The organism is Hymenobacter bucti (genome assembly GCF_042681145.1).
GTDB lineage: Bacteria > Bacteroidota > Bacteroidia > Cytophagales > Hymenobacteraceae > Hymenobacter > Hymenobacter bucti.
Genome location: NZ_JBHUFD010000005.1, coordinates 1 through 57,671 on the forward strand (window position 1 = coordinate 1; position 57,671 = coordinate 57,671).

40 protein-coding genes (1 of these 40 running past the window's edge) are annotated in these 57,671 nt (G+C 60.8%); 23 read left to right on the top strand and 17 right to left on the bottom strand.

Annotation, left to right across the window (positions count from 1 at the left end; genetic code table 11):
• The first annotated feature begins 136 nt into the window (after positions 1-136).
• From ACFSDX_RS12245 to ACFSDX_RS12270, 6 genes are all read left to right on the top strand, one after another.
• Complete coding sequence (locus ACFSDX_RS12245; RefSeq protein WP_382313811.1) at positions 137-613, top strand: MarR family winged helix-turn-helix transcriptional regulator; 477 nt, start codon at positions 137-139, stop codon at positions 611-613.
• A gap of 141 nt (positions 614-754) precedes the next feature.
• Positions 755-3,160: a 3-hydroxyacyl-CoA dehydrogenase/enoyl-CoA hydratase family protein gene (locus ACFSDX_RS12250; RefSeq protein ID WP_382313813.1), complete on the top strand. Its 2,406-nt coding sequence runs from the start codon at positions 755-757 to the stop codon at positions 3,158-3,160.
• A 108-nt stretch (positions 3,161-3,268) separates the two neighbouring features.
• The gene (locus tag ACFSDX_RS12255; protein WP_382313815.1) at positions 3,269-4,453 is read left to right on the top strand and encodes an acetyl-CoA C-acyltransferase; all 1,185 of its coding nucleotides are present in this window, start codon (positions 3,269-3,271) and stop codon (positions 4,451-4,453) included.
• A 45-nt stretch (positions 4,454-4,498) separates the two neighbouring features.
• Complete coding sequence (locus ACFSDX_RS12260) at positions 4,499-4,801, top strand: DUF3861 domain-containing protein (RefSeq protein ID WP_382313817.1); 303 nt, start codon at positions 4,499-4,501, stop codon at positions 4,799-4,801.
• A 95-nt stretch (positions 4,802-4,896) separates the two neighbouring features.
• A complete protein-coding gene (locus tag ACFSDX_RS12265) occupies positions 4,897-5,277 on the top strand; it encodes a putative immunity protein (RefSeq protein WP_382315462.1) in 381 nt (126 codons plus the stop codon).
• Between the two features lie 281 nt (positions 5,278-5,558).
• Positions 5,559-7,346, top strand: coding sequence for an acyl-CoA dehydrogenase family protein (locus ACFSDX_RS12270; RefSeq protein ID WP_382313819.1), 1,788 nt, complete (start codon positions 5,559-5,561; stop codon positions 7,344-7,346).
• A 242-nt stretch (positions 7,347-7,588) separates the two neighbouring features.
• Here ACFSDX_RS12270 and ACFSDX_RS12275 read toward each other — a convergent pair whose 3' ends face one another.
• The 5 genes from ACFSDX_RS12275 to mutY form a co-directional block, all read right to left on the bottom strand.
• Positions 7,589-9,055 (bottom strand): hypothetical protein, encoded by a 1,467-nt coding sequence (locus tag ACFSDX_RS12275; protein WP_382313821.1) that lies wholly within the window; start codon positions 9,053-9,055, stop codon positions 7,589-7,591.
• Between the two features lie 624 nt (positions 9,056-9,679).
• Positions 9,680-11,776, bottom strand: a complete 2,097-nt coding sequence (gene recG, locus ACFSDX_RS12280) for an ATP-dependent DNA helicase RecG (RefSeq protein WP_382313823.1) — start codon at positions 11,774-11,776, stop codon at positions 9,680-9,682.
• Positions 11,777-11,922: 146 nt separating this feature from the next.
• The gene (gene gldD / locus ACFSDX_RS12285; RefSeq protein WP_382313826.1) at positions 11,923-12,525 is read right to left on the bottom strand and encodes a gliding motility lipoprotein GldD; all 603 of its coding nucleotides are present in this window, start codon (positions 12,523-12,525) and stop codon (positions 11,923-11,925) included.
• 196 nt (positions 12,526-12,721) lie between these two features.
• On the bottom strand, positions 12,722-13,159 hold the full coding sequence (locus ACFSDX_RS12290; RefSeq protein WP_382313828.1) for a single-stranded DNA-binding protein: 438 nt from the start codon (positions 13,157-13,159) through the stop codon (positions 12,722-12,724).
• 150 nt (positions 13,160-13,309) lie between these two features.
• Positions 13,310-14,386 (bottom strand): A/G-specific adenine glycosylase, encoded by a 1,077-nt coding sequence (gene mutY / locus ACFSDX_RS12295; RefSeq protein ID WP_382313830.1) that lies wholly within the window; start codon positions 14,384-14,386, stop codon positions 13,310-13,312.
• A gap of 221 nt (positions 14,387-14,607) precedes the next feature.
• Between mutY and ACFSDX_RS12300 the strand changes: the two genes are divergently transcribed.
• The 3 genes from ACFSDX_RS12300 (at position 14,608) to ACFSDX_RS12310 (ending at position 18,062) form a co-directional block, all read left to right on the top strand.
• On the top strand, positions 14,608-14,952 hold the full coding sequence (locus tag ACFSDX_RS12300; protein WP_144852678.1) for an HU family DNA-binding protein: 345 nt from the start codon (positions 14,608-14,610) through the stop codon (positions 14,950-14,952).
• A gap of 122 nt (positions 14,953-15,074) precedes the next feature.
• Positions 15,075-16,010: a tetratricopeptide repeat protein gene (locus ACFSDX_RS12305; protein WP_382313832.1), complete on the top strand. Its 936-nt coding sequence runs from the start codon at positions 15,075-15,077 to the stop codon at positions 16,008-16,010.
• A gap of 438 nt (positions 16,011-16,448) precedes the next feature.
• A complete protein-coding gene (locus ACFSDX_RS12310; protein ID WP_382313833.1) occupies positions 16,449-18,062 on the top strand; it encodes an Rne/Rng family ribonuclease in 1,614 nt (537 codons plus the stop codon).
• Positions 18,063-18,244: 182 nt separating this feature from the next.
• On the opposite strand, the gene ACFSDX_RS12315 is transcribed toward ACFSDX_RS12310, so the two are convergent.
• Complete coding sequence (locus ACFSDX_RS12315; protein WP_382313835.1) at positions 18,245-18,934, bottom strand: porin family protein; 690 nt, start codon at positions 18,932-18,934, stop codon at positions 18,245-18,247.
• A gap of 112 nt (positions 18,935-19,046) precedes the next feature.
• On the opposite strand from ACFSDX_RS12315, the gene gldB reads away from it, so the two are divergent.
• Entirely contained in the window at positions 19,047-20,039 is a 993-nt protein-coding gene (gene gldB, locus ACFSDX_RS12320; protein WP_465262256.1) for a gliding motility lipoprotein GldB, read from the top strand.
• Between the two features lie 72 nt (positions 20,040-20,111).
• Positions 20,112-21,332: a glycosyltransferase family 4 protein gene (locus ACFSDX_RS12325; RefSeq protein WP_382313840.1), complete on the top strand. Its 1,221-nt coding sequence runs from the start codon at positions 20,112-20,114 to the stop codon at positions 21,330-21,332.
• Between the two features lie 501 nt (positions 21,333-21,833).
• Here ACFSDX_RS12325 and ACFSDX_RS12330 read toward each other — a convergent pair.
• A complete protein-coding gene (locus ACFSDX_RS12330; protein WP_382313842.1) occupies positions 21,834-22,667 on the bottom strand; it encodes a 2OG-Fe(II) oxygenase in 834 nt (277 codons plus the stop codon).
• A 1,018-nt stretch (positions 22,668-23,685) separates the two neighbouring features.
• Here ACFSDX_RS12330 and ACFSDX_RS12335 point away from each other — a divergent pair.
• The 4 genes from ACFSDX_RS12335 (at position 23,686) to ACFSDX_RS12350 (ending at position 26,964) form a co-directional block, all read left to right on the top strand.
• Positions 23,686-24,228, top strand: a complete 543-nt coding sequence (locus tag ACFSDX_RS12335; protein WP_382313844.1) for a YciE/YciF ferroxidase family protein — start codon at positions 23,686-23,688, stop codon at positions 24,226-24,228.
• A gap of 198 nt (positions 24,229-24,426) precedes the next feature.
• A complete protein-coding gene (locus tag ACFSDX_RS12340) occupies positions 24,427-25,515 on the top strand; it encodes a glycosyltransferase (protein WP_382313846.1) in 1,089 nt (362 codons plus the stop codon).
• Positions 25,516-25,741: 226 nt separating this feature from the next.
• Positions 25,742-26,650, top strand: a complete 909-nt coding sequence (locus ACFSDX_RS12345; RefSeq protein WP_382313849.1) for an LEA type 2 family protein — start codon at positions 25,742-25,744, stop codon at positions 26,648-26,650.
• A 59-nt stretch (positions 26,651-26,709) separates the two neighbouring features.
• Positions 26,710-26,964: a hypothetical protein gene (locus tag ACFSDX_RS12350; protein ID WP_382313851.1), complete on the top strand. Its 255-nt coding sequence runs from the start codon at positions 26,710-26,712 to the stop codon at positions 26,962-26,964.
• 40 nt (positions 26,965-27,004) lie between these two features.
• Here ACFSDX_RS12350 and ACFSDX_RS12355 read toward each other — a convergent pair whose 3' ends face one another.
• From ACFSDX_RS12355 to ACFSDX_RS12385, 7 genes are all read right to left on the bottom strand, one after another.
• Positions 27,005-27,844 (bottom strand): cyanophycinase, encoded by an 840-nt coding sequence (locus tag ACFSDX_RS12355; protein ID WP_382313853.1) that lies wholly within the window; start codon positions 27,842-27,844, stop codon positions 27,005-27,007.
• Between the two features lie 276 nt (positions 27,845-28,120).
• Complete coding sequence (locus tag ACFSDX_RS12360) at positions 28,121-29,032, bottom strand: isoaspartyl peptidase/L-asparaginase family protein (protein WP_382313855.1); 912 nt, start codon at positions 29,030-29,032, stop codon at positions 28,121-28,123.
• A complete protein-coding gene (locus tag ACFSDX_RS12365; protein WP_382313857.1) occupies positions 29,029-29,445 on the bottom strand; it encodes a hypothetical protein in 417 nt (138 codons plus the stop codon). The genes ACFSDX_RS12360 and ACFSDX_RS12365 overlap by 4 nt, the downstream gene beginning before the upstream one ends.
• A 211-nt stretch (positions 29,446-29,656) precedes the next feature.
• A complete protein-coding gene (locus tag ACFSDX_RS12370) occupies positions 29,657-31,237 on the bottom strand; it encodes a PQQ-dependent sugar dehydrogenase (protein WP_382313859.1) in 1,581 nt (526 codons plus the stop codon).
• A 232-nt stretch (positions 31,238-31,469) separates the two neighbouring features.
• The gene (locus ACFSDX_RS12375) at positions 31,470-31,748 is read right to left on the bottom strand and encodes a hypothetical protein (protein WP_382313861.1); all 279 of its coding nucleotides are present in this window, start codon (positions 31,746-31,748) and stop codon (positions 31,470-31,472) included.
• Between the two features lie 572 nt (positions 31,749-32,320).
• Positions 32,321-35,482 carry a T9SS-dependent M36 family metallopeptidase gene (locus ACFSDX_RS12380; protein WP_382313863.1) on the bottom strand — a complete coding sequence of 1,054 codons (3,162 nt, stop codon included), beginning with the start codon at positions 35,480-35,482 and terminating at the stop codon, positions 32,321-32,323.
• Between the two features lie 415 nt (positions 35,483-35,897).
• Entirely contained in the window at positions 35,898-36,872 is a 975-nt protein-coding gene (locus ACFSDX_RS12385; protein ID WP_382313865.1) for an AAA family ATPase, read from the bottom strand.
• 257 nt (positions 36,873-37,129) lie between these two features.
• On the opposite strand from ACFSDX_RS12385, the gene ACFSDX_RS12390 reads away from it, so the two are divergent.
• The 8 genes from ACFSDX_RS12390 to ACFSDX_RS12425 all read left to right on the top strand — a co-directional run bounded on the left by ACFSDX_RS12390 (position 37,130) and on the right by ACFSDX_RS12425 (position 54,632).
• Positions 37,130-42,388, top strand: a complete 5,259-nt coding sequence (locus ACFSDX_RS12390; protein WP_382313868.1) for a translocation/assembly module TamB domain-containing protein — start codon at positions 37,130-37,132, stop codon at positions 42,386-42,388.
• 210 nt (positions 42,389-42,598) lie between these two features.
• On the top strand, positions 42,599-44,944 hold the full coding sequence (tamL, locus tag ACFSDX_RS12395) for a translocation and assembly module lipoprotein TamL (protein WP_382313870.1): 2,346 nt from the start codon (positions 42,599-42,601) through the stop codon (positions 44,942-44,944).
• A 141-nt stretch (positions 44,945-45,085) separates the two neighbouring features.
• Complete coding sequence (locus ACFSDX_RS12400; protein ID WP_382313872.1) at positions 45,086-47,179, top strand: M13 family metallopeptidase; 2,094 nt, start codon at positions 45,086-45,088, stop codon at positions 47,177-47,179.
• Positions 47,180-47,571: 392 nt separating this feature from the next.
• Positions 47,572-51,147, top strand: coding sequence for an endo-1,4-beta-xylanase (locus tag ACFSDX_RS12405; protein WP_382313874.1), 3,576 nt, complete (start codon positions 47,572-47,574; stop codon positions 51,145-51,147).
• Positions 51,148-51,218: 71 nt separating this feature from the next.
• Complete coding sequence (locus ACFSDX_RS12410) at positions 51,219-51,440, top strand: PID-CTERM protein-sorting domain-containing protein (protein ID WP_382313876.1); 222 nt, start codon at positions 51,219-51,221, stop codon at positions 51,438-51,440.
• Positions 51,441-51,615: 175 nt separating this feature from the next.
• The gene (locus ACFSDX_RS12415) at positions 51,616-52,614 is read left to right on the top strand and encodes a DUF1028 domain-containing protein (RefSeq protein ID WP_382313879.1); all 999 of its coding nucleotides are present in this window, start codon (positions 51,616-51,618) and stop codon (positions 52,612-52,614) included.
• 168 nt (positions 52,615-52,782) lie between these two features.
• Complete coding sequence (locus tag ACFSDX_RS12420) at positions 52,783-53,379, top strand: FMN-dependent NADH-azoreductase (RefSeq protein ID WP_382313881.1); 597 nt, start codon at positions 52,783-52,785, stop codon at positions 53,377-53,379.
• 152 nt (positions 53,380-53,531) lie between these two features.
• Positions 53,532-54,632 carry an alpha/beta fold hydrolase gene (locus tag ACFSDX_RS12425; protein ID WP_382313884.1) on the top strand — a complete coding sequence of 367 codons (1,101 nt, stop codon included), beginning with the start codon at positions 53,532-53,534 and terminating at the stop codon, positions 54,630-54,632.
• Between the two features lie 118 nt (positions 54,633-54,750).
• Here the strand turns inward: ACFSDX_RS12425 and ACFSDX_RS12430 are convergent, their stop codons facing one another.
• The 3 genes from ACFSDX_RS12430 to ACFSDX_RS12440 form a co-directional block, all read right to left on the bottom strand.
• Positions 54,751-55,788, bottom strand: a complete 1,038-nt coding sequence (locus tag ACFSDX_RS12430) for an acetamidase/formamidase family protein (RefSeq protein ID WP_382313886.1) — start codon at positions 55,786-55,788, stop codon at positions 54,751-54,753.
• Between the two features lie 204 nt (positions 55,789-55,992).
• Positions 55,993-57,063 carry a chorismate mutase gene (locus tag ACFSDX_RS12435; RefSeq protein WP_382313889.1) on the bottom strand — a complete coding sequence of 357 codons (1,071 nt, stop codon included), beginning with the start codon at positions 57,061-57,063 and terminating at the stop codon, positions 55,993-55,995.
• Positions 57,064-57,157: 94 nt separating this feature from the next.
• On the bottom strand, positions 57,158-57,671 hold the 3' portion of the coding sequence (locus ACFSDX_RS12440) for a prephenate dehydrogenase (RefSeq protein ID WP_382313891.1). Its footprint extends 335 nt past the window's final position; the window shows 514 of its 849 coding nt (coding positions 336-849); its start codon lies off the right edge, out of view; the stop codon is at positions 57,158-57,160.

Genomic DNA, 57,671 nt, shown 5'->3' on the forward strand with positions numbered 1-57,671 from the left:
CAATGCCGTTCAACGGTGCGGTAGAGATGCTTCGACAAGCAGACGCCAGATGGGCATGATGGACGTTTTTCTTTGCATAAGTAGTATGCAAGCCTAACAAATTCCTTCGTAAGTTTACCGCCCTATCCCCGCCCGCATGAAACCCGAAGAAACCGTCGATTACAACATTAAAGTAGCCTGGCACGCCATTTCGCGCATGTACAATACGCAGGCTGCCCGCTACGACATCACGACCAGTATTGGCTTTGTGCTGCTCAATATCGACCAGGAGATAGGCACGCCGGCCACCAAAATAGCGCCGCTGCTGGGCCTGGAAACGCGCTCACTCACACGCATTTTGCGCAGTATGGAGGAGAAGGGCCTGATTTACAAACAAGCTGACACCCAGGACAAGCGTTCGGTTCGCATCTTCCTAACCGACCTAGGGCTGGAGAAAAAGGAGGTTTCGCGCCAAACGGTGCGGCACTTCAATCAGAAAATCCGCGGCAAAATTTCGCAGAGCCAGCTAGATACTTTCTTTAAAGTAGCGAGCCAGATTACGAGTATGATTGAGGGCAAAACGCTGTTTGACGACTTCGAGTTGAAGCCGCTACGCAAGGAGGTACAGCCTTAAAAACGATTGTCATTGCGAGCGCAGCGAAGCAATCGCACCCGAACGGCTCGTTGTGATGCGATTGCTGCGCTACGCTCTCAATGACAGCCAGTAGATACAGTTTCCCACCCAACGCGGACGCAAAATCCGCGCTACTTCTATATGAAACGCACAATCAAGAAAGTTGCCGTGCTGGGCTCCGGCGTCATGGGCTCGCGCATTGCCTGCCACTTTGCCAACGTCGGGGTGCAGGTGCTGCTGCTCGACATCGCGCCGAAGGAACTGACGGCCGACGAGGAGAAAAAAGGCCTCAAGCTGGACGCGCCCACCGTGCGCAACCGCATCGTTAACAGCGCCTTGCAGGCGGCCGTGGCAGCTAATCCGTCGCCGCTGTACCGCAAGAGCGAGGTGAGCCGCATCAAGACCGGCAACTTTGACGACAACCTCAAGGAAATCGCTTCTTGTGATTGGGTGATTGAGGTCGTGGTGGAGCGGCTCGACATCAAAAAGAGCCTCTACGAGCGCGTGGAGCAGTTCCGCAAAAAGGGTACGCTGATTACGAGCAATACTAGCGGCATTCCGATTCACCTGCTGGCCGAGGGCCGCTCCGAGGATTTCAAGGAGAACTTCGCGGGCACGCACTTCTTTAATCCGCCGCGCTACCTGAAGCTGCTGGAGATTATTCCGACACCGGACACCAAGCCGGAGGTGGTTGATTTCTTGCTGCACTACGGCGATTTGTACCTGGGCAAAACGGTAGTTTTGGCCAAGGACACGCCCGGCTTCATCGCCAACCGCGTGGGCGTGTTTGCGCTGCTTGACGCCATGCAGACCATGCAGAAGCTCGGGCTGACGGTGGAGGAAACCGACAAGCTGACGGGGCCGGTTATCGGCCACGCCAAGTCGGCCACGCTGCGGACTTCGGACGTGGTTGGTTTGGACACGACCATCAACGTGGCCAATGGGCTAGCCCAGGGCCTACCAAATGATGAGGCTAAGGACGTGTTCGTGCTGCCCGACTTCGTGAAGCAGATGGGCGAGAACAAGTGGCTGGGCGATAAGACCGGCCAGGGCTTCTACAAGAAGGTGAAGGGCGCGGATGGCAAGTCGGAAATCCACGCGCTGGACCTGAACACGCTGGAATACAAGCCTTCGCAGAAGGTGAAATTCGCTACGCTGGAGCTGACCAAAACCATCGACAAGCTGGCTGACCGCTTTAAAGTGCTGGTGAGCGGCAAGGACAAGGCCGGCGAGTTTTACCGCCTCAGCTTCGGCAGCCTGTTTGCCTACGTGAGCAACCGCATCCCCGAAATTGCGGACCAGCTCTATAAGATTGACGACGCGTTGCGCGCTGGTTTTGGCTGGGAACTAGGTCCGTTTGAAACCTGGGACGCGCTGGGCGTGCAGGCGGGCATCGACCTGGCTACGGCCGCCGGGCGCACCGTGGCGCCGTGGGTAACGGAGATGCTGGCCGCTGGCAACCTGACTTTCTATAAGGTCGAGAACGGCGTGCGGAAATTCTACGACAAGGAAAGCCAGCAGTACCAGCCGGTTTCGGGCGTGGAGAATTTCATCATTCTCGACAACCTGCGGGCCAGCGGCAAGGTGCTGTGGAAGAACGCAGGCGCGTCGGTTATCGACCTCGGCGACGGTATTCTGAACGTGGAGTTCCACTCCAAAATGAACTCGCTGGGTACCGACGTTATCCAGGGCCTTTTGAAGGGCGTGGAGCTGGCCGAAGCCGGCTACCGCGGCCTCGTGGTAGGCAACGACGCGCCGAATTTCTCGGCCGGAGCCAACCTGGGCCTCGTGTACATGCAGGCCGTGGAGCAGGAGTTTGACGAGCTGAATATGATGATTCAGCAGTTCCAGCAGGCCATGATGCGGATGCGCTACAGCAGCATTCCAGTGGTGGGCACGCCGCACGGCCTCACCCTAGGGGGCGGCTGCGAGCTGAACCTGCATTGCGACCGCGTGGTGGCATCGGCCGAGTCGTACATCGGCCTCGTTGAATTCGGCGTGGGCCTGATACCCGGCGGCGGCGGCACCAAGGAAATGACCTTGCGCACGGCCGCCAAGTACGAAGAGGGCGAGCCGGAGTTTAACCTGCTGCGCAACACGTACATGACCATCAGCACGGCCAAGGTTTCGACCTCGGCGGCCGAGGCGTTCGACCTGGGCTACCTACGCCGGGGCGACGAAATCGTGGTAAACCCGAACCGCGTGATTGCGCAGGCCAAGGCCACCGCTATCGAGCTGGCCGACGCCGGCTACTCGCAGCCTTCGCAGAAAACCAATATCAAAGTCCACGGCAAGGGCGCGCTGGGCATGTTTATGAGCGGCGTGTACGCCATGAAAATGGGCAACTACATCTCGGAGCACGACGAGAAAATCGCTAATAAGCTGGCCTACGTGATGTGCGGCGGGGACTTGTCGTCGCCAACGGAAGTGAGCGAGCAGTACCTGCTGGATTTGGAGCGCGAGGCGTTTCTCTCGCTGGCCGGCGAGCGCAAGACGCTGGAGCGGATTCAGTCGATTTTGACTACTGGCAAGCCGCTGCGTAATTAATTATTTAGCACAGAGTTAAAGGAGATAAGAGAAGTTTCACCGAGAAAACTCTGCAAGACTCTTTTTACCTCCTTTAGCTCTGTGCGGAAACAATCCCACCCTAGTATCATGGCTACTACCGCATATATCGTTGCCGGCTACCGCACCGCCGTCGGCAAAGCCCCTAGGGGCGTCTTCCGTTTCACTCGCCCCGACGACCTCGCCGCCGAGGTTATCAAGCACCTCGTGGCCTCGGTGCCGGCCCTCGACCCGAGCCGCGTCGATGACGTAATCGTGGGCAACGCCGTGCCCGAGGCCGAGCAGGGCCTGCAAATGGGCCGCCTCATTTCGCTGCTCGCGCTGCCCATCAACGTGCCTGGTCTCATCGTGAACCGCTACTGCGGCTCGGGCGTGGAAACCATCGCGATGGCGGTGGGCAAAATCACGGCCGGCATGGCCGAGTGCATCATCGCGGGCGGCACCGAGAGCATGAGTATGGTGCCCACCGTGGGCTGGAAAACCGCGCCCAACTACAAGCTCGCCACCCAGCACCCGGACTACTACATCGGCATGGGCCTCACCGCCGAGGCCGTGGCCAACGACTACAAAATCAGCCGCCAGGACCAGGACGAGTTCAGCTACAACTCGCACCAGAAGGCCATCAAAGCCATCGCGGCCGGCAAGTTTAAGCAGAGCATCGTGCCCATCACGGTGGAGGAAACCTACCTCGACCAGGCCACCGGCAAGAAGAAAACCCGCTCCTACGTGGTGGACACCGACGAAGGCCCCCGCGCCGACACGTCGCTCGAAGCGCTGGCCCGTCTGCGCCCCGTGTTCGCCGCCAACGGCTCGGTCACGGCCGGCAACTCGTCGCAGACCTCCGACGGGGCGGCTTTTGTGCTGGTAATGAGCGAGAAAATGGTGAAGGAGCTGAACCTGGAGCCTATCGCCCGCATGGTCACCTACGCCACCGAGGGCATCGACCCGCGCATCATGGGCATGGGGCCGATAAAGGCCGTGCCGAAAGCCCTGCGCCAAGTCGGTCTCAAGCTCGAAGACCTCGACCTGATTGAGCTCAACGAAGCCTTCGCCTGCCAGTCGCTGGCCGTGGCCCGCGAGCTGGGCATCGATATGGACAAGCTCAACGTGAACGGCGGCGCCATTGCCCTGGGTCACCCGCTGGGCTGCTCGGGCGCCAAGCTCTCGATTCAGCTCTTCGACGAGCTGCGCGAGCGCGGCCAGAAATACGGCATGGTCACGGCCTGCGTGGGCGGCGGCCAGGGCGTGGCCGGTATTTATGAATTGCTAAAATAAAGCCAGCGCTCAAGCGTCTGGCAGGGTACACTTTTGTAGCAACTCATGAGCAAACGCGCCTATAAATACCACCTGCGCCTGGAGCAAGTGGCCGGCATCGCGCCCGACAGCCCCCAGCACGCGCCGCTGGAGCTAGATTTTGAAAACCACGACGACATTTTCAGTATCGTGGAGCGGCTGCAAAGTCGCCAGCTATTTGCCGAGCCGGGGCAATCGACCGAGTTCGCCATCGGCCTAAAGCTCTTCAGCGAGGTGATGCTAAAGAACCGCCAGCACCCGCTGTTTGAGGAGTTCGCTCCGGCTTTCAAGGCGTTTATGCAACGGCTGAAAGCGCCGACCCAGGAATAGATTTTTCAGCAAGAAGCTCCGTGGAAACATGGGGCTTCTTTTTGCCTGGGGCAGCTATCCCCTTAGCTCACCACCGTTTGTCAATTGCCTTGCGAATGAGTAGCTCTGCTAAAAAACCGTTTGCCAATCCGGCCTTGCCCATTCACCACGCGCTGGCGCTGGACGCCGCCGCTCGCGCCGAGCAGGTACTGCCCTTTTTTGAACGGGCTTACCCACAAGATGCTCGCCCTCGCTGTGCAATAGCCACCTTGCGCGCATGGGTAGATGGTCAGGCAAGCATGGTGGCGTGTCGGCAAGCTGCCTTTGCCGCCCACGCTGCGGCACGCGCTGCCAACCAACCAGCCGCCGTGGCCGCTGCCCGCGCCGCTGGACAAGCAGCGGCCGTAGCACACATGTACACGCATGCCCCTCACGCGGCGGCCTACGCCACTAAAGCCATTACGCTGGCAGCTACGGCAGCACCTACACCATTGTAGAAGGCGAGTGATACTGATGAATACAGGATTCTCGAAGCCCCAACAATATTTAGAGCGAACATTTTGGCGAGTCTACCTAAGGAAACCGAAATGGAAGCCGTTACCAAGAAAACGGTCTACGCACTGAACACCTCTGTAGAAAGAGGTTTTCTTTCCTTTAAGTAGTCGGCACGCCTAACATTTTTTACTTATCTTGCAACACTAATTCGGGCGGCGCTTTGTTGCCCAAGTACTCGGCTAGCCTAACAGTTTCAACTCCCACTCAACCTCAAACTACCGTCATGGAAGTATCGAACAAGCCCACCGTCAAAGGCGGTGAATTCATCATCAAAGCCACGGAGGCGCACGACGTATTCACGCCCGCCGACTTCTCGGAGGAGCAGAACATGATGTACCAGACCTGCCTCGACTTCGTGCAGACGGAGGTGGCGCCGTTGGTCGAGCGCCTCGACAACCACGAGGAGGGCCTCATGCGCGGCCTGATGGAAAAAGCTGGCCAGCTCGGCTTGTTTGGGGTGAGCGTGCCGGAGCAGTTTGGCGGGCTCGACATGGACTTCCCGACCGCGCTGCGCGTGACGGAAGGCGTGGGCGGCGGCAACTCGTTTCCGGTGGCGTTTGCGGCGCACACGGGCATTGCCCTGCTGCCGATTCTGTACTTCGGCACCGATGCGCAGAAGCAGAAATACATCCCCGGCCTCACCGACGGTACCCTGATGGGCGCCTACTGCCTCACCGAGCCCGGCTCGGGCTCCGACGCCCTAGGTGCCAAAACCAAGGCCGTGCTTAATGCTGAGGGTACCCACTACGTAATGAACGGCCAGAAGATGTGGATTACCAACGCCGGTTTTGCCAACGTATTTATCGTGTTTGCCAAGATTGATGGGGAGCAATTCACGGGCTTTATCGTGGACAAAGACACGCCCGGCCTGAGCCTTGGCAACGAGGAGCACAAGATGGGCATCAAGGGCAGCAGCACCCGCCAGGTGTTCCTGACTGATGCGCTGGTGCCCAAAGAAAACGTGCTGGGTGAGATTGGCAAAGGCCACCTCATCGCGTTTAACGTACTGAATATCGGCCGCATTAAGCTGGCCGCCGCTTGCCTAGGTGGCGCCAAAGCCACCGCCACGCAGAGCGTGAAGTATGCCAACGAGCGCGTGCAGTTCAAGCTGCCCATCTCGAAATTCGGCGCCATTCGCTACAAGCTGGCGCAGCAAGCCATTCGGATGTACGCCGTAGAGTCAGCTATTTACCGGGCCGGCGACGACATCTACCGCAAGGAGCAGGAGCTGCTAGCCAGCGGCCTCGGCACCAACGAGGCGCTGCTGGGCGCAGCTCGCGAGTTTGCCGTGGAGTGCGCCATGCTGAAAGTGGAGGGCTCGGAAGTACTTGACTACGTGACCGACGAGGGCGTGCAGATTTATGGTGGCTACGGCTTCTCGGCCGACTACCCCATGGACCGCAACTACCGCGACTCGCGCATCAACCGCATCTTCGAGGGCACCAACGAAATCAACCGGATGCTGGCCGTGGACATGATTTTGAAGAAAGGCATGAAGGGCGAAATCGACCTCATGGGCCCGGCCCAGGCCGTGCAGCAGGAACTACTAAGCATTCCGAGCATGGGCGAGAGCGACGACTCAGCCTTCGCCGCCGAGAAAAAAGCTATCGCCAACATGAAAAAGGCCATCCTGATGGTGGCCGGCGTGGCCGTGCAGAAGTACATGAACTCGCTCGCCAAAGAGCAGGAAGTGCTGATGAACATCGCCGACATGGCCATCAAAACCTACACCGCCGAAAGCACGCTGCTGCGCGTAGAAAAGGAAATCGCCGCCAAAGGCGAAGAGGCCTTGAGCCGTCAGCTCGACATGGCCCGCGTGTACCTCTCCGACGCCATCGACCTAGTCGAGAAAGCGGGCCGCGAGGCCATCGCCAGCATGACCGAAGGCGACGAGCAGCGCCTGATGAGCATGGGCCTCAAGCGCTTCACCAAGCCCGACCTCTTCAACGTAAAAGACGCCCGCCGCCGTGTGGCCGCTGGCCTGATTGAGGCCAACGAGTACGTTTATTAATCGCAGATTTAGCAGATTTAACGGATTGCGCAGATACGCCCGCCTGCGGCGGGCTGACTACTCTAATTGAGATTTACGTAGCTGCATTACGCTGTATAACAGTAATATCAGTATCAACCTAAAGTAAAAAGGGCCGCCCAGTTGGGCAGCCCTTTTTTGCATGCAAATACCTACCAACGAGTAGTCAGCCCGCCGCAGGCGGGCGTATCTGCGCAATCCGTTAAATCCGCTAAATCTGCGATTTATTTGAGTTTCACTTCGTTTAGCTGGAGGGCGGCCGATTTCTTACTGGGGCGGCTGACGCCGATGATTTCCTTGGGGCCGAGCCAGGTAGTGAAGTCTTTGACGTAGGCCAGCTGCTGGTCGTTGGCCACGTTGAGTTTGAGGCGCTGCTGGGCACCTAGGACGCCGGTGCGCGCTTGCAGATGGCGCAGGTATAGGTCCGATTTACCGCCGATATTCTCTAGGGTGAGCAGCTGCACATCTTCGCCGAATACGGCGGCCCGGAAGCCGATGCCTGTGTAGCTGTCGATGGCTGGCGCCGCTTGTTCTTTGGGCACTACTAGGTGCCAGATGGGCGTAACGAAGGCGCTGTAGCCAAAAACGTGCAGCTCGCGGGCGTGCACCGGCTGGTCGGGGCCGCCTTCCTCAAAGTGCCGCTCGGCAACGATGACCAGGTTCTTGTTTTCCGATAGCAGCATATCGGCCAGGTAAATATCTTCCAATCTCTTCGGCTCGGTACCCGTGGCTTTGCCAACTTCGGCGAGGTAAGCGGGGGCAAAAGGTAGCTCGGGCGCCAGTTTGAGGCTTTTATTCTCGAAGTCGAAGCGCACCACCTTTAGGCTGGTTAATTCGCCCGTGTCGTAGTTGGCACACAGCGCGGCGGCGTACAGCTGCCCATCGGGCAGCAGGCTGAATTTAGCATCACGAATGGTAATGGGCTTACCATCAAAAACGCCGCCCACCGGCACACCTAGGACCGGAATGGCCGTCGGCACCCCAATGCGGTCGGGCGTGGCAGGGTAGCGCCGCACGGTCAGCTTGCGCATCGCATCGCCGAGCAGCGTCACGTACTGCGTGCCATCATTGGCGAGGATGATGTTAGGCGAGAAGAAGTCACCCTGGTCGCGAAAATCATAGGTGCGGTCCATGATTTTCGTCAGTTTCTGGTCGTAGAGCGTGCCCACCAGGCTGCGCACCTGCTCATCGCGGGTGGCGTAGCGGTAGGCCAGCAGACGGGTGCCATCGGGCGAGAGGCGCACGCTGGGCCGGCGCTCGCTGGCGGCGGCCGTCACCAGCACCACGGGCGTACCCTTTTGGCCCCCAGCCAGGCCCACGGGCTGCACGGTCAGGTTTTGGCCATTTTCATCGGCGTGGTGCAACACTACCCAGGCTTGCTCGGCGCTGCGGCCGAAAGCCTCCACGGTTTCGCCGGGCGCAATGGGTAAGGTCGTGCTCCACTGTTTTTTCAGGTCGGGGCTGTAGCGCTCGACGGCGTAGGCGCTGCCGCTTTGGTGGGCCAGAATAATAAAGCCGCTGCCATCGGCCAGGGCCAGGGTTTTGCGGGGCACTCGCTGGTTGTAGCGGTCCTCACCCTGCTCGGGCAAGTAGCTAAAGGGCGCGGATTTTACCTTTTGCGCTTGAGCCGAAAAATTACTACTAATCAACCCACCCACCATCAGCGCGAAGGCAACTACGGAACGACGCATTATATAAATATTAAAAGTTATGGCCTTGTGGTAGGCTCAACGGCCAAAAATACCTCCTGCATGCGTTGTCCGCGTCACGCGCGGCGGTTGGCATCTGCCTACCTAAGAGCAAGGCGGCCGCTCAAGAAATATTTTTCGCTTTGTATCAGTTACTTTTGTAGTGTTCTACGGCCTCGGCAGCAACAATATCGCCCGCCGGCCGTTTAACCGCCGCGTTGCGCAAGCAGCCTAGTAAGCTACCTACCCTTCTTCTCTCCCACCCACTCTCTAACGCTCGATAATTTAAGAAAAATCACTTTACAAAAGCTGCTTCAGTTCGCTATGAAGCGACACTTTACCCATGAAATCCTTCGCTAAAATTAGCTCGCTCTTCGCGCTCATCATCATTGGGCGCTACTTGCAGCCAGCAGTCACCGCCTCCTTGGCGACGACTAGTCCGGCACCCACTACACAGGCCTTGCCCCTAGCGCTGGCTCGATATACGTCCACTTCGCTATTCATCTCTAAGCCCTTCCCAGGGCAGCCCCAATCAACACAGATGCAATCACCACAGGGTTATTTTTTGTAATTCGGCAAGCGGCTTCTTAAAGAGTCGCTTTTTTGTTGCACTTAGCGGCCAAAAATTTAGCTTATCCGGCTCCAGTTCACGGCCGTAGCGGGCAAGCTCTCGATGTGGCGGCGAATGTTGCCGTGCTCGGGGCGGGCCAGGTCGGGGTCGTCGCTCAGGATAGCCTGGGCGGCGGCCCGGCTTTCGGTCAGGATGCGGCCATCCTTGGCTAGGTCGGCAATGAGCAGGTCGAGCACACCGCTCTGCTGGGTGCCCATGAGGTCGCCGGGGCCGCGCAGCTTCAGGTCGATGTCGGCTATCTCGAAGCCGTTGTTGGTCCGCACCATCGTTTCGAGGCGAGTGCGGCTGTCTTTGCTCAGCTTATAGCCCGTCATCAGGATGCAATAGCTTTGGTCGGCGCCGCGGCCCACCCGGCCGCGGAGCTGGTGTAGCTGCGAGAGGCCAAAGCGCTCGGCGCTTTCTATCACCATTACCGAGGCGTTGGGCACGTTCACGCCCACCTCGATAACGGTGGTAGCCACCATTATTTGCGTTTCCTTTTTCACGAAGCGCGCCATCTCAAAGTCCTTTTCCTCGGCCTTCATGCGCCCGTGCACGATGCTGATTTGCATCTCCGGAAAGGCGCGGCTCACGCTTTCGTAGCCGTCGGTGAGGTCTTTGTAGTCGAGTGTTTCGCTCTCTTCAATGAGCGGGTACACGATGTATACCTGCCGACCTAGGGCTACCTGGTCGCGGATGAACTGGAACACTTTTAGCCGGTTCGAGTCGTAGCGGTGCACCGTCACGATGGGCTTGCGGCCGGCGGGCAGCTCGTCAATCACGCTCACGTCGAGGTCGCCGTAGAGCGTCATGGCCAGCGTGCGCGGGATGGGCGTGGCCGTCATCACGAGCACGTGCGGAATCACGTAGGGGTTTTTTTGCCACAGCTTCGAGCGCTGCGCCACCCCAAAGCGGTGCTGCTCGTCCATGATGGTCAGCCCTAGGTTACGAAATTGCACCACGTCTTCGAGCAGCGCGTGGGTGCCCACTAGCATCTGCATGGTGCCCTCGCGCAGCTGCTCGTGCAGCACGCGGCGTACGCGGGTGGGCGTGCTGCCCGTGAGCTTGCCTAGGTTGATGCCGAGCTGGTCGGCGTACACTTTGAGGCCCTGATAGTGCTGGTCGGCCAGAATTTCGGTGGGCGCCATCAAGCAGCTTTGGGCGCCATTGTCGGCCGCCATCAGCATCGAAATGAAAGCCACGATGGTCTTGCCCGAGCCCACGTCGCCCTGCAGTAGCCGGTTCATTTGCTTACCGGCCAGGAAGTCCTTGTAAATCTCGTGGATAACCCGCTTTTGCGCCCCTGTGAGGTCGAAGGGCATGATTTCTTTGTAGAAATGCACTAGCGTGGGCACTTCGTTGAAAATCTGCCCCGAGAGCGTAACCTTGCGCTGGTCTTTCTGGCGCAGCAGTTTGAGCTGGATGTAAAACAGCTCCTCAAACTTGAGCCGGAACCGCGCCCGTTGTAACGTGTCGGCGTTCTGCGGGAAGTGAATTTGCTGCATCGCCTCGGCCTTACCCATCAGCGCGTACTGCTGAATCAGCTCGGGCGAAAGCGTTTCGGTAATCTGGGGCAGCGCAATTTTGAGCAGGTCGCTCACCATCCGCATAATAGCTTTGCTATCAACGCGGTGGTAGTTACGCAGCTTATCCGAGGTGTTATAGACCGGCTGCAAAAAGCTCTGGCCGGCCTTCTGCTCAGTTACTTCTTCCAGTTCGGGGTGCGCCATCTGGGGCCGGCCGTTGAACATGGTCGGCTTACCAAAAACAATGTACTCCTGGTGGTTCTTAACGACCTTTTCCAGGTAGTTCACACCCTTAAACCAGACTAGGTCCAGCTCGCCGCTGGCGTCGCCAACCTTGGCCACCATACGCTTTTTCGGCCCCTCGCCTATCACTTCGCGCCCGCGCAATACGCCCTTCACCTGCACAAACGACATATCATCGTGCAAATCCACCACGTTATAAAACTGCGTGCGGTCGAGGTAGCGAAACGGGTAGCGCTGAATGAGGTCGCCGTAGGTGAACAGCCCCAGCTCCTTGCCCAGCAGCTGCGCCCGCTGCAAGCCCACGCCGCGCAGGTATTCAAGCTTGGTGTTGAAGAAATTACTCATGAATAACGAATACGCCCATCATGCAGAGCATTCTGCGCATTAATGCAGAGACAAAGCATCTCGCGTGGTGCAGTAAACAATCGTCAGCAACGAAGCGAGCGAAATGCTTCGTTGCTGCTTAATGCGCAGAATACTCTGCATGATGGTTACTTATTGTATTTTAGAGAGTTAAGCATCTTAACCATGTCATACTTCACGTACTCAATCACCGGGGCTAGCGAGTCGTTGTCGGTAGCGGTGCGAAAGTATAGGGCAGCCCGGAAGAAGTGCTTGGTGCTGTCGGTGGTATAGAACTGAAACTGGCTCGGCACTTCGCCTTCTAGCTCAAACACGGAGGCGCGCAGGCCGTTCGGCGTGCGTAGGATTTTTTCCTCAATCGAAGTCGCCTTTATTTGGTGCTTGCCGGTGAGCTTACGCGCGTCCTCCATCATTTTATTGTAGAGCTTGCGGTCGCGCACCACGTTAGTGTACGTAATCTGCACGTTAGCATGCAGTTGTGGGTAGTACACATTGAGCCAGTCGGGCTGCGCTAGGTACGATGAGTCGCGCAACACCTTGGCGTACTTCGAGTACTCGAACGAGTAGGGGCGGCCCGGCGCCAACGTGCGGTAAGCGTGCGCCGGCAGGTCGATGCGGTTGTAGCCCTTGGGCTTAGGTGTAAAATCGGGGGCCGCCGAGCAGGCCGCCATCCCAGCACCCAGCGCCAGCGCCATACCTACCTTACCAAACGCTAACATCTTCTTGAGCATAAGTAATAAAAATTCCTCAAAGATAAGCCTCCCCAGCATGGCCCCTAGAGAGGTATTTACCCAACCTAGCCCTTCGCAACAACCATCCAAAAAAAGCCAAAAAAGGCTGCCCGCTAAAAAGCAAGCAGCCCCCAATAGTCAGCCTGCCGCAGGCAGGCGTATCTGCGCAATCCGTTTAATCAGCTAAATCTGCGGTCTAGAATGGCAGTTGGTCTAGCTCGGGCTCCTGGCGCAGGCTTACGTTTTCATCAGCGCCATTAGCAGAGCCAGTGGCGCTGCCGGTGCCATTAGTACCGCCACCGGGCCGGCCACCTAAGAGCGAAATTTCCTCCGCAATAATCTCGGTAACATAGCGCGTCTGCTGGTCCTTGTCCTGGTATTGGCGGGTGCGCAGCTTGCCCTCTACATATACCTGAGAGCCCTTTTTAAGGAATTTCTCGGCCAGCTCGGCCAGGCCGCGCCACGCCGAGATGTTGTGCCACTCGGTGCGCTCCACGCGGGCGCCCTGCTTGTCTTTGTAATATTCATTGGTAGCCAACGTGAAGTGGGCTACGCTGTTGCCGCCTTCCAGGTGGCGCACTTCGGGGTCTTTGCCGAGGTTGCCCACCAAGATTACTTTGTTTATTCCGGCCATGTTGTTTGCTAGTCGTCGCTAGTTTAAAAAGTGAGGTAAACGCTGTCGGCTACCTAGGGCTTCCGACACCTTAAAATTACGCATCGCTATCGGCTTATGCAAATTATATTGGCAATTTTACCAAAATAAATAGCAAGCCCAAATTCTGCTCTAACTCACCTTTGCCAGATAGTTACTAATCAAAACCGGCTTGGGCAATTCTTCAATTTCAGCCGCCGAATAGGCCCGCAGGCCCGTATCCTGCAACGCAGCAGCTGGCAGCTCGGCAGCCAGCTCCACCGCGTGAAAACGGGCTTCCAGCTTTTGGTGGCTCAGCACATGTTTGAGCGTTGGCGCGGGCCGGTCCTCGGCTACGCGGCGGGTGTCGAGTACGCCACCTAGGGCCTCTACGTGGCGCAATACCTCGGCAGCGGGCATATCGGCGGCGTCGGTTTCGGCCAGGGCAAAGTCGTACAGGCCTTGCCAGATGTCGCCGCTCAGCCGCTCTTTTAGGTAGAGTTCTTCGCCGTGGCGCAGCACGAAGTAGTGGAAATAGCGCGTGCGCGCCGCCTTGGCCTTGCTTTTGACGGGCAGCAGCGCTACCTGCCCGTGCTGAAACGCCCAGCACTGGCTTTGCAGCGGGCAGAATAAGCAGTCGGGCTTAGCGGGCGTGCACTGCAAGGCGCCAAACTCCATAATAGCCTGGTTGAACTCAGCAGCGTGGGCGGGCGGCAGGTGCTGGTCGGCCACGGCCTGGAATTCTTTGCGCGAACTGGGGGCCGCAATGTCGGAATGCAGCCCAAAAACCCGCGCTAAAACCCGAAAAACGTTGCCATCGAGCACCGCCACCGCCTCATCAAACGCAAAAGATGCAATGGCCGCCGCCGTGTACGGACCCACTCCTTTCAGCTGCCGCAGCCCGGCGTAAGTAGCCGGAAACTGCCCGCCAAACTCGCGCACTACCTGCTGGGCGGTGTGGTGCATATTGCGGGCGCGGGAGTAATAGCCCAGGCCCTGCCAATGGCGCAGCACTTCCTGCTCGGGCGCGGCAGCCAGGTCCTGCACAGTAGGGTAAGAGCTCAGAAAATCAAGATAATATGGCATACCTTGCGCAACGCGGGTTTGCTGCAAAATAACCTCTGAGAGCCAGATAGCATAGGGGTCGCGAGTGTGGCGCCAAGGCAGGTCGCGGCGGTGGCGCGGGTACCAGCCCAGCAGGGCAGCGGCGAAGAAAGTGGGGGTCGGCAAAGCAGGCGCCAGAGCGGTAGGAACAAGCAAGAGAATGAGACAGAATATTTTGACAAAAGTCGATTTTGAGGCCAACCATTGGTCAAACGAAAAAAAAGGAGTACCTTTGTGGTCCGATTTCCAAATGGCAACCCCTTACCGGGCAAGGCCTTACGCCGGAAGTCGGAGGATTAAGCGTCCGACAAAATCATTTTTTTCACTTCCAGTACCCCCTTACCAACGTGACCAAAGCTGAGGTAATTTCCGAAATTTCGCAGAAAACCGGCATCGAGAAAGCCGATGTGCTGACGACCGTAGAAGCCTTCTTCAAAGTAGTGAAGGACTCTATGACTGAGGGCCATAACATTTATGTACGTGGTTTCGGCTCGTTCGTAAACAAGAAGCGCGCCCGCAAAGTAGCCCGCAACATCTCTAAAAACACGTCGCTCATCATCGACGAACACTACATTCCTAGCTTTAAGCCTAGCAAAACTTTCGTTGCCAAAATCAAAGGCAGCAAAAAAGTAGTGGGCGAAGATGCTGCTCCCAAGGCCAAAGCTCCGAAAGCTAAAAAGGCTAAATCCTAGTTTGAGTTGAAGTGAAAAGTGATGGGGTGAGGAGGTTAGCGTGATGATAGCCAGCCCGTTGGGTTTTAGCTATTATCTCCGACCTCCTCACCCCATCGCTTTCTTACTACTCTTCTTTCCCTATGTCTCTTTCCCGCACCGGTACGCACCAAGCTTTGCTGCTGGTTGGCGCTTTAGCGCTAGCCGGGGGGCTTTATGCCCTGCCCAAGGGCATCGTGAAGCCTAAGGAAAGCAAGGCTGAGCTGACTCAGGACGCGGCCCGCACCGCTACCCGCGACGGGGGCGGCATGGCTACCAACGGCTCCAAGACCGAGGCTTCCTCGGGCCCGCGCCCCGCCGAAACGGCTACCGTAGGCCCAGATGAAGCGGGTGGCTCGGCCGCCGCGCCGCACACGCAGGCTTCGCCTACGCAGCGGCGCGAGCTTAATGAGCTGCTGGCTAAGTACAAAGCTGGTACCGACGCGGCCACCCGCCGCCAGGTATCCTTGGACCTAGGCAGTCATTATGAGGCCGTGCAGCGTTTCGACAGTGCGGGCTACTACTTTGCGGAAGTGGCACAGGCAAAGCCCGCCGAAAAAGCGTGGCAGAAAGCAGCCGATGCTTACTTTCAGGCTTACAGCTTTGCCTCGTCGGAAACCCGGAAGAAAATGCTGGGCGAACGGGCGCGGGAGTTGTACGATAACGTGCTGACTGCCAATCCCGATAACCTAGACGCCAAGACCAACCTAGGGATGGCATACATGAGCAGCGACAACCCCGTAAAAGGGATTTCGCTGCTGCGGGAAGTGCTGGAGCAAGACCCCAAAAACGAAAAGGTGCTGTATAACCTCGGCGTTTTGGCCATTCAAAGCAACCAGTACGATAAAGCCGCCGAGCGTTTTGCGCAGCTCGTGCAAGTCAACCCCAACAACGTAGAAGGCCAGTTTTATCTGGGCGTGACGCTGGCCCGCACCAACCGGGCGGCGGCGGCCCGGGCGGCCTTCCAAAAAGCGAAAAGCCTCAGCACCGACCCGGCCCTCGCCGCGTCGGTGGAAGAAGAACTCGCCAAGCTTAAGTAGGCTTGCTAACCAGCCCGTCAGTTATTATTCGTAACTTTCCGGGCTAATTAAGCTTAGCCTCCTCTCTGACTACTTTATTTTCAACTCTTAATTCACCACAAGATGCCCTGCGGTAAGAAACGTAAACGTCACAAAATCGCCACCCACAAGCGCAAGAAGCGCCTGCGCAAGAACCGTCACAAGAAGAAGTAATCTTCTGACTTCGTGCGGTGTAGGGGGCGGGGCAACTGGCCACAAGCTAAGTGCCCGTCTATCTCTCACGTAGCCTCCGCCACGCGGACGACTAACGTGGTGTGCCGGCTGGTCTTGCATTGCGAGGCCGGGCCGTGGCTCGCGAGGGGAAGCTGGGACACTCTTGGTCCTGGCTTCCCTTTTGCTGGTTTCGGGGCAATCCATGTCGGCAAGGCCGGCCAGGGGCTATTTTAACAACCTAAAACGTTGAGCAATGAATTAATAATCAATTCGACCCCCGAGGGTGAACGGATTGCCTTGCTCCAGGATAAGCGGCTGATTGAGTACCACTTCGACCGCAACGACACCAACTATGCAGTGGGTGACATCTTCCTGGGCACCGTGCGCAAGGTGATGCCGGGCCTCAACGCGGCTTTTGTGGATATTGGCTCCGAAAAGGACGCCTTTCTGCATTACGGCGACTTGGGCGAGCAGTACCCATCCCTCAACAAGTGGGTGAGCGGCGTGATGAAGCACCAGGCGCAAAGCGCTGGCCTGGAGAAATTTACCCTGGAGCCAGTCCTCGAAAAAGTAGGTAAGGCCGATAGCGTGTTCAAAAAAGGACAGGCTATCGTGGTGCAGATTATCAAGGAGCCGATTTCGACTAAGGGCCCGCGGGTGAGCACCGACATTTCGATGGCGGGCCGCTACCTGGTGCTGATGCCCTTTAGCAACACCATCAGCGTCTCCAAGAAAATAGTGAGCAAAGCGGAGCGCGACCGGCTCAAGCGGCTCATTGCCAGCATCAAGCCGGAGGGCTTCGGCGTTATCATCCGCACCGTGGCCGAAGGCCACGAGGTAGCTGAGCTCGACCGCGACATGCAGAGCATGGTCGAGAACTGGGAAACGCTGTACACTAACCTGCGCAAGGGCCAGCCCCGCGATAAGGTCCTAGGTGAGCTCGGCCGTACTTCGTCGATGCTGCGCGACATGCTCAACGAGTCGTTTGACTCGATTGTGGTGGATACGCCGGCACGCTTTGAGGAAATGCGCGACTACGTGCAGAAAATTGCCCCCGACCGCGCGGGGCTGGTGAAGCTGCACAACAACAAAGCCAAGGTATTTGAACACCTAGGGATTGAAAAGCAGCTCAAAACGCTGTTTGGCAAGACCGTGAGTGTGCCCGGCGGCGGCTACCTCGTGATAGAGCACACCGAGGCGCTGCACGTGGTAGACGTAAACTCGGGCTCGAAGAGCAACCAGGAAAACGACCAGGAGGCCACGGCCCTCATGATTAACCTACTGGCGGCCAAAGAAGTAGCTCGCCAGCTGCGCCTGCGCGACATGGGCGGTATCATCGTGGTTGACTTCATCGACATGCGCGCCGCAGAGAGCCGCAAGAAGGTGGAGGACGCGGTGTACAACATCATGAAGCAGGATAAGGCGAAGTTTACCATCCTGCCCATCACCAAGTTTGGGTTGATGCAAATCACCCGCCAGCGGGTGCGCCCGGCCGAAACCATCATCACCGGCGAAGTATGCCCCACTTGCGGCGGCACCGGCAAGATTTCGGCTTCCATTCAGGTAACGGACGAGATTGATAACAGCATCGACGACCTACTGCTCAACCAGAACCAGACGGGTATTACGCTCTTCGTGCACCCGTTCCTGCACGCGTTCTATACCAAAGGCCTGGTGAGCCGCCAAATGAAGTGGTATCTCAAGTACTACAAATGGGTGAAGGTGATGAAAGACACCTCCCTAGGTCTCACCGACTTCCGCATCGAGGACGAGCACGGCGAACAGATAGAACTACACTCGGCCGCCGGCGCCATGGCCCGCGCCCAAGACCGCGAAATCATCGCAGATTTAACTGATTAAACGGATTGCGCAGATACGCCCGCCTGCGGCGGGCTGACTATCCGGCCGAATTGGAAATAGAAAGAGCCGCCTTTTTAGGCGGCTCTTTCTATTATCGCATTGCCTACACTTCTCTGTTCAGCTAGCCAGCCCGCCGCAGGCGGGCGTATCTGCGCAATCCGTTAAATCCGTTTAATCTGCGATTAGAATTTGAGGCCTAGGTCGAGGGCGAAGACGCTGTTTTTGATGTTGACGTCGCTGAATTTACGGTCACGCTCGAAGTAGCGGTCGAAGTCGACTAGGCCGTGGTGGTAGCTGAGGCCGGCGAGCAGCTTGGTGCTCTGGCCCAGCTGGTACTCGACCCCGGCCCCGCCAATGATGTTGGCGTCGATGTCCAGGACGTGCTTGCCCGCCTTGGTTTGAGTGTTATTGTCGTAAGGGTCAGTATAATACTTCTCGCCGTTGATGCGCACCTGCACCGGCACGGCCAGCGAGCCGCCCACCTGGAAATAGAGGCGAGTATCGGGGGCTACCTCATTGGTGAAGAGCTTGACCGTGAGCGGCAGTTCGAGGTACTGCATGGCTATTTTTTGCTCGACGCGCACGCCCGTGGCCCCGCCCGCCGCGGTTGAGCGGTCGTTGTAGCCGATGGTGCCGCCTTTACCGGTCAGAAATAAGCCGGTGTTAAAGGCATAATTTTCGCCGAAGAAGTAGTCCATAAAAATACCGCCGCCGAAGCTAAGCTTCGCCTTTTCGGAGGTGAACGACGTGCTGGCTGGCGAATCGGGGCGCAGGTAGGCAATGGATGGCGATACCTTGAGGCCGATTTCGACTTGGGCAAAGGCCGCAGGCGCTACTGCCAGCGCAGCTATGGTGAGGAATATTTTTTTCATAAAGTGAAATTGGAACGGCTATTAGGTAGTTGGCGGTATAGCACCACGTTGGAAAAGTGTAATTTTACGCGAAAGTAATCTAGCCTTGAAAATATCTCTCTATCCCAAAGCCCTGCTGCTGGCGGGCGGTGCTCTATTAGCCGGCTGCCAGCAAAGCGAAGAAGCCGGCTGCCGGCCCGACCCCGCCGCTACTGCCCCTGCGGCGGTGCTGCCGCTCAAGCACTTGGAGCACGCCTTTTTCCAGATTAAAAATCCGGCCCAAGGGTTGCAATTTTTGCAAGCTAACCCGGCCTTTGCGCGCTATTATTTACAAGTGGGGCAGGCGCCTTCGGCCAGTGAGCTGGCGGGCAACCTGGCCCAGCTCGCCACTAACCCCGACCTGGAGAAGCTGGCGCGCGAGACGGCAACGGCCTTTCCCGACTCGGCGGGCCTGCAACGCGACCTAGGCACGCTGTTCGGGAAAGTGAAGTACTATTTCCCAACTTTCAAGACGCCACCCGTGGCGGCCACCTATGTGAGTGGGCTGCTGGGCAAGGACATCTTCGTGAACGATAGCCTGCTGGTTCTCAGCCTCGACTGGTACATCGGGCCCAAGGCCAGCTACCGGCCCGACCTGCCGGGCTACATGCTGCGGCGCTACCGCCCGGCCAACCTGCTACCTACGTTGGCCACGGCCGTGGCGGGCAAGTACGTGCCGCGCAAGCTCACGGCCCCATCGGTGCTTGATGAAATGATAGGCCAGGGCAAGCGCCTGTACTTCGCGGGCCAAGTGCTGCCTTGCGCACCCGACACGCTGCTCATGGGCTACACCCAAAAGGAACTGACGGGCCTCAAATTCAATGAATCCAAGGTGTGGGGACATTTTCTGGAAAACAATATTCTTTACGCCACCACGCCGTTTCTAATTCAGAAATACGTGGCTGAGCGCCCCAACGTGCCCGAGATTGATGCCACCTGCCCCGGCCGGGTGGGCCAATGGCTAGGCCTGCAAATCATCCGCAAGTACATGGCCGAGCACCCCGGCGTGACCCTGGCGCAGCTCATGGCCCAAACCGACGCGCAGCGCATCCTGAACGAGTCGCACTACCGACCGAAAAAAAGTTAAGAGTTGAGAGTTACGAGTTGGCCCCTGCACAACTCATGACTCTCAACTCTCAACTCTTAACTCCTAACTCCTTTGCACGTCGCCGTTTTCAGCCAGTACCACACCAGCCCCGACTGCCCGGCCACTAGCCGGCACTACACGCTGCTGACTGAGCTGGCGAAGCACCACCGCGTGACGCTGCTGACCACGCCCGCTTGGCGCAGCCAGCAGTTGACGCGGGAGTTTGCCTGGGTGCCGCCGGGCGTGGAGCTGCAAGAAGCCGCCGTGCCCTACGACAATAAAATGGGGCCGGCGCGCCGGGCGCTGGCCTTTGCGCAGTATGCGGCGTGGGCGGTGCGGGCCGGCCAGCGCATTGCCCGGCCCGATGTGGTGTGGGGCATCAGCACGCCGCTGACGGCGGCGTGGGCGGCGGCGCGGGTGGCGCGGTACTGGCGGGTGCCGTGGGTGTTTGAGGTGCAGGATTTGTGGCCATCGTTTCCGGTGGCGATGGGGGCCGTGCCCACGGCGCTGGCGCGGCGGCAGCTGTTTGCGCTGGAAAAACGGCTGTATGAAAGCGCGGCGCACATCGTGCCGCTCTCGCCCGACATGAGCCGCTACGTGGCCGACCTAGGGCTGCCCGCGCATAAAATCACGACGCTGCTCAATGGCACCGACCTCGACCTGGCGGCCCGCGCTACGCCCGACGCCGTGACAGCCCTGCGCCGGGCGCAGGACCTAGGCGGCCAGAAAGTAGTACTCTACGCCGGCACCTTTGGGCGGGCCAACGACATGCCCACGGTGGTGGCCGCCGCCGAAGCCCTGGTGGCCACCGACCCGGACGTGACCTGGCTATTTCTGGGGCACGGTTACTATGCGCCGCTGGTGGCGGCGGCGGCGGCCCGCTGGCCGGGGCGCATTCGGCTGGTGGGCGGGCAGCCGCGGCACGCGGTATTCAGCTGGTTTGCGCTGGCCGATGTGGCCGTGGTGTCCTTTTTGAACTTGCCGGTGCTCGACGCCAACTCGCCGGCCAAGCTCTACGATGCGCTGGCCGTGGGCACGCCGGTGGTGGTCACCAACCAAGGCTGGACCAAGACGCTGGTCGAGGAGCACGGCTGCGGCTGGTATGCCCCGGCCGGCAACGCGGCCGCGCTGGCCGCGCAGCTCCGGGCGGTGCTGGCCCAGCCCGCCGCGCGGGCCGCGGCGGGGGCGCGGGGCCGCCAGTTGGCCCTCGGGGCCTTCGACCGCCAGCGGCTAGCCGCCCAAATGCAGGGTATTTTGACCGCCGCCGCGGGCGGGGCAACCGAAGCGTTCTAGCTAGGCTGGACAGTTTAGGGCGCTAAATCGAAGGAGCTGTTGGTGAGTGCGATAAGGCGTCTGGTAGTCGATGCTAGCGGGCAGACGTCCGTGCATACAGGAATTCAGAATACTCGGCGGCGCTGGCTTGAGCTTCAGTCAAATCGGCAAAAACGGGCCGCTCACGGACTTCGAATACTTCGGTCCTGGAGCCCGACCCTAGATGTCCGGCCTGTGCATTGGTCTGGCAGTAGCCGCGGCAGCTCTGCGAGCGCAGGTGGTCCCGGGCTGAACCTAGGTGGGCACCGCTCAGAACTGGCCCGTGCCCTGGAATCAGAAGTTTCCGACTCGGGTCGATGACCCGCGCCTGGTAGACAGCAGCAACTCTATTGCCGGCTGCCTGGACATGATATTCCTCAACAACCAACCGTTGAAACAGATAGGCCGGGTCATCGACACCCCCTACGGCTCCGCCACCTATTTTCATTCCAGCAACAATACCGCGGCCAGCGCGCGAAGGGCTCAGTGTTGAGTGGTCTTCTTCATCAGGCTCCAGAGAATGGGCGGCATCCACCGCCGCAGCGTCGCCTTGGCCGAGTGAATGCGGCGCGGCGCAATAAAGACCGAAATTGCGCGGTCCAGGTCTTGCTCCAGCAAAGGTGTGCCGGTGTAGAAATATGCGGCCACCGAACGGCGCGGCCGGTCGTCGGCTGCCTTGAGCGGCGTGGGGTGGCCGTGGAAGCTCGCCGGACCGTGCGGCATCAGCAGCGTGCGGCCGAACTCGGGCTGCACGGTGGTCACGCAGCGGCCTTCCTTCGCATCCCACAGCTCCAGGGCCGAACCCCATTCCGGCTGCCAGCCACGGTTCAGGTAGGTGATGAACACCATTTCGTTTTTCAGGCCGGTCTTCGGGTGGCGGTCGAAGTCGCGGTGTATCGCAAAGCTGCCGCCCGTGCGGCTTTCGTGCAGCCCGCCGCCGTGGCGCAGCGGGTCAGGAATGAGGTGCGGGGCGCCGCTCACGTCGGACAGCCAAGTGGTAAACCAGCCGGAGTTGACCAAGTCGAAATACAGCTGCGATGCCGGGCCAATTGCGGCGCCCGGCACCGAGCGCCGGGTGCGCTCGTAGCTGCTTTGCACGTCTTGCCAGCCCGCGGCGCGGTGGGTGTCGAACTCCTCCAGCACCAGATTCAGCAGGTCGGGATTGAAAAGGCCCTCGACTACTAGATGCGGAAACGGCACGGCGGCGCTCAATTGTGCACGCAGTCGCTGCCGGGCCTCGGGCGTAAAGAAGGATAAATCGACCAGTTCGTCTAGGCAGAGGCTGGTGCCGCGAATAGTGACGCAGTCTACCTGCATGGCCTCAGCAAGACCGGAGGGCGGGGGGGCATTTAGAGTCGACGTCGTAGCAGGCACCACAGATTGTAAAACAGTACTCATAAGCGTGGGTGATAAGGGAGAAAAAACGCAACAGAAGCAGTCGGCACGGCTGAAAGGGGGCCTACCTGGTACCCGCCCTCCCCAGCGCCTGGCGGCTAAGCCCCCCTGGCAGGTAACCACTACTCAGCCGCCAGGCCGAGCGGGGGCGGTGCCCCACCACCCGCCCAGGTAGTAGGAGCGGGCGGTAGGCCGCGCAGCGGTGCTGTCGGGAGTCGTTAGTTAAGGTGCGAGCATCTGAGGCCGACGCGAGGAAGTAGGAGCGCTAACAAAAAACAACACGACGCTGCATTGCAGATGAAACAAAGCACTTGATTATCAGCAAGAATTACTTTCTCAAAGGAACGACTCCACCCGCTCGTGTGCACCTGGATTAATACGCGTTTATGAAGCGGGATACCCGCAATTTTATCTCCGTATATATTCGATAACTTCCGTATTTATTGCGGAAAGGCTACGGTGTTCCAGCTAAACTGGACAGCTTAAGGCGCTAGGCTTAATAGCTGTTGGTGAGAGCAATATGTCACCTGACAGTCGATGCTAGCGGGCAGGCGCCCGTGCGTATAGCCGCCAAATACTCGGCGGCCGGCGTCGAGCGGCTCTCGCCAGCTAGGCGCAGGGCCTCGGCGCGGAAAGCGGCAGCATAGCGCCGACGTGCAGCAGATTGGGGCTGTCTTTCCTGACATGCGGCAGGTAAAGTCCTGTGCTGGCCACATTTACCCGGCCACTTCCGACGCCCCGCTAGCCCTAGGGTGCCCCGGGCCCCGCGCCCCAGGGCAAGCACCCTGGCCACTGCGCTTAGTACGTAGCCAAAACGCGTGAAAGGCGGAGCAGCACCTCCGGATAAATCGGTAATTATTGCTAAATAGCTAGTTATGAGTGCCCTATTGGCGAGCCGCGACCAGGGCGCTCCCGTTAACTAGGTGTACTATTATTTCTTATGCAAGTATCAACTGCCTTCACTTCCTTTTCCTTCGATACGGTTATGTTTGACCATGTGAAAACCTTCGCCGACTTATTTGAGCTCAAGCTGCAAGGCCTGTACGACGCCGAGAAACAACTCGTAAAAGCCCTCCCCAAGCTGGCCGAGGCGGCCACCGACCCCCAGCTGCGCATGAGCCTCGAAAAGCACCTGCGCGAAACCAAAGGCCAGGTAGCGCGCCTCGAGCAAGTGGCAGCCAGCCTCCACCTCGACCTCGACGGCCCCAGCTGCAAGGCCATGGAAGGCCTCCTCGAAGAAGCCGACCTGCTGCTATCGCTCAACACCAGCGATGAAGTGATGGATGCCGCCATCATCAGCGCGGCCCAGGGCGTCGAGCACTACGAAATAGCCCAGTACGGCACGGTGGTGCATTTTGCCAAGCGCCTGGGCTACGCGCCCGAAGCCCTGCTGCTCAGCAGCAGCCTGGCCGAAGAGAAGAATGCCGACGAAACGCTCAACCAATTGGCCATCAACTCGGTCGATGAAAAGGCCCTGGGCTAGCCGCCAGCTTCCGCGGGCTGGCAACGCGGGCTGGCCCCGGCCCCGGGGATAAGTACTGAGCGTACTTATCCTAAATAACCGTCAAAAAACCAGTAGTTTACCTACAGCGAGCGCCATACTTGCCGCCGTAAAGCAGTAGCCACCTAGGGGCCTCCTGGGTGGCTATTTGCATCGGCAGAGGACGCTTCTATGGTTTGGTTGACGCTATTTTTTGGGACTTTTTTCGGGCTCTACGCCCTCATACTGCTGCGGGCGGCCTGGCCCCGGCCGGCGCTGCCGGCCCTCACGGATTTTCCGCGGGTGAGCATCCTGGTGGCGGCCCGCAACGAGGCGGCGAACATTGGGCGCTGCCTCGAATCGTTGGCGCGGCTCAATTACCCGGCCGATAAGCTCGAAATTCTCATCGGTGACGATGCCTCGACCGATGGCACCGCCGCCGTGGTGCAGCGCTTCATTGCGGGCCGGCCGCAGTTTCGGCTGCTGCTGGTGCGGCAGCAGCTGGGCACGGCGCGCGGCAAAGGCAACGTGCTGGCCCACTTGTGCCGCGCCGCCACGGCCGACTACTTTTTGCTAACCGATGCCGATATGGTGCTCAGCCCCGACTGGGCGCAGGCCATGGTGGCCGCCGCGCCGGCCGGGGTGGGCATCGTCACGGGCATCACCACCGCCGAGGGGCCACTGTTTGGGCGCATGCAGGGGCTGGACTGGCTGTTTGGCCTCAACCTTATTAGGCTGCTTACCGACTGCGGGCTGCCCATCACGGCGGTGGGCAATAACATGCTCGTGACCCGGGCGGCCTACGAGTCCATCGGCGGCTTCGAGGCCCTGGCTTTCAGCATCACCGAAGACCTCCAGCTTTTTCAGCAAATAGTGGCCCAGGGCTGGCATTATCGCAACCTCATCGAGCCGCGGGTGCTGGGCATTTCGGCGCCGCAGCCCACCCTAGGGCACCTGCTGGGCCAGCGCAAGCGCTGGATGAAGGGCGCCGGCCGCCTGCCCTGGCAGCTCGGGGCGCTGTTCAGCTCCTACGGGCTGTTTTACACGGTGCTGGGCTGGGCTGGCTTGCTCCCGCTGAGCACCATTTTGCTACTGTACGCGGGCAAGGTGCTGTGCCAAAGCCTGTTTCTGGCCATTACGCTGCGGCAAGCGGGGCACCGCGAGCGCCTGGGCGTGCTGCTCCTTTATGACGGCTACCTGCTGCTGATGTCGCTGGCGGTACTGGCTTACACAGTGTGGCCCGGCGCCATCGAGTGGAAGGCACGCCGCTATACCTGGGCCGAAGGCTAGGACCTAGGGCAACATTTTTTGGGTTTTTTAAAGCTAAGCCGCCCGCGCAGCGCCCGGCCGGCCCGCCTGCTAGTTACGCCCAGCGCAAGCTGGGCACTGGCCTTCTTCTTGGCTAGCTCGGCTATAACAACTGGTTGGAGAGCCTACGTAGCTACTAGTATAATTTACTAAAGCTCAGCTATATACTAAGCAGACTTTGGTGATATACTTCTTAGCACCAGCTCTCATGAATGATTCCTCGACCGCGCCCCACCCGGTGCGCACCACGCTGCTCGTATTGCTAGGGCTGCTGGTGGTCGGTGGCGGCATTACCTACTTCGCCACCGACCGCGGCAAGGCCCTGCTACCTACCCTAGAGCAGCCCACGCTCAACATCAGCCAGATTACCCGCGAGCGCCTCAAGGGCCAGTTTAGGGTGAAGCTGCGCAACCACACGCCCATCGACCTCAAGGTTGACAGCCTGCGCTACGAGGCCCGCGTGGAAGGTAAACGCCTGGCGCAGGGCCACAAAGCCAGTCCGCTCGTGGTGAAGGGCAACGCGCTCAGCAGCCTCGAGCTGCCCCTCACCCTGAACCTACCCGAAGTAAAGCACGCGGCCAAAACGGCGCAGCGCGACTGCGTGACCGTGCAGCTGCACACCGTGCTCTACGCCAACCTGCCCGGCGCCGGGCCCACCGAAATACCGGTGGATGTGCGCAAGCGCGTATACATCCCGAAGCTACCCAAAATAGAAGTGGCCGATGTGGACATTACCAAGCTCGGCCTGAATAAGGGTGAGGCGACTGTGAACCTGCGCGTGACCAACTACGAGTCCATTCCTTTTACCGTGAAGCAGGTGAGCTACCGGTTTCGGGTGGAGGATGACCTCGACGTGAAAGGCCAGGAAACCAAGGACGTTACCTTCAAGAAGAAGGGCACCGAGCTGATGCCCATCCACGTGAAGTTTCAGCCGAAGAAGATGCCTAAGGTGCTGTTCAAAACGATTTTTAAGCCCAAGAAAACAGACTACACACTCACCGGCACGGCCACCGTAGCCGCCGGCCAGGCCAGCACCCGCGATGCCACGATGCACTTTAATAGCAGCGGCACCATGAAGGACCTAAAGGAGCTCGCCAAGGGCGCGAAGGACAAGTAACCAGCTCTATGGGCCACCTCCTCCGCCCAAAACTCTAATTCAACATCCCCTTTTTTCTGATGCCCCTCCACCCCGAGCTAGACAAAAAGCTACGCAAAATTTACGAGCCCCGCACCACCATCAACGATGCGTTTAAGGGCTACGACATCACCTTCGTGACCAACGAGCACGGCGAGCCCATCCTGCTGTTTTTTGGCAAGCGCCGGCCCGATGGCCTCATTGCCGGCGAGCGCTTCACGCGCACCATCAAGCGGCAGCCTGGCAGCCTGGAAGTGAAATCCAGCCACTGGGACAACCAAGGCAAGATTAGGTAGGAACAACGTAGTAGATAAGAATACTACTCAGGACTCTTCCCTAGAATCCCCATTGCGGCAGCGTAAAGCGCTGGCCTTTGGCCAGCAGGTGCAGGCGCAGGTCGCGAATGGAGAAGACCTCGCCAGGGGCGATGTCGTAGATGGTGTTGCCGGTGCAGTCGTGGCCGTCGAGCAGTACCACAATGCCGTTGCCGAGCACCTCCAGCTCGCGGCCTTTGGTGATGAGCACGGCCGTGTCTTCTTCGAGCCCTAGGCCGATGCAGCCGGGGTTGGTGGCAATAATCTGGGCCATGCGCACCATGCGCCCGCGCTTGATGAAGTGCGTGTCGATGGCCACATCGCGCAGCAGCTGCAAGCCGGTGGTGATGTGAATCTCATCCTTGAGAAAGCCGGCATCGTTGCGGCCCTGGTAAATCATGGGCGTGCTCATGGCCGCGGCCCCGGCGCTGGTACCCGCAATAATGATGGGCTCGTGTAGGTAGCGCTCGCCGAGGCGGGCCAGCAGGGCAGTGCCGCCGAGCAACGCCGTGAGGCGCAGCTGGTCGCCGCCCGTGATGAGCACCCCATCGGCCCGGTTGATTATGTCGAGCGCCTCGGCACTGTTGGCTTGCTCGCGGCTCTGGATATGAAGCACCTCAATGCGCTCGACACCCAGCGAGGTGAACACTTCGATGTAGTCCTGGGCCGCTTCTTCGGGCTCTTCCGACGCGGCCGGCAGTATCACCACGGTGCGCTGGCCGGCGAGCTCTTCCACAAAGCGTTGCAGAATAAACTCGGGCGACTTGTCCTCCGCTTCGTCGGTGGCGCTGGTGGCGTGGCGCTTTTCGTGGCCGCCGATGGCGAGCAGGCTGCCCTTGGGAATAATGGGTTTGGTAGGCATAAGGACTAAAAAAAATGGAGGACCGGTCCGCATCAGCCCGCCGAGGTTGATTGCCGCACCTAGGTGCCGCAGGGCCACGGCCGCAGCTTACCGCGGCCGGCTCTCCAGTCCATCGCTACCGCCAGGGGCGGCCGCAGCAAGGACTCGCTTTTTCTTAACGGCCAGCCCCCGGGCCGGGCGGCGCTAGAAATACGGATTTTGACCTTCGGTTAACCCGTATTCGCAGCGAAGCGGGCGCGGTAGCCCGGGGCGGGGACGGCTACCGCACCTGCTCTTTTACTCCTCGCGGAAAATGGCCACGTAGGGCGCGGCCTCGCCCACCCGGTAGGCGCGGCGCATCACGTTGGTGTTGAATTCCAGTGCGATGCGGCCCTGGGGGTCGATGGCAATCATGCCCTTGTCGCCGCGTAGTAAGTCGTCGTGCAGCCCTAGGGCCGCCTGGCAGGCTTCGGCCAGCGGCAGGCTCTTGTACTTGACCAGGGCGCACACTTCGTGAGCCAGCGCCCCGCGCATGAGCACTTCGCCATCGCCGGTGCACGACACGGCGCAGGCGTCGTTGGTGGCGTAGGTGCCGCCGCCCAGCATGGGGCTGTCGCCCACGCGGCCCTTGGCCTGGCCCTCGATGCCGCCGGTGCTGGTGGCCACGGCCAGGTTGCCGGCCAGGTCGAGAGCCACGGCGCCCACCGTGTCGTGGCCCGCCGGGGCCGCCTCCTGCTGCGCCAGCTCGAGCCACTGCGCGCGGGTTTTGGCGGTTTGGAAGTACTCGGGGCCGGCCACCGGCAGGCCACGCTGGAGGGCAAACTCTAGGGCGCCCTCGCCGGCCAGAAATACGTGGGGGCTGTGCTCGAGCACCGCCCGCGCCAGGCTGATGGGGTGCTTCACGTACTTGACGCCGCCCACGACGCCCGCCTTCAGGGTGCGGCCGTCCATGATGGCGGCATCCAGCTCGGCTTCGCCCTGGCGGGTGAGGCTGGCCCCGCGCCCGGCATTGAAGTGCGGGTTGTCTTCGAGGCTGCGCACAGCGGCTTCTACGGCATCGAGGGCCGGGCCGCCCCGGCTGAGAATGAGCCAGCCCGCGTGCAGGGCTTCGCCGAGGCCCACGCGCTGAAACGCGGCTTCTTCTTCCGATAGCTCGCCGGGCTTCATGGTTACGGCGCCGCCGTGCAGCACAATTGCGTAGGTATTCATATACTACCGATGGGGATAGGCTGCCATAATTGCCCGCCGCCCTGGGGCAGGCACTGCAAACGGAAATAGCCGCGCAGCAAGTGGCCTTCAAAGCAGAGGCGCAGCACGCCCTCTACCAGGTCGGCGGGCAGGCTGGGCTGGAGGCCCGGGTGCGCCGGGGCCAGCTGCAAAGCGCCCGTGTCGAGGCGGGTAAGCGGGCCGCCCACCGAGGTGGCCGGCAGCTGCCACAGCAGCGCGGGCTGCTTGAGCAGATGCTTGAGGGACAGCGGAATAATCCAGTGCGCCAGGCAGCCCTGCGCATCGGCCAGCGACAGCTGGTGGTAGTGCGGGCTGGTGTGCGAGCGCGACACCTCAAAAGAAACTCCGGGCGAAAGCGGCGCAATGGCCGCCCTAGGTAAGGAAACGGGGCTCATGTATCAGGTGGGGAGGAAGTGACCAGGGCTTCTAAACGGCTCATTCCCAACTCAGCGTTGCTCGGTAAACCCTGATTTTTGGTCTGCGTAGGTCGCCCGGCGGCCTCCGTATTTTTACGGGGCGGCCAGCTTAGTTTCCTAGGTAGGCTACTGAGTGTCTGTTGGCTAAAAAACCCGTTGCTTAGCACCAAGCAGCCTGTTTTTAGCAGTTTTAATGGGCCACGACGCGGGCCGGGCGGCGAGGGCCTGCGCCCCCGGCACCCACCGGCCGGGGTGCGGCAGGCGCAGGCCGGGCCGGCGCTGGAGCCGGCGAGCCGCCGCGCTGGTAGGTAAACTCCAGAATGCAGCCCTTGCAGCTGGTGCCCTTCGGGTCTTCCTTAGATGGCCCCGACGTGACGGACGCGCTGTCGGTGGCTAGGTACAGGCGGCGGCTATCGGGCGAGAGGGCCACGTCGCGGTAGCGCACGGGCGCTTTAAAGTACATGAGCGTGTCGCCCACCACGCGGGTGCCGGTTGCATTCAGGCGCAGGCGCACGAGCTTGCCGTGCTTGAGGGTGGGCAGCAGCAGCGAGTTTTGCCAGCCCGGAATGGCCGCGCCCGTGTACACGGCCAGGCTGCTAGGTGCCTCGGAGGGCCATTCGGGCGCCTCGGCGTGGCGCTTGGTCTTGATAAAAAAATCTTTCAAAAACGCGTTCGTGTTGGGGTATAGCGTCTTGATGGGGTCGCGATACGTGGCGCCCATGGCTTGGGCATTGGCCTTTTCGCTGCCGATGAGCGGGTAGGTGGTGTACCAGGGGCCGGGCAGCGTAGCGCGGTCTGACACGCTGGCGGCCAGGCCGTCGTAGTTGCCATCGTTGTAGCCCAGCACGAGCGGGTGGCCGTAGTTTTTGCCCGGCTCGATGAGGTTGATTTCGTCGTCGGAATAAGGGCCGTGCTCGCTTTCGTACATATGCCCGGCGCCGCCCACCACGGCGTAGGCCAGGCCCTGCGGGTTGCGGTGGCCGATGCTCCAGACGGCGCTTTGGTGGCGGGCCGCGCCGTAGGGGTTGTCGTTGGGCAGCCACTGGTCGGCGGGGCCGGCGTCGGCATCGGGTGTGAGGTTGAAGCGCAGAATCTTGCCTTCGTAATGGCTGGGCTGCTGCGCGTGGTTGGGCCGGCCGCCGTTGTCGAACTGCCCGGCCCCTAGGTCGCCGATACTATAAAAGAGGTAGTCCTTCCCTCCCACCGGCGCAATGAGCAGCCGGCCACCGTTGTGGTCGCTGCTGCCGGGCAGCGTGTCGCAGAGCACCACGGGGTGCGTCAGGGTTTGGGCGGCCGCCTGGTACTCGTAGCGCACCACCCGCGTGGTAAAAAAGTAGCCGCCGTAGTTGGGCGCACCGCCCTTGCCGCGCTGGCCGGCCCCGGCAAAGCGGTAGAGATAAGCCAGGTACACGTAGGGCTGGCCTTGCAGCAATTGCGGGTGCAGGGCCAGGCCCATGAGGCCACCCTGGGGCCAGGGCTTGCCGCCGTCCAGCGAGTCGGCGGTGCGGTCGTAGCGCGGAAACTGGCGCTCGGGGCTGAGGTCGAGCAGCACGGTTTTGGTGCCGGTGGCCGGGTCGAGCCGGCTCACGCGGTAGCCCTTGGCTTCGGTTAGCCAGAGGTGGTTGTCGGGGCCGTAGGTGAGTTCCCAAGGGTCGCTGAGCTGCCGCGCCAGCACGCGCCGCCCAAATACTTCACCCTGCGGGCCAGTCACGGTTTGGGCCACCGCACTACTGGTTACTACTAAACCAATCAGAATAATCGCTGCACGCATAATCTAGGGGAGGAGAAACGCTGAGCCAGCTTAACCAAGGCTGCCCAAACTAAACTAGTCCTTCTATACGGAGCCCAGGAGTGCGTAAAATACGGATTTAGCGCCTTATAACTACTGAATGTAGCTAGTGGCGGCTGCTGGCTTACGGTAGTAAAGCAGAAGTATTGAAAAGCAAGACCCCAGTCGCAACGAGTGCAACTGGGGTCCTAATTCAATTAAAAGCTAGCGAACGCTATTTGATTTTGATGCGCTTGCCGTTGCTTTTTACTTTGGTGCCGGGGGCGGGCTGGATGAGCGTGGTGCCCTTATCCTTGGTTTTGGTCGACATCACGTTGGGGTCGTTGGTTGTCGTGGTCGATTCCGTCGTCGTAGTCGAGGGCGTAACCGTTTGGTCTGGGGTGGTAGCAGCCGGCGTCGTCGTGGTTTGGCGCGTCGTAGTCGTGCTGGTTTGGGCGTTGGCCGAGTAAGCCCCGGCGGTGAGCATGGCAGCTAGAATGAATATCGTTTTCATAAACAGGAACGGTCTTCAAGTTAAAAGTATGCAGCGCCAGCAATTAACTGGCGCCGGCGAAGTGTCGCGGGGTACTATACGGTAGCTCAACAGCAAAAGTTAAACCCAACCCTCGCCATCTCTTTCTCCTGCCAATGTTGTTTACCCATTGGACTTGTTCCTAAATTAAAGGTCTTGTAAACGAGCGTCGTGCTCAACGCAGGGAAGCAGCTCTACCGCACCGCTTAACGCTGCGGTAGAGCTGCTTCCCTGCGTTGAGCATGACCCGTTCTTGGGTGTTTCTTAATTTGGAAACAAGTCTGGCAAATAATTACGTCGCGCAGCATTTCTTCTGCCATGTTCTACGCCTTAACCTCCTACGGCTTAAGGTCCTATGTTGCCGGAATGTGGCACTTGAGCACGTCCTTAGCAGCTGTCGGGCAGCACGTGGTGGCCGCCGCCTGGGTAGGCTGCGGCGCACTACTCATTACCTAGCGATTCAACAAAAAGCAGGTGGCCGCAGCAAACACCTCCCTAAAAAAAGAGGCCGTGCTACAGCACGACCTCTTTTTAGTAACTCAAGAACTAGCTGCCTAGTCTTGCAGAATAAGCTTGGTGGCTTTGCTCTGCTTGCCGGCTACGAGGCGCACCATGTACAGGCCCGGGGCCAGCGGGCCGCGGCTGAACTCGTGGGAGAAGCTTTCGCCAGCTTCGCCGCTGCCTTCGGCCACTACGGCCACCCGGGCGCCCTGCATGTTTATCACTTCTAGGCGATAGCTGCTGCTTTCGACGAGGGTAAAGTCGAGCGTGGTGCGGGCGTTGGTGGGGTTAGGCGAAGCGGTCAGCTGCAAAGCCTGCGCCACTTCGTCGCCACCAGCCTGCAAGGAAGGGGTTGCCTGCTTGTCGCAAGCGCCCACCATGTCGCCGTGGCCTAGGTGGTCGGCCACGCCATCGGCGCCGATGCACAGTGCCTTGCCTTTGTGGCACACCGTTACTTTATCGAGCTTGTTGCCGCAGCGCACGTCAATCACGTTGATGGTAACCGAAGCCGTGCGGGTGCAAAGGGAGGCATTAACCGCCGTGACGGTGAAGGTGTAGCTGCCCGCGGCGGTGGGCGTAAACACTGGGTTGGCGATAGTCGGGTTGCTGAGGCCCTTGGCGGGCGACCACGAGTAGGTGAACGTGGGGTCGCCGCTGGCCGTGAGGGTCACGCTCTGGGCACCGTAGCCTAGGTAGATGGTTTTGGCCGCGGCGCCGGTGAAGCCAGCGTTGGCGGGCGATACCGTGATGGTGGGCGACGAGCAAGCGTACACGGGCGGCAGGTCGAAGCTCTCGACCTGGTCGGTGCGGCTGGTGCTCAGGCCCTGCTTGGCACTGAAGCCCAGGCCACGGCGGGCAAATACTTTCCAAATCAGCTCCTGGTTGGCGCCTTTGTTGATGGCCACGTCAGCGGCCAGAATGGCGTCGCGGGCATCTACGAAGCCGGGGCTGCACGGCTGCAATTTCAAGCCCTCAATCACCAGGGCCATGGCTTTGTTGTTGCCGCCCGTGCCTTTGTACAGGTCGGCGTCGTAGCCGTACTTGTCAACCAAGGCCCAGTTCATATCCCAAATCATGGTGGCCCACACGAAGCCAATGCCGTGGGGTGCCGCGATGGCGGCGGTGTTGTTGGTAGCGCCGTAGGTGAAGTTGTTCACCGCAAAATCGGTGCTGTAGGGAGCAGGACGAATGCCCCGGGCGGTGGTGGGCTGGCCCGACGCGTAGGTGCCGATGCCCCGCGACTTAGCGCCCGTGTCACCGGGCTTGGTGGTCAGCATCAGGCCGAACCAGTCGCTCCAGCCTTCGCCGGCTTGCTCTGCGTTGCGCAGGCAAGCCACGTTCAGGCCCCCGCCGGTGAGGCGAGTCGAAATGCCGTGGCCATACTCGTGGGCAATGATGCCGTTGTCGAAGTCGCCGTCGATTTCCGGACCCGAGCCGCTGTTTTTCAGGGCCACGGTCACTACCGTCTGAGCATTCAGCAAATTCCGAATGGTTTGCCCATCGGCCTGGCTAATCATCACGGCCGGAATCACGATGGCCGGCAGCGCGGTCGTGGGCGTGCCGCCCATCGAAATGGGAGCGCCCGGCGCGTTGTTGATAACGACTACGGCAATGGCGCCGGCTTTCTGGGCGTTCTGCACCTTGTCGGCAAAGCCGCAGGTGCCGCGGTACACCACCGCGATGTTGCCGCTGATGGCCGCGCCATTCAGGTACGGGCCGCAGCCTTCCTCGCTGAGGGCCGTGGTGGCTGGGGGTGTGGTTTGGGCCAGCACGAGTTGGCCAGTTACCGGCACTGCGGTCAGTGGCCGGCTAAAAGTGCCTTCTAGAGCCGGGTAGCTGCCCGCAATGCCCGCGGGGGTCGTTACCTGAAACAGGTTGCGGTCCGGAATGCCGCTCCACAGGTACATCTGCATGCGCGGCGCCACGCCGTCGCGGGGCGTCGAGAAGTTGGCGTTGTTGCGGGTAGTCACGCCGGGCGGCGGCACCGGAATGTTGCGGCTGTCTTGGGCTTCGGCCAATACGGGGTCGCTCCCGAGCCGGCCATTGGCGAAGTTGTCGAGCTGAAAGTTGGCGCTGCCTTCATCAAAGCCATACTGGTACCACACATCATGCATGATGTTGCTCCAGTAAAAGAGGTTTGTGGTGGCCGCGTCGCGGTAGGTTACCGGCTGCTGCGTCAGGTCTAGCGGGAAGTCAAAAACCAACCCCGCGCCCCCGTCCGGGCTGTAGTTTGTGGCGAAGCTGTTGTTGTTGTTCGGGTCCTCATAGGCATACACGTTGTTGCCCCGCGTGGTGGTGAAGTTGCCACCCGGCGCGTAGTGCCACCCTTCGGGCGAGGCTAGTGGGTCGGCGGCGTCGGCGCCCACCAGCACGCGCGGCCCGTGGCTGGGGCTTTCCGTCACTAATGGGAACACGCGGTAGGTGCCCGTGGCAGCCGCGGTGGCCACCGCGGCCGCGAAGTTGAATGCGGCGGGCTTCGTAGCCGCTGACGCGGAATACTGACCTAGGGGCACGCCAGCGGGCCCATCGTTGTCAAACTCGCAGTGTACTACCAGGTTGTCCTTTTCCAGGAGTTCGCCCGTGGCGGCATCCACCCGAATCTCCCACCAGTTTTGGGCGCTCAGCTCGTAGATAGATACCTCCCAGGCCAGCCGCAGGCTGCCGTCGGCGAGGGGCTGGTACACGAGCTTGGCCGTAATGGGCTCCAGCGCAATGCCGGCGGTCGAGAAGACTGTTTCGCCGTTTTTGGCGCCAGTCTGCTTTTGCACGGCCAGGTCCTGCTTCAGCGCGAGGCCTACGTGCCGGGCCGCGGCCGCTACGGCCGCCGGGGCCGCGAGCGGGGCGCTTTGGCGCGCCGCCACGCGGTGGCTGGCGTCTTTCTGAAAGCGGTCGCCCACGTTCAGCACCTCGTCATCCTTGGTCAGGTTCACGTTGCTCACCGCATTGTGAATCTCGATGCCCTGGTAGCGCTGCTGCAGGTAGATGTGCTTGACGCCGCTGTTTTTAGAAACCGACTGTCCGCTCAGCACGACGTCGGCCAGGTCGGTGTCCGTCAGGCGGAGGGCTTGCTTGTTTTTGCGCAGGTGCTCAAGAGCCGCCTGGGGCACTACCTCGGTGGGCGCGGGGGTTTTGCTTTGGCTATAAGCCGAATAGCTGCCGCCCAGCAGGACAGCCGATAAACCAAGTCGTGTGGCAATGGGTATGAGTTTTTTCATGGACTTTTAATAGCGTGAGTAGTAACATCGCTCTAAAAGTATAGAAGCTTAATAACATTCAACTCATTTTTTTAATGATTTCTTCATAATTCAAAAATATAATTATTTGAATGTACTAACAAACTTACATTAATAACCTAATCCTTAAAAAAATACTAAAGCGCACGTTAGCAGCGGCCAGCAACTTAGGAAATTTGCTCACGCGCCATTTTACTTTAGCAGCCAAATTATTTACCCAAAAGCCTACCTCAAACGCCCGCCGCAGGCCAGCCCCACCGCGTTTTGACACCGCCACGGCCGCCTATCCAGCTAAGTAAAAAGCCCAGCTTGAAGGCCGGGCTAGTTGGGGGCTTGCCTGCCGAAGCACGACAAACTAATAAGCGCATTAATACTCTCTAGACCAAAAGATAGCACCCTAGGAAATTGGTACCTTCCGGAGAATGCCCTCAATTAAATCCTGGGTGCGTACGCCGTCGGCCTCGGCCTCATAGGTCATCAGGATGCGGTGGTTGAGCACGTCTAGCGCCACGTCCTTGATGTCTTCAGGCAGCACGTAGTCGCGGCCGTCGAGGTAGGCCACGGCGCGCGAGGCGCGGTGCAGCGCGATGCTGGCGCGCGGGCTGGCCCCAAACTGCACGGCCTGCGCAAACTCGGGCAGGTCGTAGTCGGCCGGGCGGCGGGTGGCGAACACCAGCTCGATGAGGTACTTCTCGAGGGTATCCGAAATCTGCACCTGGTTTATCTGGTCGCGGATGCCAAAAATGTCCTCCTTGGTTAGCACCGCCTGCACGTCGCCCTTGAAGCCTAGGTTAGCCATGCGGCGCATCACCTCCAGTTCGTCGGCTTTTTTGAGGTAGTCCACGTGCACCTTCAGCATAAAGCGGTCGACCTGGGCCTCGGGCAGCGGGTAGGTGCCTTCCTGCTCCACGGGGTTTTGAGTGGCTAGCACCAAGAAGGGTCGGTCGAGGATATAAGTCGTCTCGCCAATCGTGACCTGGCCTTCCTGCATGGCTTCGAGCAGGGCGCTTTGCACCTTGGCCGGCGAGCGGTTGATTTCATCGGCCAGCACGAGGTTGGCGAAGATGGGCCCTTTCTTAACCTCAAAAACCGACTGGTTTTGGTTGTAAATCATGGTGCCCACCAGGTCGGAGGGCAGCAGGTCGGGCGTGAACTGCACGCGCTGAAAGTGCAGGTGCAGCACCTGCGCCAGCGTGCTTACCGTGAGCGTTTTGGCCAGGCCCGGCACGCCTTCCAGCAAGATGTGGCCGCCCGTGAACACGCCGATGAGCAGGCGGCTTACCAGGGTGCGCTGGCCCACCACCACTTTTTCCATCTCGGCAAAGGCCTGGCGAATGAGGGGGCGGTAGTCGGGGGCGGAAGTGGGCTGCATGGGGCAAAATAACGGCCTGTAGCTTGGACTTTGCAGTCTAGGCGCGCGCGCAGCCCGCATTCCGCGTCAGTAAACGTTCACCCGCCGACGCGAGCTGCGTGCGTGCTCGGGCTACAAATTCCGAGCTACTTCTGTTGCGCTACTGTTCAGGCTATCACAAAATATTCTAACCCCAGCCCTAAATATTCCGTTTGGGAAGAACATAATTCTGTTCAAACCGGCGTTAGCCTCACTAACGCCTAGCCTTCTTTCTGCCTGTGTCCATCTATCTACGCCGCTTTTTATACGTTGTATTCGGGCTGATTGCCCTGGTGCTACTGCTAGTAGTGGGGGTAGTCGTGTTCCTGCAATTTCCTAGCGGACAGGACTTTGTAGCGCGCCGCGCCGAAGGTTACTTGCGCGATAAGCTGAAGACGGAGGTGCGGCTGGGAAAGTTTCGGACGGACTTTCGGCACGCCATTAATTTCGACGATGTGTACCTGGCCGACCAGCAGCGCGATACCCTGCTGAGCGTGGGCCACCTAGGAGTAAGCATCGATATTTTAGCGCTGCTCAAAAAACAGATTAACGTCAAGGACGTGGAGCTGAACGACGGCCGCGTGCGCCTGACGCGCACCGAGCCCGACAGCGTGAACAACTACGATTTTATTGTGAAGGCCTTCAGCGACCCCACCGCGCCAGTCGATACGACTAGCTCGGGGCTGAAGTACAACATCGGGCGGGTGCACCTGAGCAATATTCTGTTCACTCAGAACGACCAGGTGGCCGGCTCCGACCTGCGCGCCAAGCTCGGCGAGCTGCTGGTGACGATGGACGAGGTAGATGTGGATAACTCGGTGTATAAAGTGGATAACGCGGCCTTGCGCCACGCCGCCATCCGAATGGAGCAAACCAAAACGGCGCCCGAGCTCGATGACAAGAAGCCAGAAGAGCCGCTCAGCCTGACGTTTGGACTGAACAAAGCGACGCTGGAGGACGTGGGCTTCGTGTACAAAAACGACCCGTCGGCGCAGTACATCAATGCTAAGGTGGGGCTGGCCGATGTCACGACTAAGAATATTGACCTAGTAAAAGAGCGCATCGACCTGGATAAGCTGACGCTCAAAAACACCACCTTCGCCTACTCGCAAAACGAGAACGTGCCCACCGAGCAGCGGGCCATCAACCCGGCCGAGGCGGTGCGCAAGGTGGACGAAGCCGCTGACAAAGCCAACGCTAGCCCCATGAAATGGCGCGTGACGCTGAACCAGTCGGACATCAGCGGCGTGGCGGTGAATTTCGATAACTTCAACGACCCCAAGCTGAAAAGCCGCTATCCGGCGCTCGACTACAGCCACCTGCACTTCACCGACCTGGTGCTTAATACGCGGGATTTGGTTTTTACCGAAGCGCGCACCACGGTGAAGATTGACAATTTGGCGGGTAAGGACCACAGCGGCTTTGCTATCAACTCGGCGCGGGCCAACGTGGTGTACGACTCGGTGCAGATTGGCCTCGACAGCCTCGACCTCGTGACGCCGCACTCGCGCATCAAGCGCAGCCTGGGCATACGCTACAAGTCGCTGAGCAGCATTGCCGACGACCTACCCAACCTAGGGCTGAGCGGCGACCTGCGCAACACGCGCCTAGGCTTCCGCGACGTGCTGTACCTGGTGCCAAGTCTAGCCGATACGCCGCCCTTTACCACCGGCCCCAACCAAAGCGTGCTGCTGAGCGGCCTGGTGAGCGGGCGCCTAGGTGACCTCACCGTGCGCAACCTCGACTTTATGGGCTTCCGCAATACGGTGGTGCAGGCGCGGCGGGCGCACATCGTGGGCCTGCCTAACGTGGATGGGCGGCTGTACACGGACATTGATTTGCAGCGCTTTAGCACCACGCGGGCCGACTTGCTGAGTTTGGTACCCAAAGGCACGATACCCAGCAACATCAGCATCCCCCCTACCCTCTCGCTGAGCGGCACCTTTAAAGGCCGACCGGCCACGCTGGCGTTTGATACCAACCTCAAGCTGCGCTCGACCTACGGCAATGTGGCGTTTTCGGGCAAGCTCGGCGCGGCGCAGGCCAACGGCCGGCAGCCACTGGTGGGCACGTTTGCGGTGCAAAACTTCGACGCGGGCAAACTGCTGAAAGACCCGACCATCGGCACCATCACGGGCAACGGGCGCATTAATGCAACCGGCAATTTGCAGGACCCTAGCACGCTGGTGGGCAAGGTGACGGCCAACGTGCAGAGCGCCCGCTACAACGGCTACACCTATCGCGGCGTGAACGCGGCCGTGGACATCGACCGCAACAAATACACCATCGCGGCCAGCAGCAAAAAGGACCCCAACCTCGACCTGGATTTGAACGCGGTGGTGAACCTGCGCGACGCCAACAACCCCATTTACGAGGTGACCTCGCTGAATCTGCGCGGGGCCAACCTCACCAAGCTGGGCTTTTACACGGGCGGCGACTTGCGCATCCAGGGCAACCTAGTGGCCAACTTGCGCGGGGCGAGTGCCAACACCATCAATGGTACGTTTAGCGGCAATAATATTGTCATTGTCAATAACAACCAGCCCATTGCGCTCGACTCGGTGAGTGGGCGCATCGTGCAAACGGCCAACCGCACGGCGCTTAATTTCAACTCGAACATTGCCGATGTCAACCTCGATGGCAATGTGCACCTAGGTGACCTAGCCACCGAGTTGCAACGGCATATCAACCGCTACTTCCGGTTGGCGGGTGTGAAGCCGTTTACCAATAACGCGGGCAACCAGCAGTTTACGTATTCGCTCAAGGTGAAGAACACGCGGCTGCTGCGCCGCCTGGTACCGGGTTTGCGGCGGCTGTCGCCCTTCACGCTGGCTGGCGACTATAACCGCGCGGCAGCCCGCCTCACGGCCAAGACGAGCATTCCGTTTATCCGCTACCAGAGTTACACCCTCGACTCGCTGACGCTGAACGTGAACTCGGACCGGCAGAAGCTCGACTACGCGCTGCGGCTAGGCCAGGCGGCGCAGCGCACCAGGCAGGATACTACTTTCCTGCTGCGGCGGCCCAGCCTGGTGGGCAACGTGGCGGATAACAAAGTGAATACCCGCATTGCCATCCTCGGCGACTCGACCAATAAGGAGCGGCTGGCGCTGACCGGCGCGCTGTCGGTGCTGGAGCAGCGCGCGGGCAGCGCCTACCAGTTTGCCTTCGCCAACGACCAGATTATCAATTACGACACCTGGACGGCGGGCAACGATAACTACGTGCGCTACAACGCCGATGGCACGGTGGTGGCCAACAACCTGCGCCTGAGCAATGGCTCGTCGGCGCTGGTGGTGCAGAGCCAGAACCCCGCCGTGAACACCTCGCCGCTGGCGGTGCGCTTCGAGCAGTTCCAGCTCGGCATTCTGAGCAAAGCCATTGGGCAGCCCGACTCGACCCTAGGCGGCACGCTCAATGGTGAGGCCGTGGCGCGCAACCTAGGTACCAAAAAGCAAGCCTTCACGGCGGACCTCACCGTTAAGGACCTGCTGTATAGCAAGACTATTATCGGCGACCTAGCGCTGCAAGCCAGCAACCCGGTGCCCGACCGCTACGACGTGAACGCCCGCCTCAGCGGCGGGGGCGGCAACGACGTGACGGTGCGCGGCGCCTACCGCACTGTGGGCAACACGCCGCTCGACTTCGTGGTGGACGTGGCCCGCCTGAACGTGAAAACGGCCGAGCCCTTCTCGGCAGGGCAGATAAGCCAGAGCACCGGCTTCCTGAATGGACAGTTGAAGCTAGTGGGCACCACCAGCGCGCCGCAGGTGCGCGGCCAGCTCACGACCTCGCCCGATGCCAGCTTCGTGGTGCCGCAGCTTGGGTCGCCGTTCCGGCTGGTGAGCCAGCCCATCGTGTTTGACGACCGCGGCATTGCCTTCAACAACTTCACGGTACTGGACTCAGCGGGCAACAAGGCGGTGGCCAACGGCCACCTGCTGACGCCCAACCTAATAGATTATAGCTTTGATTTGCGCGTGACGACCGATAAGTTCCTGGCCGTGAAGAGCCAGCGCACCAAGGACAACACGCTCTACTACGGCCGCTTGGTGGTGGACTCGGACACGCGCCTGACCGGGCCGCTCTCGCTCATCAAGATTGACACCCGCGCCACGGTGGCCAAGGGCTCGGACCTGACGGTGGAAAACCCGGCCGTGGACCCCAGCGTGGTGGCCCGCGAAGGCATCGTGCAGTTTGTGGACAAGAGCGTCAAGATTAACCCGATGCTGGCTAAGAGATTGGCCGTGGCCGACTCACTGGCCCAGGCCAACACGATAAACTACGACATCACGGCCCAGATTACGATTAACGACAACACGCCCTTCACCTTTGTGGTAGACCCCACGAGCGGCGACAACCTGCGCGTGCGTGCGGCGGGCACGCTCACTACCAATATCGACCCGAGCGGCAACATCACCCTGACCGGGCGCCTCGACGTGCGCCGCGGCAAGTACAAGCTCTCGCTCTATGGATTGGTGACGCGCGAGTTTATCATTACCAACGGCTCGTATTTGGTGTGGAACGGCGACCCTTACAATGCCGACCTCAACATCACGGCCATGTACAAAGTGAAGGCCGCGCCCGCCGACCTGCTGGCCGCGCAGGGCACCAACGACGCGCGCTTTACCAATGTATCGCGCAACGGAATGATGTTCAACGTGCTCATCAAAGTTACCGACCAGCTCAGCAAGCCCACCATTGGGTTTGACATTACATTGCCGCAGGCCTCGCTCAATAGCGCGGTGGGGGGCGAGGTCGATGCCGTGCTAGGCAATTTGCGCCAGCCCAGCCAGACGTCGGAGATGAGCAAGCAGGTGTTTTCGCTGCTGGTGCTGGGGCGCTTTATTCAGCAAAACCCCTTTCAGTCGGCGGCGGGCGAAGGCCTGGTGGCCAGCCAGCTGCGCGGCTCGGTGAGCCAGGTGCTCACCGACCAGCTCCAGAGCCTGACGGGCAAGTACCTTTCGGGCCTAGGCCTCGACCTAGGTGTAACCAACCAGGCTGACTACAGCACCGGCTCGAACGGCTCGCGCACCGACCTGAACGTGGCCGTGCGCCGCCAGCTCTTCAACAACCGCCTCACCGTGCGCGTGGGCACCGATGTGGCGCTCAGCGGCGGCAGCGGCAACCAGGTGGCCGGGGGCCAAAGTGCAGCCAGCAACCTGGCCGGCGATGTAAGCCTCGAATACACCCTGATGGCCGACGGCCGCCTGCGCCTGCGCGCTTTCCGTCAGAATGCCTACGAAGACATCGACGGCAACATTGTGCGCACAGGCGCGGCGCTGGTGTTTCAGCGCGACTACAACAACCTGCAAGACTTGTTTGAGAAAATAAGCAAGGCCGACAAGCGCCAGAACCGCGACATCCGCAAGCAAGACAAGCTGGACAAGGAGGAGCAGCAGCGCCGCGAGCAGCAGCAGGCCGACTCGGCGGCGGCCGTGACCACCGTTACCACCAGCCGCCGCGACACCACGCGCCGCCCCGCCACCAGCCAGTAAAGCGGTTGGTAGTATTCTTATATCGTCAGCTAAACTAAAAAAACGTCTGTCATGCAGAGCGCAGCGAAGCATCTCGCGTGGTGTAGTGAAATCATACGCTAGGGGTTACTGCACCACGCGAGATGCTTCGCTGCGCTCTGCATGACAAATCAAATCTATCGTTTTCTAGCTGAGAAACGAACCGCCTTCGCCCTGCGAAAAGAGTATAGCATGAAGAAAATTTTCCTAGTCTCCCCCCCTTCCCTAGGTGCGTCAGCCGCGGCGGGCCGCCGCTGGGCGGCCTTCCTTGGCCTGCTGTTTTTTGCCTCGTGCTCGGGCCTCAAATACATTCCCGAAGGCGAAAAGCTGTACACTGGTAGCAAAGTCACCCTGGAGTCGCCCACCAAGCTGCGCAACCAGTCGGCCCTGCAAACGGAGCTGACCGACCTTATTCGGCCGCAGCCCAATTTCTCTTTGCTGGGACAGCGGCCCAAGCTCTACTTCTGGCACCTAGGCGTGGGTAAGAGCAAGGGCTTCAAGCACTTCCTGGCCGATAAGCTGGGCGAGGCGCCGGTGCTCCTGAGCCAGGCCAACCCATCCAACACGCGCAGCCTGATGGTAAACCGCCTCCAAAACCGCGGCTACTTCCACGGCGCCGCCGCCAGTGAGGTGCAGGTGAAGGAAAACACCGCCCAGATAAACTACACCGTGCGGCCGGGCCAGCAGTACACCATCCAGGAAATTCATTTTCCGGACCGCGACACGCTCATCGACGCGGCCATCCGCGGCACTCAGGACAAGACCTTGCTGAAGGTGGGCGACCCCTACGACCTCGACGTATTCACCAACGAGCGCGCCCGCATCGACCAGGCGCTCAAGAACCGGGGCTACTACTACTTCAACCCCACCTACCTACTGTTTCAGGTCGATAGCACGCTCAATGGCAAGGTAAACGTGTTTTACAAGATGAAGGCTGAAGCGCCCGCCCGGGCCACCCGGCCCTACTGGCTCAAGACCATCAGCCTCAATACCAACTACGTACTTACCGACACCACCCGCCGCGAGCCTATCCGCTACCAGAAGTACCTGTACTACCCCGACGAAAACGTGTTCCGGGCGAAGGCCATTACGCGGGCCGTGTTTTTGCAGCCCGATAGCCTGTTTCGGCAGTTCCGGCGCGACCAAACGCTCTCGCGCCTGATGAGTTTGAACACGTTTCGGTACGTCGAAATCAAGTTTAAGCCCTCGGCGGCGGGCGACTCGGCGGGCCGCGCCCGCCTCGATGCCGACGTGCTGATGACGCAGCTCAAGAAGAAGAGCCTGCGCGCCGAGCTGCAATTGGTGAGCAAGAGCAACGGTTTCACGGGGCCGGGCCTCACGGCGCAGTTTCGCAACCGCTCGGCGTTTCGAGGGGCCGAGCAGCTGCTCATTAATGCCGTGGCCTCGTACGAGGCGCAAACCAAGGCGCCCTCCGGGGTTGAATCGACGCGGGGCACGTCGGGCCTGCTCTCGACCGAGTTTGGCTTGAATGCGCAGCTGATTGTGCCGCGCCTCATCGCGCCCAACCTGCCGTTTCTGAACCCGCGCCTGGTCAATTCTAACTTCCAGCCGCGCACCAATTTTGGCCTGGGCGTACGCTACGTCACGCGCACGGGCTACTTCAGCACCACCACCTACAACGCCAGCTACGGCTACAGCTGGAAAACCAAGATTACCAACGAGCAGGAGCTGAAGCTGATTGACGCCTCGTACAACTCCGTTTCGATTGACACGGCCTTCAACCGGGTGCTGCGGGCGCGGCCCTTCCTGCGGCAGGCTTACACCTCGCAGTTCATCCTGGCCAGCTCGTACCGCTATACCTACAACCAGCAGGTGCTGGAACAGCGCCGCCAGCAGATTTTCTTTCAGGGTCAAATTGAGGTAGCCGGCAACGCGGCCAACGCCTTAAGCCGCCTCACGGCCGGCACCAAGACCGGCGACCAATACTACAGCATTGCCGGCCAGCGCTTTGCCCAGTACGCCAAGCTCGACCTAGAGCTGCGCGAGTATTACCGCATCAGCGAGAATACTACCTCGGGCAACCGCATTGTGGGCCGCCTGCAAATCGGCGTGGGCCTGCCCTACGGCAACTCTTCGGGCGGCTCGCTGCCCTACCTGCGCCAGTACGGCATCGGCGGCCCCAACTCGGTGCGGGCCTACGCGGCGCGGCAGCTGGGGCCGGGCTCGTACCGCCCCGTGGCCACCGACATCATCAACAACTACTACGACCAGGTGGGTGACCTGCGCCTCGAAGGCAACCTAGAGTATCGCCAGGACTTGTTTCCCTACGTGAAGGGCGCCCTGTTTGTGGATGCCGGCAACGTGTGGCTCGTCAACAACGACCCGCAGCGGCCGGGCGGGCAGTTTCAGGCCAGCACCTTCCTCAACCAACTGGCTGTGGGCGCGGGCGCCGGCCTGCGCGTCGACGTGCAGTTCTTCGTCATCCGCTTCGACTACGCCATCCCGCTGCGCGCCAACTACGGCACGCCCGACGATAAAGCGGGCCGCTTGAACCTAGCCATTGGGTATCCGTTTTAGGAATCGGATAGAGAAGATGCTTGTCCTAAAGTATTGCAAAAAGGCTCGTGGCGTAGGTCACGAGCCTTTTTTTATTGCCAAACCGTCGTCTTTTTGGCGCGGCGTACTTTTGACTACACGCGTTTCCCCTTTCCTTCCTCTATGCCCAAGTTTCCTCCCTTGCTCACAGCCAGTCTACTAGCGCTGGCCAGCTGCGCCGGTAGCGGCCCCGCCGCGCCCACTACCGCTACTACCACGCCAGCCCCTACGACTACCACGCCCGAGCCCAAAGGCGTGGGCCTCGACGTAGCCGACCTAGACCGCTCGGTATCGCCGTGCGAGGACTTCTACGAGTTTTCGGGTGGCAATTGGCTCAAGGCTAACCAGATTCCGAGCTACGCCACCAGCTGGGGGCCGCGCAACCTGCTGGGCCTGCGCACCCAGGCCACGCTGAAGCAAATTCTGGAAGAAGCCGCCGCCAACCGCAGCGCCGCGCCCGGCTCCAACGTCCAGAAAGTGGGCGACTTCTACGCGGCCGCGATGGACACGGTAGCCATCGAAAAGGCGGGCATCGCGCCGCTGCGGCCCGAGTTGGCGCGCATTGCGGCGTTCAAAACCCGCGCCGAGCTACCGGCGCTTATTGCCCACGAGCAGGACCTAGGCACGGGTGCCTTCTTCCGCAGCGGCGTGCAGGTCGATGAGAAGAACACGACGCGCTACGTGGTGCAGTTCGACCAGGGCGGCCTCACGATGGGCGACCGCGACTACTACCTCAAGGACGACGCGCGTACCCAAAAGGTGCGGGCCGCCTACCAGGCCTATATGCAGCAACTGTTTGGGCTGCTAGGTGATACTCCGGCCGCGGCGCAGCGCAATGCCGCCACCGTCGAGCGCCTCGAAAAACGCCTCGCCCAGGCCTCGCGCAGCCGCGTGGAGCTGCGCGACCCGCAGGCCAACTACAACCAGATGGCCCTGGCCGCCGCGGCCCAGCGCTACCCCGCCGTGCAGCTCCCTAGGTTGCTGGCCGACATGCAGCTCAGCAAAGCGCAGGAGATTATCGTGGGCCAGCCGGCGTTTTTTGATGAAGTAAACGCGTTGCTCAAAACCGAGCCGCTGGCCAATTTGCAGACCTATATGCGCTGGCATTTGGTGCGCTCGCTAGCCGGCACGCTGCCGGCTTCGTTCGTCGATACCAGCTTTCGCTACAACCAGGTGCTGACCGGCGCCCGCCAGCAAACCACCCGCTGGAAGCGGGCGCAGGCCGCCACCGACGGCACCCTAGGGGAAGCCTTTGGGCAGCTTTACGTCGACAAAGCGTTTCCGCCCGAGGCCAAGCGCAAGGCGCTGGAGATGCTCGCCAACATTAAGGCCAGCATGGCCGAGCATATCCAAACCAACACCTGGATGAGCGCGCCCACCAAGGCCGAGGCCCTGAAAAAGCTGAACGCGCTACGCGTGAAAATTGGCTACCCCGATAAGTGGCGGGATTACTCGGCGCTGCCCATCAGCCGCGAGTCGTACCTGAAGAACGTGCTGGCCGCCCGCGTCTGGCAAAACCGCCGCGAGGCTGCCCGCTTCGGCGGGCCCGTCGACCACACCGAGTGGGGCATGACGCCGCCCACCATCAACGCTTACTACAACCCGCCGCTGAACGAGATTGTGTTTCCGGCTGGCTACTTGCAGCCGCCCTTCTTCGACCCCAACGCCGACGACGCCGTGAACTACGGCGCCATCGGCGGGGTGATGGGCCACGAAATGACCCACGGCTTCGACGACCAGGGCCGGCAGTACGATGCCGCCGGCAACCTGCGCGACTGGTGGACGCCCCAAGATGCGGCCGAGTTTACGAAGCGCGCCGCCGTGGTGGCCCGCCACTACGACGCCTTTTCGCCCCTCGACTCGGTGCACGTGAACGGCAAGCTGACCCTAGGCGAGAACCTGGCCGATTTTGCGGGCCTCACCATCGTGCATGCGGCCCTCGAAAAGCAGCTGGCCCAGCGCTACGGCACCGGCCCGCGGCCCAAGTTCGACGGCTTCACGCCCGAGCAGCGCTTCTTCCTGAGCTGGGCCCAGCTGCGCCGCCAAAACATCCGGCCCGAGGCCCTGCGCCAGCAAATCCAGACCGACCCGCACTCGCCGGGCCAGTACCGCACCATCGGGCCGATTATGAATATGCCGCAGTTTCAGGCGGCCTTTGGCTGCAAAGAGGGCGATAAGATGACGCGCTCGGCCGCTGACCGGGCGGTTATCTGGTAAGTAGTACCGCGAACTTTCCAGTTCGCGGGCGAGCGTAGCGAGCAGTAGCGTAAGCGAACGTGAATGCTCGCTGCGCGAGCGTGCGAACTAGAAAGTTCGTGCTACAAAAACACCCGAAAAAAGGGAACATCAGCGACGGCTGGTGTTCCCTTTTTTGTTGCCCGCTGCTTAGCGCTCAGCTTATCAATTTTATAAAATTCGGGCGTCGTTAGCTATCACAATCGTTTGCCCAGTCTATCACAAACGTTTGCTGAAAAATAACTCGCTATATAGCTAATTTACAAGTAGCTAGTCAACGAGCGAACCTTCTACTTTAGTGTGGCAGGTCGAAGGATTATTACGTGAATTCCTTGGCTTTTCTTTTCCTTTTTCCCACCCACAATCCCTTCTTTATGAAGAAACCTCAACGCCTAGTACTGGCGTTGGTGGCCGCGCTCGGCAGCCACTATACGCTATTTGCCCAAAACGCGCCCGTGACAGTGGAAGCGGAATCCGGCACTTCTACCGCTCCCATCACGGGGGCTACGGTAGGCGACTGGCTCATCGGCACCACCGCGGCCAGCGGCACGGTGCCGGCCGCCACGTACATCACCACCAAAACCGACCAAACTGCTTATGTTGGGGGCAACGCGGCCCCGACCACGGCGGCCCGCGTGCTTACCTACACGGCTACCTTTCCGGGGGCCGGCACCTATGACCTATACGCCCGCATTTGGGTGGGGCCGGGTGGCTTCAGCGACGACAGCTACTACAATGCCACCAGCTTTGGCGTTAAAGACCCCGCTACCAGCGGCGACTGGCGGCTGCAAAACGGCCTGGCCTCGGCGGGCTACGAGGCGGGCTCGACCCAGCCCGTGGATGGCCTAGGCACCGCCGGCTTTAGCACCACGGCTACTACCCCGCTCTGGAAGTGGGTCAATCTCTCCAAATTTGGCAGTGGCGCCTCGTTTACGGTGCCGGCGGGCAGCCTCACGCAAACCTTGCAAATTGGGGCGCGGGAAGATGGCCTGTACTTCGATAAGTTCGTGTTTGGGCAGACGGGCTACAACTTTACGGTGGCCAACCTCGACGCGGGCGCGCAGGGCTCGCCACCCGCCACCACGGTGCCCGGGCCCACCCCCACCGGCTTGCCCATTGCTACCGGCAAGCCCAAGTACCTAAGCTCGGCGTACAGCACGGCCCAGGCGCCCAATTTTGGGGTGTATTGGGATGGCACCACGCCCGAAAACGGCGGCAAATGGGGCGTGGCCGAAGGCACCCGCGGCAGCTTCAACTGGGCCGAAGCCGATGCGGCCTACGCCCAGGCAGTGGCCACGGGCGGGCCGTTCCGCTTTCACACCCTCATCTGGGGTGCGCAGCAGCCTACCTGGCTCACCACCAGCGGCCTGAGCGACGCCGACAAGCTGGCGGCCATCAAGACCTGGTTTCAGGCGGTGGCGACCCACTTCCAGGGCAAGCGCATCGACTTTATCGACGTAGTGAATGAGCCGACCCACCAGCCGCCCACCGGGGCCGCGGGGCCCGATGGCGGCGCCTACCTCAACGCGCTGGGCGGCAGCGGCACCACGGGCTGGGACTGGGTTATCACGGCCTTCCAAATGGCGCGCCAGTACTTCCCCAATTCTAAGCTGATGCTTAACGAGTACAGCATAGAAAACGAGCCCAACCGGGCCGCTACCTACGTGCTCATCGCCAATCTGCTGAAGGCCCGCGGCCTCATCGACGCCATTGGTATTCAGGGCCATTCGTTTTCGTTGGCCCCTACTTCTACGGCTTCCATTCAGTCGAACATGGCTACGCTGGCTTCGGCCAATCTGCCGCTCTACATCACGGAGTTTGACCTGGATGGCGCGACCGATGCCCAGCAGCTGGCCGACTACCAGCGCATTTTTCCGCTATTCTGGGAGAATCCGGCCGTGCGCGGCATTACGCTGTGGGGCTACCGCCCCGGCCACTGGCGCACCAACCAGGGCGCTTACATCGCCAATGCCGACAACACCGAGCGCCCGGCCCTAACCTGGCTACGCACCTACGTGGCCGGCACCTACACCGGCCCCATGTGGACCGGCGCCACCAGCAGTGTCTGGGGCACGGCCAGCAACTGGATTACCAACAACGGCGCGCCCGCCAACGCCGTGGTATCGTCGGCCATTACTTACACGCTGCCCGCCGTCACCGACGACGTATTCTTCCCCGGCTACGCCGCCAACCAGCCCACCGTGAGCAGCGCCCAAAGCGCCCGCAATGTGACGCTGGGTACGGGCGCCACCCTGACCACCAACGCCGTGCTAACCATGACCGGCAACCTGACTAACAACGGCGGCGCGGTGGCCGGCACCGGCACCGTGGCCCTAGGTGGCAGCACCGCCCAAACCATCGGCGGCACCAGCACCACCACCTTCCCCAACCTGACGGTGGGCAGCGCTACGGCCAGCCTAGGTGCCCCCGCCCGCGTGCGCAGCATGCTGACGCTCAATGGCAACCTGACTACCAACGGCCGGGCCTTCACGCTACTCTCGGATGCCACGGGCACCGCAATGGTCGTAAACACCAGCGGCGCCGTGGTGGGCAATGCCACCGTGCAGCGCTACATCGACCCGACCACCAACGCCGGCAACGGCTACCGCCACTACGCCGCGCCAGTGGCCGGCACCACGGTGGCCGACCTCACCACAAGTGGCTTTACGCCCGTAGTAAACCCGGCCTACAACACGGCCGCCAACCCGTATACCGTCACGCCGTTCCCCACGATTTTTGGCTACAACAGCGCGCGGCTGACGTCGGCTTCGGCCCTGAGCAGCGCCTTCGATTTTGGCTGGGAATCGCCCGCTGCCCTCACCGACGCGCTCACGCCCGGCCTAGGCTACTCGGTGAATATCCCGGGCACCCAGACGGTTGATTTTGTGGGCACGCTCAACAACGGCCCCATCAGCCGCACCAACCTAGGCCGCGGCCCGCAGGCCGATGCCGGCTGGCAGCTGCTGGGCAACCCCTACCCCGCCCCCCTCAACTGGGACGCCGTGAGCACCACCGGCCTCGACGCGGCCGTGTACGTGTTCCGCTCCACCGGCCCCTACGCCGGCACCTACGCCAGCTACGTGCCCGGTGGGCCCGCCACCAATGGCGGCACCGCGCAGCTCGCGGCCATGCAGGGCTTTTTTGTACGCACCACTTCGGCTAGCACGCCCGGTAGCATCAATTTTGCCAACTCGGCCCGCCTGACCACCTACGCCAGCCCCACCTTCCAGCGCCTCGCCAGCACCGACCCGCTGGTGCGCCTGAGCCTGGGCGCCGGCACCGGCCCCGCCGATGAGACCGTGGTCTACTTCAGCAGCACCGGCACGACGGGCATCGACCCCACTTCCGACGCCTACAAGCTGGTGGCCAGCGGCACGCCCGTACTCGCCAGCGAGCTGGGCGCTACCGATTTGCTCGCCATCAACGCCTTGCCCGAACTTGGCACCGCCGCCGTCACCGTGCCGCTGCGCGTGCAGGCCCCGCAGGCCGGCCGTTACACGCTGCGCGCCACCGAGCTCCTGAACCTGCCCGCCGGCATGCAAGCCGTGCTGCGCGACAACAAGACCGGTACCTCGTTCGACCTGAGCCAGCCTACCGGCTATACAGTAGACCTAGGCGCCGGCGCCGACGCGGCGGGCCGCTTCTCGCTGGTGCTGCGCCCCAACGGCCCGCTCGCCACGGCGGCGGCCGCGCTCAGCAACCAGATTGACCTCTACCCCAACCCCACGCACGGCGGCAGCCTGTCGTTGGCCCTGCCCGCGGCCCTGAGCCAGCAAGCCATCGAGGTGCAGGTGCTCAACTCGCTGGGCCAAGCGGTGGCGCGCCAGACCTCGGCACCCAGCGCCAATGCCACCCGGTCGCTGGCGCTGCCAGGGCTGGCGCCGGGCATCTACACCGTGCGGCTCCAAACCAGCGCCGGCGTGGTCAGCAAGCGCCTGACGGTCGAATAACTCTGGCTGAAAAGCTCCTGGCTGCGCAAGTAGCCGGGAGCCCTTTCGGCGGCTTTCTCCCCTTTATTTCAATGAAAAATAATTCCTTTTTACGCTTGGCGCTGGCCACGGCCGGGCTTTGGCTCCTCACCGGCGCCCTGGCCACCACGCACGCCCAGCCCGGCACGGGCGGCCCCGCGCCGCAAGCCCCGGACCCCGCCGCCGTGCCCCTCGATGGCGGTGCCTCGCTGCTGGTAGTAGCCGGCGTGGGGATGGGCCTACGCAAGCTGCGCCAGCGGCGGCGAGCCGCCTGAGTCCTGTCCAACTGCTCTGCTCTCACGTCACAACCGGCCCCTTGGTACGCCAAGGGGCTTTTGCGTGCTACAAACTACCCTAGGGCGCAGCTAACCTGGCGTAGCTTAGCCGGTGCCGACGGGCTACGCCGACGGGTTTCCTAGGTTCTCATCACGCTACTTTTTCTCTTCTCTCATGCTTCATAAGCTACTGCTGGCCTGTTGCGCCCTGCTCTTACTGGGCCGCCCGGCCGACGCCCAGTCCATCTACTCGGCCACCGACCCACTGGCCCACACCTTCAGCATCGTGGCCCGCGACCCCAAGACCGGCGAAATGGCCGTGGCGGTGCAAAGCCACTGGTTTTCGGTGGGCACCAGCGTGAGCTGGGGCGAGGCCGGCGTGGGTGTGGTCGCTACGCAATCCTTTACCAATAAGTCGTTCGGGTTGCGCGGGCTGGCTTTGCTGAAAAGCGGCAAGTCGGCCCAGCAGGCGCTCGACGAGCTACTGGCCGCCGACGACGCCCGCGAGGTGCGCCAGGTCGCCATTCTGGACAACCAGGGCCGCGTGGCTACCCACACCGGCAAAAAATGCGTGGACATGGCCGGCCACCAGCAGGGCGCGCAGTTCTCGGTGCAGGCCAATATGATGCTCAACGCCACCGTGTGGGGTGCCATGGCCAAGGCCTACGAAGCCAGCGCCGCCCTACCCCTGGCCGAGCGCGTGCTGGCCGCCCTCGACGCGGCCCAGGCCGCCGGCGGCGACATTCGGGGCCGCCAATCGGCGGCGCTGCTCGTGGTGCGCGGCACCACTACCGAAGGCCCCTGGGCCGACCGCCTCGTAGACCTGCGCGTGGACGATGCCGACCGGCCGCTCGTGGAGTTGCGCCGCCTGCTGAAGCTGCACCGCGCCTACGACCACATGAACGCCGGCGACCTGGCCGTGGAAAAGAACGACATGCCCACGGCCATCCAGGAATACCAGGCGGCCGAAAAGATGTTCCCCCAAAACCTGGAAATGAAGTACTGGCACGCCATCACGCTGGCCAATAAGCAGCAGGTGCCCGCCGCCCTAGCACTCCTAGGCCCCATTTTTCGGCAGGAGCCCAACTGGCGCACCCTCACCGAGCGCCTGCCCAAGGTGGGCCTGCTCACGGTGAGCCCGGCCGAGCTCAAGCAGATTTTGGCCCTCAAGTAGGGCTTGCCAACCGGTAACCAAGAAGTAAGCAGGTGAGGCTCAACAAAAGCGGACCTAGGGCAGTTTAGCCCTTTGAAAAGCACAACAGGCGCTGCTTCAGCCGCCGGTTTTGTGCTCGTCCGCTTGCTTTTTACCTACTGCACCTACGCAGTGTTTTTTACTAGCTCAATGAATATCCTGCACATTATTTCGAGCCCGCGCAAGGGCGATTCGTACAGCATCAAGCTCGGCAACGGCCTGGTGGAGAAGCTGCAAGCCGCTAACCCCGGCAGCACCGTGAAGGTCCACGACCTTACCAACAAGCCCTTCCCCCACCTGGAGGAAGCCCAGCTGCAATCTTTCTTCACGCCCGCCGAAAGCCGCACGCCCGAGCAGCAGGAAGCCATTCGCCACTCCGACGAAGCCATTGCCGAGATTCAGGCCGCCGACACCATCGTGATTGGCGCGCCGCTCTACAACTTCGGCATTCCTTCTACCCTCAAGGCGTGGGTTGACCACATCGCCCGCGCTGGCGTTACGTTCCGCTACGGCGCCAACGGCCCCGAAGGCCTCATCAAAGGCAAAAAAGTGTACGTGGCCCTGTCGAGCGGCGGCGTCTATTCGGAAGGCCAAATGGCTTCCTACGACTTCGTAGCGCCCTACCTGAAAGCCGTACTCGGCTTCCTGGGCATGACCGACGTGACGGTAGCCCGCGTGGAAGGCACCAGCATCCCGGACCTACAGCCCACCGCCCTCGAAAAAGGCCTGGCTAGCGCCGGCATTTAGCGCCTAGGTCGGGCGAGCACTTCGGTGGTGCGCCAGGCCTAGCCAGTAGTGCAGTTAAAAGGCTGACTTTGGGTCTCTGGGTGGCTATAGCTACCTAGGGGCCCAAAGTCGGCCTTTTGCGTTTACTTTACTCAGCCACCATTTCCCATTGTATGCGTCCGTTTTTTACCCTGCTGCTGCTGGCGAGCCTGGCTGCCCCGGCCCAAACTACGCCGAAGCCCGCCGCCCAGGTGCCGCACCACTTCTTCACGCTCCCCAATTTTAAGACGGAGAACGGCACCGTGCTGCCGCAGGCGCGGGTGGGCTACGGCACCTACGGCCACCTCAACGCCAAGCGCGACAATGCGGTACTGCTGCCCTCGCATTACATGGCTGGGCACCGGGGCTACGAGTGGCTCATCGGCCCCGGCAAGTGCCTGGACACGACCAAGCTGTTCCTAGTCACCACCGAACTATTTGGTAACGGCCGTTCCTCCTCGCCGAGCAACACGCCGGAGCCGTTTCACGGGCCGCGCTTCCCGGTCATGACCATCCGCGATAACGTGCAGGCGGTGCACGAGCTACTCACGAAAGAGCTGAAAATAACGCACCTACGGGCCCTCATCGGCTTCTCGATGGGTGCGCAGCAGGCCTTCCAGTGGGCCGTGAGCTACCCCACATTTGCCGACCGCATCGTGGCGACCTCGGGCACGGCCAAAAACTACCCGCACGGCGTGGTGCGCCTCGAAGGCCAGATTGCCGCCCTCACCGCCGACGCAGCCTTCCAAAACGGCGACTATACCACCCCGCCCATCAAGGGCCTTGAAGCTTTCGCCACCGTCTGGACCGGCTGGCTGTTTTCGCAGGAATGGTGGCGCAAAGAGCTGTGGCGCAGCGAAGAGAAGCCCAACGTCACCTTCGAGCAAGTGCTCAATAACTACCGCACGCACTTCATTCCGGGGGCCGATGCCAACGACCTCATCGCCCAGATGCGCACCTGGGAGCACCACGACGTGGGCACCACGCCCGGCATGGGCGGCAACGTAGAAAAGGCCCTAGGTAGCATCAAAGTACCCCTGCTCTACATGCCCTCCGAAACCGATTTATACTTTCCGGTGGGCGATGCGCGCTACGAGGCGGCCTTCATTCCGGGCGTGCAGCTACTGCCCATCCCGTCGCTGTGGGGCCACACCGCCGGCGCCGCCAGTAACCCCGCCGATGCGAAGTTCCTGAACGAGAACATCGGGAAATTCTTAGGTAGCACTCCGAAATAAATACGCTTGTCATGCTGAACGCAGTGAAGCATCTCTACCGCATCATTCAACGGTGCGGCAGAGATGCTTCACTGCGTTCAGCATGACAAGCGTTTATTAAGAATCTGCTAGATAATTCCTATTTGGTTTTCTTGAAAATACTCTTCGGCAGCAGCATGTGGGCGCCGCGGGTGCCATCTACCACTTGCGTCAGGTTGAGGTCGCCGGCCACGCTGCATAGCATGTAGGCGTCGTCTTTGCTCAAGCCCTTGGTGCGCATCAGGAAATCTATCATTTCGCGCAGTGCCTGCTTAGCGGCCAGGGTAATGTCTTCGTTGAGGCCCATGCTGATGTACTGGGTCGGCGTTTCGGCGCGGGGCATAGCCAAGTGCATGTCTTTGTGCACAATAAACTCCAGGTTGCCCACCAGCGAGGTTTCGAGCGCGGTGATATCCACCTCGCCGTTGCCCTGCCCGGCGTGGCCGTCGCCCACAAAAAAGAGCGCGCCCGGCGCGTGCACCGGCAGGTAGAGCGTAGTGCCCACCACGAGGTCCTTGTTATCGAGGTTGCCGCCGAAGATGCCGGGCGGCGCGCTATTCACGCGGCCCATGGTGGTGGGCGGCGCAACGCCCATGCTCCCAAAAAACGGCCGCAGCGGCACCTCTATTCCGGGCGCAAAATCGGCCACCATCCGCTTCGCATCAAGCGGAATAATACGCATTTTGGCGTAGCCAAAATCCTCGGGAATGAAGCCGCTCTTGGGCCCAAACGCATTGTAGGCGTACGGAATCGCCAGCTCGATGGCCTTGATGCGTACCTCCAGTACGTCGCCCGGCTCGGCACCCTCTATATAAATAGGCCCGGTCAGAATGTGCCCGCCCGGCCCCTTATTGGTCACTTTGTCGGTGATATCGCGCAGCGACTGCTCGACCTGGGCCGCCGGCAAGCCCGCGCCTTCCAGCCGCGTGGGGCTCGACGTGATGAGCGTGTGCACCTGCACCGTTTCGCCCGACTTGATGCGCAGCACGGCCGGCGCGGCGGCATCGTAGTAGCCCCAGGCTACGGTAGTGGGCGTGGCGAGCAGCTCGTGCTTGGCTTTGGGCAGGTGTTGCGCCTGGGCACTAGTAGCACCGAACAGTGCCGCCGCTACTATAATAAACCGAGTATTTATTTTCATATTGGAAAGTACACGTTAATTCTTTTTAGCTGCACGAATAGCCCAAAAAGAGGGGGTAGGGAATGAAATATAGTCTGTATTTCATTCCCTACCCCCCTCTTTTTTGAATGACTTCGAGATTAGTAGCATGGTCTTTCAGTCCGCGACTACAAGGATATCAACCCTCTGAACCCGCGGACTGAAAGGCTGCGCTACTCTCTCCTCTTAGCCCTTCATCACTTTCTCCTGGCGCATCACCGACTCTAGGTGAACGGCCTCCATGTAGCGCTCCACAAACTCTTCGGTGAGGCCCACCTGGGCGCCCTGGCGCTTGCTGCGCTCCAGAATCTCGTTGAGGCGGGCGGTTTGCAGGATGGTAATGTCGTTTTCCTTCTTGTACTGACCGATTTTTTCGGACACGGCCATGCGGCGGCCCAGCAGCTGCATCACCTCGGCATCGAGGTTGTTGATTTGCTCACGCAGGCCAGCCAGGGCGTTCACAAACTCTTCTTTATCGGTGGTTTCGTGGCGCCACACCAGGTCAGTAATAAGCTGCTTGAGCACCTCCGGCGTGATTTGCTGCTTGGCATCGCTCCAGGCATTGTCTGGGTCGATGTGGCTCTCAATCATAGTGCCGTCGAAGTCAAGGTCCAGCGCCTGCTGGGCCACGGCGAACAGCGTATCGCGGCGGCCGCAGATGTGGCTCGGGTCGTTGAGGATGGGCATGTCGGGCATCCGGCGCTTCATCTCGATGGGTAGGTGCCACATCGGGGCGTTGCGGTAGTCGGTGTTGCCGTAGCTCGAAAAGCCGCGGTGTATCATGCCCACCTGCTTCAAACCAGCCTTTTGCAAGCGTTCGATGGCGCCCACCCACAGCTCCAGCTCGGGGTGAATAGGGTTTTTGACGAGCACCGGAATATCGACGCCGCGCAGCGCGTTGGCGATTTCCTGCACCGAAAACGGGTTGCCGGTGGTGCGCGCGCCCATCCATACTAGGTCTACCCCGAAGGCCAGGCAGTCCTCGACGTGCTTAGCGGTGGCTACTTCCACGGCCACGGGCAGGCCGGTGAGCTCGCTGGCTTTCTTGAGCCAGGGCAGGCCTTTGGCCCCTACCCCTTCGAAGCCACCGGGCTTGGTACGGGGCTTCCAGATGCCGGCGCGCAGGGCCTGCACTTTGCCGGTAGCGGCGAGGCGCTGGCAGGTTTCGAGCACTTGCTCCTCGGTTTCGGCCGAGCAGGGGCCCGAGATGAGGAAGGGCTTGTCTTCGGGCTTGCGGTTAAATAGGTCGTTGAACATGGGGTTTTGGGTTGATTATTAAATTATTAGTTGATAACTAGTGGTCGTCATTGCGTGGTGGTTCTCCCTCGCAAGGACAATTACAGCTAGTTCATTAAGGAATAATCTTGCGAATGGCGTTGGCGTGTTCCAGCTCGGTGGTCAGCCCGGCGTAGTCTTCCTGCACCAGTAGTTCGCGCAGCTTCTGCAATTGGTGCAAATGCTCGTCGAGCACGTCGAGCACGTTTTCGCGGTTTTGGCGGAAGATGGGCACCCAGGTAGCCGGCGCGCTCTTGGCCAGTCGCACCGTGGAGGCAAAACCGCCGCCTGCCAGGTCAAAAATGCGCTGCTCGCCGCGTCGCTCCTTTTCCAACACCGTGAGCGCCAGCGCAAACGAGGTAAGGTGCGAAATGTGCGACACGTAGGCCGTATGCAGGTCGTGGTCGGCGGCGCCCAGGTACATTACGCGCATCGGCAGGGCCCGAAACAGGGCTTCGACCAGCGCCACGGCGGCGGGGTCGCTCGCTTCGGCATCGCAGACAACCAACGTTTTACCTTCGAACAAGCCGCGTACCGCCGCGTCGGGGCCCGAGTATTCGGTGCCGGCCATGGGGTGCACCGCCACGAAG

What these genes read in the sequence shown, in the direction of transcription:
- ACFSDX_RS12245 (WP_382313811.1), top strand. Translation starts at nt 137, where the DNA reads ATGAAACCCGAAGAAACCGTCGATTACAACATTAAAGTAGCCTGGCAC.
- ACFSDX_RS12250 (WP_382313813.1), top strand. Translation starts at nt 755, where the DNA reads ATGAAACGCACAATCAAGAAAGTTGCCGTGCTGGGCTCCGGCGTCATG.
- ACFSDX_RS12255 (WP_382313815.1), top strand. Translation starts at nt 3,269, where the DNA reads ATGGCTACTACCGCATATATCGTTGCCGGCTACCGCACCGCCGTCGGC.
- ACFSDX_RS12260 (WP_382313817.1), top strand. Translation starts at nt 4,499, where the DNA reads ATGAGCAAACGCGCCTATAAATACCACCTGCGCCTGGAGCAAGTGGCC.
- ACFSDX_RS12265 (WP_382315462.1), top strand. Translation starts at nt 4,897, where the DNA reads ATGAGTAGCTCTGCTAAAAAACCGTTTGCCAATCCGGCCTTGCCCATT.
- ACFSDX_RS12270 (WP_382313819.1), top strand. Translation starts at nt 5,559, where the DNA reads ATGGAAGTATCGAACAAGCCCACCGTCAAAGGCGGTGAATTCATCATC.
- ACFSDX_RS12275 (WP_382313821.1), bottom strand. Translation starts at nt 9,055, where the DNA reads ATGCGTCGTTCCGTAGTTGCCTTCGCGCTGATGGTGGGTGGGTTGATT.
- recG (WP_382313823.1), bottom strand. Translation starts at nt 11,776, where the DNA reads ATGAGTAATTTCTTCAACACCAAGCTTGAATACCTGCGCGGCGTGGGC.
- gldD (WP_382313826.1), bottom strand. Translation starts at nt 12,525, where the DNA reads ATGCTCAAGAAGATGTTAGCGTTTGGTAAGGTAGGTATGGCGCTGGCG.
- ACFSDX_RS12290 (WP_382313828.1), bottom strand. Translation starts at nt 13,159, where the DNA reads ATGGCCGGAATAAACAAAGTAATCTTGGTGGGCAACCTCGGCAAAGAC.
- ACFSDX_RS12305 (WP_382313832.1), top strand. Translation starts at nt 15,075, where the DNA reads ATGTCTCTTTCCCGCACCGGTACGCACCAAGCTTTGCTGCTGGTTGGC.
- ACFSDX_RS12315 (WP_382313835.1), bottom strand. Translation starts at nt 18,934, where the DNA reads ATGAAAAAAATATTCCTCACCATAGCTGCGCTGGCAGTAGCGCCTGCG.
- ACFSDX_RS12330 (WP_382313842.1), bottom strand. Translation starts at nt 22,667, where the DNA reads ATGCAGGTAGACTGCGTCACTATTCGCGGCACCAGCCTCTGCCTAGAC.
- ACFSDX_RS12335 (WP_382313844.1), top strand. Translation starts at nt 23,686, where the DNA reads ATGCAAGTATCAACTGCCTTCACTTCCTTTTCCTTCGATACGGTTATG.
- ACFSDX_RS12345 (WP_382313849.1), top strand. Translation starts at nt 25,742, where the DNA reads ATGAATGATTCCTCGACCGCGCCCCACCCGGTGCGCACCACGCTGCTC.
- ACFSDX_RS12350 (WP_382313851.1), top strand. Translation starts at nt 26,710, where the DNA reads ATGCCCCTCCACCCCGAGCTAGACAAAAAGCTACGCAAAATTTACGAG.
- ACFSDX_RS12355 (WP_382313853.1), bottom strand. Translation starts at nt 27,844, where the DNA reads ATGCCTACCAAACCCATTATTCCCAAGGGCAGCCTGCTCGCCATCGGC.
- ACFSDX_RS12360 (WP_382313855.1), bottom strand. Translation starts at nt 29,032, where the DNA reads ATGAATACCTACGCAATTGTGCTGCACGGCGGCGCCGTAACCATGAAG.
- ACFSDX_RS12365 (WP_382313857.1), bottom strand. Translation starts at nt 29,445, where the DNA reads ATGAGCCCCGTTTCCTTACCTAGGGCGGCCATTGCGCCGCTTTCGCCC.
- ACFSDX_RS12370 (WP_382313859.1), bottom strand. Translation starts at nt 31,237, where the DNA reads ATGCGTGCAGCGATTATTCTGATTGGTTTAGTAGTAACCAGTAGTGCG.
- ACFSDX_RS12375 (WP_382313861.1), bottom strand. Translation starts at nt 31,748, where the DNA reads ATGAAAACGATATTCATTCTAGCTGCCATGCTCACCGCCGGGGCTTAC.
- ACFSDX_RS12380 (WP_382313863.1), bottom strand. Translation starts at nt 35,482, where the DNA reads ATGAAAAAACTCATACCCATTGCCACACGACTTGGTTTATCGGCTGTC.
- ACFSDX_RS12385 (WP_382313865.1), bottom strand. Translation starts at nt 36,872, where the DNA reads ATGCAGCCCACTTCCGCCCCCGACTACCGCCCCCTCATTCGCCAGGCC.
- tamL (WP_382313870.1), top strand. Translation starts at nt 42,599, where the DNA reads ATGAAGAAAATTTTCCTAGTCTCCCCCCCTTCCCTAGGTGCGTCAGCC.
- ACFSDX_RS12400 (WP_382313872.1), top strand. Translation starts at nt 45,086, where the DNA reads ATGCCCAAGTTTCCTCCCTTGCTCACAGCCAGTCTACTAGCGCTGGCC.
- ACFSDX_RS12405 (WP_382313874.1), top strand. Translation starts at nt 47,572, where the DNA reads ATGAAGAAACCTCAACGCCTAGTACTGGCGTTGGTGGCCGCGCTCGGC.
- ACFSDX_RS12410 (WP_382313876.1), top strand. Translation starts at nt 51,219, where the DNA reads ATGAAAAATAATTCCTTTTTACGCTTGGCGCTGGCCACGGCCGGGCTT.
- ACFSDX_RS12415 (WP_382313879.1), top strand. Translation starts at nt 51,616, where the DNA reads ATGCTTCATAAGCTACTGCTGGCCTGTTGCGCCCTGCTCTTACTGGGC.
- ACFSDX_RS12420 (WP_382313881.1), top strand. Translation starts at nt 52,783, where the DNA reads ATGAATATCCTGCACATTATTTCGAGCCCGCGCAAGGGCGATTCGTAC.
- ACFSDX_RS12425 (WP_382313884.1), top strand. Translation starts at nt 53,532, where the DNA reads ATGCGTCCGTTTTTTACCCTGCTGCTGCTGGCGAGCCTGGCTGCCCCG.
- ACFSDX_RS12430 (WP_382313886.1), bottom strand. Translation starts at nt 55,788, where the DNA reads ATGAAAATAAATACTCGGTTTATTATAGTAGCGGCGGCACTGTTCGGT.
- ACFSDX_RS12435 (WP_382313889.1), bottom strand. Translation starts at nt 57,063, where the DNA reads ATGTTCAACGACCTATTTAACCGCAAGCCCGAAGACAAGCCCTTCCTC.